At 65.2% G+C, this 57,671-nt stretch carries 50 protein-coding genes and 1 pseudogene (1 of these 51 running past the window's edge); 35 read left to right on the plus strand and 16 right to left on the minus strand.

Going from position 1 to position 57,671, the window contains the following annotated elements:
* Window positions 1-219: 219 nt before the first annotated feature.
* From M1M07_RS13010 to M1M07_RS13025, 4 genes and pseudogenes are all read left to right on the plus strand, one after another.
* Window positions 220-2,514 (plus strand): annotated as a pseudogene (locus M1M07_RS13010) (tetratricopeptide repeat protein); the annotation flags it as partial.
* 1,294 nt (window positions 2,515-3,808) lie between these two features.
* On the plus strand, window positions 3,809-4,537 hold the full coding sequence (locus tag M1M07_RS13015; RefSeq protein WP_248674440.1) for an alpha/beta fold hydrolase: 729 nt from the start codon (window positions 3,809-3,811) through the stop codon (window positions 4,535-4,537).
* The gene (locus tag M1M07_RS13020) at window positions 4,534-4,953 is read left to right on the plus strand and encodes an OB-fold domain-containing protein (protein WP_248674441.1); all 420 of its coding nucleotides are present in this window, start codon (window positions 4,534-4,536) and stop codon (window positions 4,951-4,953) included. The genes M1M07_RS13015 and M1M07_RS13020 overlap by 4 nt, the downstream gene beginning before the upstream one ends.
* A 575-nt stretch (window positions 4,954-5,528) precedes the next feature.
* The gene (locus M1M07_RS13025) at window positions 5,529-5,834 is read left to right on the plus strand and encodes a zinc-binding dehydrogenase (RefSeq protein WP_248674442.1); all 306 of its coding nucleotides are present in this window, start codon (window positions 5,529-5,531) and stop codon (window positions 5,832-5,834) included.
* Between the two features lie 95 nt (window positions 5,835-5,929).
* On the opposite strand, the gene M1M07_RS13030 is transcribed toward M1M07_RS13025, so the two are convergent.
* The 4 genes from M1M07_RS13030 to M1M07_RS13045 all read right to left on the minus strand — a co-directional run bounded on the left by M1M07_RS13030 (window position 5,930) and on the right by M1M07_RS13045 (window position 10,058).
* A complete protein-coding gene (locus M1M07_RS13030; RefSeq protein WP_248674443.1) occupies window positions 5,930-6,736 on the minus strand; it encodes a glycerophosphodiester phosphodiesterase family protein in 807 nt (268 codons plus the stop codon).
* Window positions 6,736-8,124, minus strand: a complete 1,389-nt coding sequence (locus M1M07_RS13035; RefSeq protein WP_229583473.1) for an ABC transporter substrate-binding protein — start codon at window positions 8,122-8,124, stop codon at window positions 6,736-6,738. The genes M1M07_RS13030 and M1M07_RS13035 overlap by 1 nt, the downstream gene beginning before the upstream one ends.
* Window positions 8,125-8,211: 87 nt before the next feature.
* Window positions 8,212-9,099: a carbohydrate ABC transporter permease gene (locus M1M07_RS13040; RefSeq protein ID WP_248674444.1), complete on the minus strand. Its 888-nt coding sequence runs from the start codon at window positions 9,097-9,099 to the stop codon at window positions 8,212-8,214.
* A complete protein-coding gene (locus M1M07_RS13045) occupies window positions 9,096-10,058 on the minus strand; it encodes a carbohydrate ABC transporter permease (protein ID WP_248674510.1) in 963 nt (320 codons plus the stop codon). The genes M1M07_RS13040 and M1M07_RS13045 overlap by 4 nt, the downstream gene beginning before the upstream one ends.
* A gap of 316 nt (window positions 10,059-10,374) precedes the next feature.
* On the opposite strand from M1M07_RS13045, the gene M1M07_RS13050 reads away from it, so the two are divergent.
* Both M1M07_RS13050 and M1M07_RS13055 read left to right on the plus strand, forming a co-directional pair.
* Window positions 10,375-11,250 (plus strand): DeoR/GlpR family DNA-binding transcription regulator, encoded by an 876-nt coding sequence (locus M1M07_RS13050; RefSeq protein WP_229581400.1) that lies wholly within the window; start codon window positions 10,375-10,377, stop codon window positions 11,248-11,250.
* Window positions 11,247-11,927 (plus strand): HAD family phosphatase, encoded by a 681-nt coding sequence (locus M1M07_RS13055; RefSeq protein ID WP_229581402.1) that lies wholly within the window; start codon window positions 11,247-11,249, stop codon window positions 11,925-11,927. Before M1M07_RS13050 ends, M1M07_RS13055 begins: the two co-directional genes overlap by 4 nt.
* A 40-nt stretch (window positions 11,928-11,967) precedes the next feature.
* On the opposite strand, the gene M1M07_RS13060 is transcribed toward M1M07_RS13055, so the two are convergent.
* Window positions 11,968-13,050 carry an ABC transporter ATP-binding protein gene (locus M1M07_RS13060; RefSeq protein WP_248674445.1) on the minus strand — a complete coding sequence of 361 codons (1,083 nt, stop codon included), beginning with the start codon at window positions 13,048-13,050 and terminating at the stop codon, window positions 11,968-11,970.
* A 722-nt stretch (window positions 13,051-13,772) separates the two neighbouring features.
* On the opposite strand from M1M07_RS13060, the gene M1M07_RS13065 reads away from it, so the two are divergent.
* The 3 genes from M1M07_RS13065 (at window position 13,773) to M1M07_RS13075 (ending at window position 15,650) form a co-directional block, all read left to right on the plus strand.
* The gene (locus M1M07_RS13065; RefSeq protein WP_229581406.1) at window positions 13,773-14,342 is read left to right on the plus strand and encodes a hypothetical protein; all 570 of its coding nucleotides are present in this window, start codon (window positions 13,773-13,775) and stop codon (window positions 14,340-14,342) included.
* Between the two features lie 205 nt (window positions 14,343-14,547).
* Entirely contained in the window at window positions 14,548-14,994 is a 447-nt protein-coding gene (locus M1M07_RS33205) for a DUF6278 family protein (RefSeq protein WP_229581408.1), read from the plus strand.
* A gap of 116 nt (window positions 14,995-15,110) precedes the next feature.
* The gene (locus M1M07_RS13075) at window positions 15,111-15,650 is read left to right on the plus strand and encodes a helix-turn-helix domain-containing protein (RefSeq protein WP_248674448.1); all 540 of its coding nucleotides are present in this window, start codon (window positions 15,111-15,113) and stop codon (window positions 15,648-15,650) included.
* 1,062 nt (window positions 15,651-16,712) lie between these two features.
* Here M1M07_RS13075 and M1M07_RS13080 read toward each other — a convergent pair.
* Window positions 16,713-17,465: a FadR/GntR family transcriptional regulator gene (locus M1M07_RS13080; protein WP_248674511.1), complete on the minus strand. Its 753-nt coding sequence runs from the start codon at window positions 17,463-17,465 to the stop codon at window positions 16,713-16,715.
* A gap of 133 nt (window positions 17,466-17,598) precedes the next feature.
* Complete coding sequence (locus tag M1M07_RS13085; protein ID WP_218775645.1) at window positions 17,599-18,675, minus strand: NADH:flavin oxidoreductase/NADH oxidase; 1,077 nt, start codon at window positions 18,673-18,675, stop codon at window positions 17,599-17,601.
* A gap of 197 nt (window positions 18,676-18,872) precedes the next feature.
* On the opposite strand from M1M07_RS13085, the gene M1M07_RS13090 reads away from it, so the two are divergent.
* From M1M07_RS13090 to M1M07_RS13100, 3 genes are read left to right on the plus strand one after another with little or no spacing between them, the layout of a single operon-like run.
* A complete protein-coding gene (locus M1M07_RS13090; RefSeq protein ID WP_248674450.1) occupies window positions 18,873-19,859 on the plus strand; it encodes a nitronate monooxygenase family protein in 987 nt (328 codons plus the stop codon).
* A 10-nt stretch (window positions 19,860-19,869) separates the two neighbouring features.
* Complete coding sequence (locus M1M07_RS13095; RefSeq protein WP_085470907.1) at window positions 19,870-20,652, plus strand: enoyl-CoA hydratase/isomerase family protein; 783 nt, start codon at window positions 19,870-19,872, stop codon at window positions 20,650-20,652.
* Between the two features lie 42 nt (window positions 20,653-20,694).
* Window positions 20,695-22,989 (plus strand): acyl-CoA dehydrogenase family protein, encoded by a 2,295-nt coding sequence (locus tag M1M07_RS13100; RefSeq protein WP_230826082.1) that lies wholly within the window; start codon window positions 20,695-20,697, stop codon window positions 22,987-22,989.
* Window positions 22,990-23,081: 92 nt separating this feature from the next.
* On the opposite strand, the gene M1M07_RS13105 is transcribed toward M1M07_RS13100, so the two are convergent.
* Both M1M07_RS13105 and M1M07_RS13110 read right to left on the minus strand, forming a co-directional pair.
* Window positions 23,082-25,529: a CaiB/BaiF CoA-transferase family protein gene (locus M1M07_RS13105; protein ID WP_229580855.1), complete on the minus strand. Its 2,448-nt coding sequence runs from the start codon at window positions 25,527-25,529 to the stop codon at window positions 23,082-23,084.
* Between the two features lie 194 nt (window positions 25,530-25,723).
* Window positions 25,724-26,620 carry an acyl-CoA thioesterase II gene (locus M1M07_RS13110; RefSeq protein WP_248674451.1) on the minus strand — a complete coding sequence of 299 codons (897 nt, stop codon included), beginning with the start codon at window positions 26,618-26,620 and terminating at the stop codon, window positions 25,724-25,726.
* 7 nt (window positions 26,621-26,627) lie between these two features.
* Here M1M07_RS13110 and M1M07_RS13115 point away from each other — a divergent pair, with 7 nt between their 5' ends.
* From M1M07_RS13115 to M1M07_RS13140, 6 genes are all read left to right on the plus strand, one after another.
* Window positions 26,628-27,707 carry an aldo/keto reductase gene (locus M1M07_RS13115; RefSeq protein ID WP_308200800.1) on the plus strand — a complete coding sequence of 360 codons (1,080 nt, stop codon included), beginning with the start codon at window positions 26,628-26,630 and terminating at the stop codon, window positions 27,705-27,707.
* Window positions 27,708-27,832: 125 nt separating this feature from the next.
* Window positions 27,833-28,858: a phosphotransferase family protein gene (locus tag M1M07_RS13120; protein WP_085470912.1), complete on the plus strand. Its 1,026-nt coding sequence runs from the start codon at window positions 27,833-27,835 to the stop codon at window positions 28,856-28,858.
* Window positions 28,859-28,906: 48 nt separating this feature from the next.
* Window positions 28,907-30,211, plus strand: coding sequence for an acyl-CoA dehydrogenase family protein (locus M1M07_RS13125; protein ID WP_085470913.1), 1,305 nt, complete (start codon window positions 28,907-28,909; stop codon window positions 30,209-30,211).
* Window positions 30,208-30,954, plus strand: coding sequence for an SDR family NAD(P)-dependent oxidoreductase (locus M1M07_RS13130; RefSeq protein WP_248674453.1), 747 nt, complete (start codon window positions 30,208-30,210; stop codon window positions 30,952-30,954). The genes M1M07_RS13125 and M1M07_RS13130 overlap by 4 nt, the downstream gene beginning before the upstream one ends.
* A 37-nt stretch (window positions 30,955-30,991) precedes the next feature.
* Window positions 30,992-31,972 carry an NADPH:quinone oxidoreductase family protein gene (locus tag M1M07_RS13135; protein ID WP_248674454.1) on the plus strand — a complete coding sequence of 327 codons (981 nt, stop codon included), beginning with the start codon at window positions 30,992-30,994 and terminating at the stop codon, window positions 31,970-31,972.
* A 34-nt stretch (window positions 31,973-32,006) separates the two neighbouring features.
* On the plus strand, window positions 32,007-32,681 hold the full coding sequence (locus M1M07_RS13140) for a TetR/AcrR family transcriptional regulator (protein ID WP_248674456.1): 675 nt from the start codon (window positions 32,007-32,009) through the stop codon (window positions 32,679-32,681).
* Between the two features lie 91 nt (window positions 32,682-32,772).
* Here M1M07_RS13140 and M1M07_RS13145 read toward each other — a convergent pair whose 3' ends face one another.
* Window positions 32,773-34,923 carry an acyl-CoA dehydrogenase gene (locus M1M07_RS13145; RefSeq protein ID WP_248674458.1) on the minus strand — a complete coding sequence of 717 codons (2,151 nt, stop codon included), beginning with the start codon at window positions 34,921-34,923 and terminating at the stop codon, window positions 32,773-32,775.
* Between the two features lie 43 nt (window positions 34,924-34,966).
* On the minus strand, window positions 34,967-35,725 hold the full coding sequence (locus tag M1M07_RS13150) for an SDR family NAD(P)-dependent oxidoreductase (protein WP_248674459.1): 759 nt from the start codon (window positions 35,723-35,725) through the stop codon (window positions 34,967-34,969).
* A gap of 226 nt (window positions 35,726-35,951) precedes the next feature.
* On the opposite strand from M1M07_RS13150, the gene M1M07_RS13155 reads away from it, so the two are divergent.
* Window positions 35,952-36,257 carry a hypothetical protein gene (locus M1M07_RS13155; protein WP_248674513.1) on the plus strand — a complete coding sequence of 102 codons (306 nt, stop codon included), beginning with the start codon at window positions 35,952-35,954 and terminating at the stop codon, window positions 36,255-36,257.
* 40 nt (window positions 36,258-36,297) lie between these two features.
* Window positions 36,298-37,809, plus strand: coding sequence for a class I adenylate-forming enzyme family protein (locus tag M1M07_RS13160; protein ID WP_248674460.1), 1,512 nt, complete (start codon window positions 36,298-36,300; stop codon window positions 37,807-37,809).
* A gap of 51 nt (window positions 37,810-37,860) precedes the next feature.
* On the opposite strand, the gene M1M07_RS13165 is transcribed toward M1M07_RS13160, so the two are convergent.
* Window positions 37,861-38,664 carry a FadR/GntR family transcriptional regulator gene (locus M1M07_RS13165; protein ID WP_282582023.1) on the minus strand — a complete coding sequence of 268 codons (804 nt, stop codon included), beginning with the start codon at window positions 38,662-38,664 and terminating at the stop codon, window positions 37,861-37,863.
* A 181-nt stretch (window positions 38,665-38,845) separates the two neighbouring features.
* On the opposite strand from M1M07_RS13165, the gene M1M07_RS13170 reads away from it, so the two are divergent.
* On the plus strand, window positions 38,846-40,126 hold the full coding sequence (locus M1M07_RS13170) for a MaoC family dehydratase N-terminal domain-containing protein (protein ID WP_248674463.1): 1,281 nt from the start codon (window positions 38,846-38,848) through the stop codon (window positions 40,124-40,126).
* A gap of 93 nt (window positions 40,127-40,219) precedes the next feature.
* Entirely contained in the window at window positions 40,220-40,969 is a 750-nt protein-coding gene (locus tag M1M07_RS13175) for an enoyl-CoA hydratase/isomerase family protein (protein ID WP_085470480.1), read from the plus strand.
* 69 nt (window positions 40,970-41,038) lie between these two features.
* Here the strand turns inward: M1M07_RS13175 and M1M07_RS13180 are convergent, their stop codons facing one another.
* Entirely contained in the window at window positions 41,039-41,839 is an 801-nt protein-coding gene (locus tag M1M07_RS13180; protein WP_145691463.1) for a FadR/GntR family transcriptional regulator, read from the minus strand.
* Window positions 41,840-42,095: 256 nt separating this feature from the next.
* Here M1M07_RS13180 and M1M07_RS13185 point away from each other — a divergent pair, with 256 nt between their 5' ends.
* From M1M07_RS13185 to M1M07_RS13230, 10 genes are all read left to right on the plus strand, one after another.
* A complete protein-coding gene (locus M1M07_RS13185) occupies window positions 42,096-43,289 on the plus strand; it encodes a thiolase (RefSeq protein WP_085470482.1) in 1,194 nt (397 codons plus the stop codon).
* Window positions 43,286-43,717 carry a Zn-ribbon domain-containing OB-fold protein gene (locus M1M07_RS13190; RefSeq protein ID WP_248674465.1) on the plus strand — a complete coding sequence of 144 codons (432 nt, stop codon included), beginning with the start codon at window positions 43,286-43,288 and terminating at the stop codon, window positions 43,715-43,717. Before M1M07_RS13185 ends, M1M07_RS13190 begins: the two co-directional genes overlap by 4 nt.
* Before the next feature lie 270 nt (window positions 43,718-43,987).
* Window positions 43,988-44,923: an ABC transporter permease gene (locus M1M07_RS13195; protein ID WP_179161847.1), complete on the plus strand. Its 936-nt coding sequence runs from the start codon at window positions 43,988-43,990 to the stop codon at window positions 44,921-44,923.
* A complete protein-coding gene (locus M1M07_RS13200) occupies window positions 44,920-45,810 on the plus strand; it encodes an ABC transporter permease (RefSeq protein ID WP_085470485.1) in 891 nt (296 codons plus the stop codon). Before M1M07_RS13195 ends, M1M07_RS13200 begins: the two co-directional genes overlap by 4 nt.
* A complete protein-coding gene (locus M1M07_RS13205; RefSeq protein ID WP_085470486.1) occupies window positions 45,807-46,829 on the plus strand; it encodes an ABC transporter ATP-binding protein in 1,023 nt (340 codons plus the stop codon). The genes M1M07_RS13200 and M1M07_RS13205 overlap by 4 nt, the downstream gene beginning before the upstream one ends.
* Window positions 46,822-47,709: an ATP-binding cassette domain-containing protein gene (locus M1M07_RS13210; protein WP_228525476.1), complete on the plus strand. Its 888-nt coding sequence runs from the start codon at window positions 46,822-46,824 to the stop codon at window positions 47,707-47,709. Before M1M07_RS13205 ends, M1M07_RS13210 begins: the two co-directional genes overlap by 8 nt.
* Before the next feature lie 17 nt (window positions 47,710-47,726).
* Window positions 47,727-48,155, plus strand: coding sequence for a MaoC family dehydratase N-terminal domain-containing protein (locus M1M07_RS13215; RefSeq protein WP_248674467.1), 429 nt, complete (start codon window positions 47,727-47,729; stop codon window positions 48,153-48,155).
* On the plus strand, window positions 48,152-48,604 hold the full coding sequence (locus M1M07_RS13220; protein WP_248674469.1) for a MaoC/PaaZ C-terminal domain-containing protein: 453 nt from the start codon (window positions 48,152-48,154) through the stop codon (window positions 48,602-48,604). Before M1M07_RS13215 ends, M1M07_RS13220 begins: the two co-directional genes overlap by 4 nt.
* Window positions 48,605-48,868: 264 nt before the next feature.
* Window positions 48,869-50,317 carry an ABC transporter substrate-binding protein gene (locus M1M07_RS13225; RefSeq protein WP_186455123.1) on the plus strand — a complete coding sequence of 483 codons (1,449 nt, stop codon included), beginning with the start codon at window positions 48,869-48,871 and terminating at the stop codon, window positions 50,315-50,317.
* Between the two features lie 73 nt (window positions 50,318-50,390).
* Window positions 50,391-51,248 (plus strand): SDR family NAD(P)-dependent oxidoreductase, encoded by an 858-nt coding sequence (locus M1M07_RS13230; RefSeq protein ID WP_248674470.1) that lies wholly within the window; start codon window positions 50,391-50,393, stop codon window positions 51,246-51,248.
* Between the two features lie 40 nt (window positions 51,249-51,288).
* Here M1M07_RS13230 and M1M07_RS13235 read toward each other — a convergent pair whose 3' ends face one another.
* Window positions 51,289-52,818: a class I adenylate-forming enzyme family protein gene (locus M1M07_RS13235; RefSeq protein WP_248674472.1), complete on the minus strand. Its 1,530-nt coding sequence runs from the start codon at window positions 52,816-52,818 to the stop codon at window positions 51,289-51,291.
* A gap of 13 nt (window positions 52,819-52,831) precedes the next feature.
* On the minus strand, window positions 52,832-53,914 hold the full coding sequence (locus M1M07_RS13240) for a hypothetical protein (RefSeq protein WP_085470493.1): 1,083 nt from the start codon (window positions 53,912-53,914) through the stop codon (window positions 52,832-52,834).
* Window positions 53,915-54,029: 115 nt separating this feature from the next.
* Between M1M07_RS13240 and M1M07_RS13245 the strand changes: the two genes are divergently transcribed.
* Both M1M07_RS13245 and M1M07_RS13250 read left to right on the plus strand, forming a co-directional pair.
* Window positions 54,030-55,424: a phosphotransferase family protein gene (locus M1M07_RS13245; protein WP_085470494.1), complete on the plus strand. Its 1,395-nt coding sequence runs from the start codon at window positions 54,030-54,032 to the stop codon at window positions 55,422-55,424.
* Window positions 55,421-56,176: an SDR family NAD(P)-dependent oxidoreductase gene (locus tag M1M07_RS13250; protein WP_085470495.1), complete on the plus strand. Its 756-nt coding sequence runs from the start codon at window positions 55,421-55,423 to the stop codon at window positions 56,174-56,176. Before M1M07_RS13245 ends, M1M07_RS13250 begins: the two co-directional genes overlap by 4 nt.
* A 60-nt stretch (window positions 56,177-56,236) precedes the next feature.
* Here M1M07_RS13250 and M1M07_RS13255 read toward each other — a convergent pair whose 3' ends face one another.
* Window positions 56,237-57,136: an NAD-dependent epimerase/dehydratase family protein gene (locus M1M07_RS13255; protein ID WP_229580870.1), complete on the minus strand. Its 900-nt coding sequence runs from the start codon at window positions 57,134-57,136 to the stop codon at window positions 56,237-56,239.
* 90 nt (window positions 57,137-57,226) lie between these two features.
* On the opposite strand from M1M07_RS13255, the gene M1M07_RS13260 reads away from it, so the two are divergent.
* Window positions 57,227-57,671, plus strand: the 5' portion of a protein-coding gene (locus tag M1M07_RS13260; RefSeq protein WP_229580871.1) for an SDR family NAD(P)-dependent oxidoreductase. It continues 338 nt past the right edge of the window; the window shows 445 of its 783 coding nt (coding positions 1-445); the start codon lies at window positions 57,227-57,229; the stop codon falls past the right edge of the window.

A 57,671-nucleotide genomic window follows, 5' to 3' on the forward strand; every position in this document is an offset into this window, starting at 1 on the left:
TCGCCGCATACGTGCGGTGGCGCAATGCTCGTGCCGAGCCGAAGACCCGGTTCGCCCCGGACTCACCGATCCGATCGTGGACCGAGTACCCGCATTACACGGCCAAGGTTGCTTGACGAGGCACTAGCCCTGCCCGCCCAACGCGAGGGGGAGGCCGGTGACCGCGGATCGGCGTCAGACGGTCGGCACCGTCCCTCAGAACCCGCCCCTCGGAGCACCACCGGGAATCTTCCCCTGGAACTGACCAGTTTCGTCGGCCGCCGGGACGAGCTCACCGAGGCGAAGAACCTGCTGACCGGCTCCCGGCTGGTGACGTTGACCGGCATCGGCGGGGTCGGCAAGACCCGACTCGCCATGCATGTCGCAACGGCGGTGCAGCGCGACTATCCCGACGGGGTGCGGCTGGTCGAACTCGGTGAGCTGCACGACGGGTCGGCGTTGGTCGACGCGGTGGCCACCGCCGTGGGATTACGGAACCATTCGGCGCGGGCGCTGCGGGAGGTGCTGCTCGAATATCTCACCCCGCAGCAGATGCTGCTGGTCCTCGACAACTGCGAGCAGATGATCGACTCGGTCGCCGCACTCACCGAGCTGCTGCTGCGAGGGTGTCCGCGGGTGCGGATCCTGGCCACTAGCCGCGAGTCGTTGGGCCTCGGTGGGGAGGCGGTGTTACGGGTCCCCCCGCTGGCCGTGCCGGATCCGGCGCGGGAGCCCTCGCTGCGGGCGTTGCCCCGCTACGAGGCGGTGAAATTGTTCGTCGACCGCGCCGCGGCCGCGGTGCCGGGATTTGCGCTCGCCGAGGACAATGCGGCGGCGGTGGCGCGGATCTGTCACCGGCTCGACGGGCTGCCGCTGCCGATCGAGCTGGCCGCGGCCCGGCTGCGGGCGCTCTCCCCCGAGCAGATCCTCGAGCGGCTGACCGACCGCTACACCCTGCTGACCCGCGGCCGACGAGGCGTGCCGACGCGGCAGCAGACCCTGCGGTGGTGCATCGACTGGAGCTTCGAATTGTGCACCGCCACCGAACAACTCGTATGGGGTCGGATGGCGGTCTTCGCGGGCAGCTTCGACCTCGATCCCGCCGAGCACGTGTGCGGCGAGGGCCTGGCGGCGGGTGAGGTCCTCGACACGCTGAGCTCCCTGGTGGACAAGTCGATCCTGATCCGGGAGGAGACGGGGTCGGTGGTGCGATTCCGGATGCTTGAGACACTGCGCGCCTACGGCGCCGAGAAGCTCGAGCAGTCCGGTGAGGCCCTGGTCGTGCGTCGCCGGCACCGGGACTGGTACGAGGCGTTGGTGCTCGAAGCCGAAGCCGAGTGGATCAGCCCGCGCCAGCTCGACTGGATCGCCCGCCTGAAGCTGGAACTGCCGAACCTGCGCGAGGCCCTCGAATTCGGCCTCGAGGACGATCCCGCGGCCGGGCTGCGCACCGCCGCCGCACTGTTCATGTTCTGGGGCACGCAGGGCCTCTACCACGAGGGGCGGCGCTGGTACGACCGGCTGCTCGCCCGCCACAGCAGCGCACCCACCCTGGAACGGGCCAGGGCCCTCTACTGTGCCAGCGTGCTGGCCAACGTTCAGGGCGACCTCCATGCAGTGACAGCGCTCCTCGAGGACGTGCGTGCGCTCGCCGCGCAGACCACCGACCCCCTGATATGCGCGTTCGCTTCCTCCACCGACGGCACACTCGGCCTTCTCGCCGGCAATCTCGAACGTGCTCGTACTCGCCTCGAATCCACACTCGCACAGTTCAGTGAACTCGGAGACCGCGCGTTCGAGCTAAGTGTCCTGATCTCACTGGGGACGGCCTACGGCCTGTCCGGCATGACGGATCAGGCGATCGAATGCCTCGAGCGGGTCCTCGCCATCACGGAAACGCACGGTGAGAAGGTGTATCGAGCACACGGGCTCTGGAACTTGGGAGTTGTCCTGTGGCGGCGCGGTGAGGCAGATCGTGCGGTGCACCTTTTCGACGAATCACTCGCGCTGTCCCGGCAGGTGCGCAATCCCCGCCTCGTCGCCTCCTGCCTCGAGGCACTGGCCTGGATCAGCGCCGAGCTGCGCGACGCACGTCGGGCCGCAGTGCTGATGGGCGCCGCGGACGGCTTGGCGCAGACGGCGGGCAGTCCCGCGATCATCCATTCCGATCTGGTTGTCCATCACGAGGAATGCGTTCGCACGACCCGGCAGGCACTCGGAGACAGAGCGTTCTGGGCTGCCCACCGCGAAGGTGAACAGTTCGGCTTCGACGCGGCCATCGCCTACGCCCTCCACGAGCGGCCGCCGGCCGGCTCCACGCGCGAGACCGATGCGCCGGCGAAGCTGACCAAAAGGGAACGTCAGGTCGCGGACCTCATCGGCGAAGGCCTGACCAATCAGGCCATCGCCCGTCGCCTGGTGATCTCACCTCGCACGGCGCAAGGTCATGTGGAGCACATCCTGGCCAAACTCGGATTCACATCCCGCACGCAGGTCGCGGCCTGGGTCGCGGAGCAGAAACATGACCAGGTCTAGAGAATTGATTTCTTGACGGATGGGGGGTCGTCCTTCGTTCGGCTAGGCATACAGTCTGATTCAGCTGCTCGTACACCATGGACGCAACCTGCGACAGCACGGTCCTTCACGCCGAAGGGGAACGGAGTTGTCGTCAGTCGCGTAGGAGTTCGACGCTCGGAAAACGCTCGCCTGGCTGTGTGGATCGAAACGACACCCGCATGCGGCGGTTGGGCTGCATCGGAACGTCACCGTCGATCCAGGAATACACCCAGAGTCCCTCGTCGAGTTCGACGATGGCCAGGACCGACGGGCGCGGTGCACCGCGTAGCGGATCGGGGCGCCCTCGACGACCGGCACGAGACGATCACGCCCGCGCCGGCCGAATCGATCGGCTCTAGGAGGTCGGAGCCGCGCACCCGTGGCAGGTGATGGTCGACGGTGCCAGCACGGTGGCGCAGCCTCGACATTTCCGGAGGACGAGCTTGCCGAACCGGATGGTCCGCTTATGGGCATGAGCACCGTACCGAGGCGTCGCAGGAAGATGCCGCCGGTACGAGCTACCGGCGGTCGGCGAGGTACCGGCGATCGGTGTCGATGGAGCATGCCGGGGCCTTCGATCGAACGGCTAGGACACCTTTCCCCGGCGCCTGCCGGGGTGGAAGACCCCGGATGCCCTGCCGACAGGGGGATGGGGGGAGGCAGGGCATCCGGGAGGGGTCGAATCGTCGACCCGGGATCCACGATCCGTCTACAGGGGGGATGACGGATCGTGGTGGTTGATGGGAGATCGCATTGTCGGTCGCGTTGCTCGTCGTGGCTGGAGTGGTTCGGATTCCCATCGATGATGGTGTGCGCAGGCGGGGCCCGGAACGGCCATATGGCGGGGTAGGGTACCTATTTTTGCCTGGATGGAAGCTCGGCTGGCGCCGCGGTCCTTGCGCTTGGTTTCGGAAGGCGCGCCTGGCGGTGTAGGCGTTGGTGTGCCGCTGAGTCCGATGTCTACGGGTCTTATGCCGCTCGAGCGGTAGAAGAGCGCTGCAGCGGCCCAGTAATCTCATCGTCTCGTACCGACCAGTTTCCTTGCCCCCGGCAAAACAGGTATGTCTCCGGGTATTACGGCCGTCGCCTCGCTGCGGGGAAGGCGGCACGGTGTGATGTGTCCACCATTTCTATCGAAGGTTCACCCCCCATGCACCATCCATATCGGCCGCCGGTACCCCGAGCCCGCGGGCATCACCCAGTGATGCACTGGTCCAGTGTCCGAGTCGACGATCAGGTAGAGGTGTGCACGGTGCTCGGGCGAGGAGCGCCGGTGGTCTTCCTGCCCGGATGGGGATTGACGCCCTGGGTCTACCGGCGCGCCCCGGCCCAGCTGGCCCGAAGCTGTCGGGTCTATGCCCCGGCTGTACCCGGGCTCACGGCAGCGCCGGTCCGTCCCCTCGACAGGAAGACCCTGGCAGCCTGTTCAACCTGGCTCGGCCGGTTCCTCGATGCTGTCGGACTCTGGTCCGTGACACTTCTCGCGCACTCGTTCGGCGGGGCCCTTGCCATTCAGACCGCCCATGATCTTCCCGATCGTGTGGCGCGACTTGTTCTGGTGAACTCCGTGGGCGGAGGGGCCTGGCCTGACCTGGGGGGTGCGGTGCCTCCGCTCGGCGACGGACCTGTGCGGGGGCGGGGAACGACTCTAGAGGAAGCGCAGTCGCTGCGGATCCTTGCCTCGGCCACGCCGTCTCGCCCCACCGGCAACGACGGCGGTGTTCCGGAAACCGTGGGCCTCACCGACCGCGTTCCCCCGGATCGGGACCTGACCGCGGAGCTGACCCGCCTCGCGCAGCGACATCTACCGGTATCACTGGTGTGGAGCAGAGGAGACCGTCTGATACCGCGGGCGAGCATCGAAACTCTTCGAAGCGTGCTGGGTAGACCACGGATGTTCACCGTCTCGGGAGGACATGGATGGCCGATCACCGCCCCCGAGTATTTCGGCAACGCCATGCGCACCGTCCTGAACGGGTTCCCGATCGAGGTCGCGTCGTGAGCATCGATATCTCCCGGCAGGGACGCGAGACGACGCGGTCCGGGAAACTCGTCATCTGGAAATGTCGGGACTGCGCCGCGCTGTTCGCGCCACTGACGCGGTTGTGTTCCTCGTGCAGCAGCGGTGATCTCGAACCCGTCCTTTCGGCCGGCGTGGGAGTGATCGTCTCGTGTCGGGTCGTCAATCGCGCTCCGGACCCGGTGTGCGGTGTGCCGTGCCCCTCGGTCATCGCCATCGTCGAACTCGATGAGGGGCCTTGGGTCTATTCGTGGATCGACGGCGAGGTGTCGGTGCGGTCCGATCGGCCGGTGCGGGTGTGTTTCCGGTACACGCAGCCGGGTCAGCGATTCCCGATCTTCGAACCACGTCACTCCGATCCCGTCCTGCCCGAAAACCCTGCTGCGATACAGCTTTAGCCACTCTGATCTGAAGAGTCATTCCTCGCCGAAGTGCTCATCATCATGACAACGATCGTGCTCTTCGCCAGGGACCATCCGCGAGAGGGTACGCAGAATCTGAATCTGCTCCCGTAGCGGGACGATCTACGTGCGCACCTCCGGCCCCGGGATCCGACCGAGGTCACGTCCCCCATGCATCTCTGTCTGTCCGAGGTCGGCCCGGGAATGGAGAACTGGAAGGTCGGAGACCGCGTCGGGTTATCGCCATTGATGTCCGACGGCGACGCCATCGGCTACGGCGCCTGGGACGGCGGCTACGGGCCGAAGGTACGGGTCACCGGCGTGAACCTGGTACGGCTACCTCCGGAGCTCTCCTTCGAGTTGGGCGCGATGGCGACCGATGCAGGAATCACCTCCTACCACGCCCTGATCACCGCCGGCGGACTGAAGAAGGGCATGCGGGTCGGGGTGATCGGTCTGGGGGCCTGGGCTACATCGGGGCGCGCGTCGCCGTGCTCAAGGGAGCCGAGGTCTAAGCTGCCGACATCGATCCGTCCACCCGGAAACGTGCCGCCGAGATCGGGCTGGCGGGCGTGGCCGAGTCGATCACCGAATTCGCGGACAAGGACCTGCAGTTGATCATGGACTACGCGGGGTTCGGAACGACCACTGCGCAAGCGGTGGATACGCTCGCCAAGTCCGGGACGCTGGTACAGGTCGGCCTCGGCCGCCTGCAGTCCACGGTGAACACTCAGGCCATCGTCCGCAAGGAGTTGCGGATCCTCGGCTCCCTGTCGGGCACGCAACAAGACCTCGCGGAGCTCTACGAGCTCATGCGTTGGTCACAGCGCGTGCACGCGGGTACACGTCGCGGTCACGCTCGATCGCCCAGGCGCTGACCGCGTGACCGAACATCGTTGATCATGGTCTTCCCGAGCACGATGGCCAGGTGGCGTTTGAGGCAGCGAACGGCTTTTCGAGAGGTCTTTCCCTCTTAACTGTGCCGCATTGGCTCTAGAGGTCGGGGCCAGCGCGCGATGACCTCGCGGGCCTGCGCGAGCCATGCGATGCCCGCCTGGGGATCGTCGACCGTGCCGCCGTTGAATCCGAGCGCCAGGCCGCGTCGCACGTCGTCGAGACTGCGCACCGGCCATCCGCCCATCTGGTACCCGGCCGCCTGCATCCGCTGCACCAGCTCGTCGGTCAGGCCGTCCCAGCCGCAGTAGAACGCGTCGGCCTCGACCTCGGCGAGCACGTTCTCGATCCCGTCCGGGTGTCGTTCGGTGTCGGGGTAGCCGTGTGTGATCAACCCGCGGGAGATCTCCGGCGCCAGGGCGTGCATCCGGCGCAGGGCCTCCGGTTGGAAGCTCGTGAAGCGGATCCGGGCGGCGTCGTGGGGGCGTCTGGCCACGACGCGGGCGATTTCCTCGCACGCCTCGACGGCTTTGATTTCGACCTGCAGGGCCACCGTGGTCGCGGCGAGCACCTCGCCGAGTGTCGGGACATGCCGGCCGTCCCCGATGTCCACCGCTCGGATCTGTTCGTAGGTCAGTTCGGCGACCGGCCCGAGGCCGCGACCGGCTTCGTTTGCGGCGGTGCGGTCGAGGGTCGCGTCGTGGAGCACGATCGCGACACCGTCCGCAGACAAGCGGACGTCGAATTCGAGTTCGTGCACGCCGATCTTCTCGGCGAGCCGGAACGATTCGAGCGTGTTCTCCGGTGACAGATCTTTCGCGCCGCGGTGGCCGACGACGGCGTAGGTATCGCTTCGGCCGTGGGGGTGTGTCGTGTCGGGGATCATCAGGCAACCAATTCCTCGTACTGGGCGCGGATGTCTTCGGCATCGCGGCGCATGGTGGCGGCAGCAGCGCCGAGAGCTGCTGCGGGGTCGGCGTTGTCGGTGTAGAGCTTCTGGATGACGGTGCGCATCTCGAGAATCGTCGAACCCACGAACAAACGGGCGGGGTCCGGTTGACGCGCGCGATCGAGCTGGTCGATGGCCAGGCCGTAGTTGGGGTTCTCGGCGATACGCTGCGTGACGATCGAGGACGTCGCAGCGCCCTTGGTGGCGGGAAGATAGCCCGTGTCGACGGCCCACTCCGCAGCTTGCTGATCTTCCGCGAGGAACGCGATGACCTGGGCCGCGGCGGCCTTGCGTTCCGGGTCGGCGTTCTTGAGGATGCCGAGACCGGCACCGCCGGTGGGGACACCGGTGTCCAGTGCAACGGGCAGGAAGCCGGCGCCGAGCTCGAATCCTGATGCTTCGGCGCCCTTGGTCAGTCCGGTCAGCGACCCGGTGGAGTTGGTGATCGTCGCGACGAGACCGTTCGTGAAGTCGGTGTTGATCTCCTGCGCGAGATAGCCGATCTTGTCGTCGTTGACACACGCACGGTCGAATTCCGCCGCGGCGATGGCGGCCGCGGAGTCGACCGTGATGTCGAGGCCGTCGGACATCGCACCGTCGTAGTTCCACAACAGGCCCTGGAAGTACCAGTCGTCGGAACCGGTGTAGGCGCGCATCATGAGCTTGTTGCCGCGGTAGTCGCGACCGGTGATCCGATTACCCCAGTCCCGGAACTCGTCCCAGGTCTCGGGTGCGCGATCGGGGAGGCCGGCCTGCGCGAAGACGTCCTTGTTGTAGTAGAACAGTGGCGTCGAACGGCCGAACGGTACCCAGTACGGTTCCCCGCGGACGACGCCTTCCTGGAACAGGCGATCGTGGTAAGTCTCGGCGTTCCACGTGTCGGTGAAGTGACTGCCGAGCGGCTCGAGGTGGCCGGAGAGGAAGAATTTGTTCCACGACACGTCGGAGAAGATGGCGACGTCCGGGATCTGGCGGGCCTGCAGACCGGCGGACAGTTTTTCGGTGAGCCCGTCGTAGCCCTGGAACTGCTGGATCTCCACGTAGATGTCGGACTGGGATTCGTTGTAGCGATTGATGAGCTTGGCCAGGGCTTCACCGTTGGTTCCGGACCAACCGCTCCAGAAGACGATGTTGGTGCGGCCCTGGAACTGAGCGGGAGGTGCGACGTCCGGCTGGGCGAATCCGCCCGATGACGATCCTCCGCCGGGTGCGCCGCACGCCGCCAGGATCGGGACCGATGCTGCGACGCCTCCGGCGATCGCCAGGAAACGGCGCCGGCTGAGCGCGGACGAGGTCAGGGCGCTCTGTCGGGTGAACAGGGACATGGAAGCTCCTCGAAGGGGTGGAGGCGGAATCAAAAAATCTGGGAGACAAAGGGAATTCGGTGGGGCGGGGCAGCGCGTTGTCGAACGTCAGCGACGGACAGCGGCGCCGGCGAGCCCGGCGACGATGTAGCGCTGGGCGAAGAGGAAGAGCAACAGCATCGGAAGGATCACCAGGACGGTGCCCGCCATGATGGGTCCCCACTGATCGACTCCCTCGGTCTCCTTGAGGAACATCAGACCGATCGGGAGTGTGCGTGCCTGAAGGGTATTGGTGACCAGCAAAGGCCAGATGAAGTCGTTCCATTCGTCGATCACGGCGATCAGGGCGACCGTCACCACGGCAGGTTTGGACATCGGCAGTACGAAGTACACGAGTCGGCGCACGTGGCCGCACCCGTCGAGTTCGGCTGCTTCGAGCACTTCCTTCGGCAGTGCCAGAAAGTGCTGGCGCAACAGGAATGTGCCGAACGCGCTGGCGAGGCCGGGGAGGAAGATGCCTGCATACGTGTTGATCAGACCGAGGTTGCCGATCGTCATGTAGTTGATCAGCAGCGTCACATGACCCGGGACCATGAGCGCGCCGAGCACCGCGAGAAACACGATCTTCTTCCCCGGGAACCGAAGGAAGGCAAATGCGTACGCGCTGAACACCGCGAGGAGCACTTTGAGTGTCGACCCGGCCGCGGTGACGATCAGGGAGTTGACGAAGAACTGCGCGAACGGCACCGCCTCCCAGGCACGGGCGAAGTGGTCAAAGACGATCGTCGACGGAATCCACTGCAGCGGCCACCGATAGATCTCGCCTTCGGGTTTGAACGCCGACGAGAACATCCAGTAGAAGGGGAGGAGGAAGACGATGCCGACGACAGTGAGGCCGAGCATGCCGCCGACGCTGCGGATCCGGAACTTGCGTGCGCGCGGCGCCGGGGTGGACGGGGTGTCCGTCGAGGGCCGGGACCCGGTCGTGGTCGTCATGAGTAGTGCACCTTCTTCTCGACGAATCGCATCTGCACCACCGTGACGACCATGAGCATCACGAACATGATCATTGCGCCGGCCGCGGCCGATCCGGCCTTGAACTGGCGGAAGCCTTCGTTGTAGATGAACCAGCTCAGTGTCGTTGTGGATTCGGCAGGTCCACCGCTGGTCATCATCGCGATGACGTCGAAGGATTGGAACGCGCCGATCACCTGCGTGACCATGAGAAACATGGTCGTGGGGGAGAGCAGTGGGAGCTTGATGTACCGGAATACCTGCCATCGGTTCGCGCCGTCGAGGCGCGCCGCTTCGAGCACGTCTTCGGGGAGGGATTGCAGTGCGGACAGATACACGATGGCGACGAACCCGACGCCTTTCCAGATCGACACGATGATGAGGGCGGGTAGCGCCCACTGACTGGTGGTGGTCCAGTGCGGCGAACCGAACCCGAGCACCGAGAAGAAGGCACGGGACAAGCCGTAGTTGGGGTCGAAGAGGAAAAGCCATATTGCTGCTACCGCGGCACCCGAGAGGATGTGGGGTGAGAACGCCAGTGCCGAGACCGCTGAGCGGCCACGCGTCTTGGTCGTGAACAGCAACGCGAGGGCCAGGCCGCCGAGGAGGCTTGCGCCGACCACCGCCACGACCCACACCGCGGTAATGCGCAGAACGCGCAGGAAGGAGGGGTCGGTGAACAGGTTGATGTAGTTGTCGAGGCCGATGAAAGTCGGGCTCGGTGCGATCATGTCCCATCGGGTCAGACTCAGATACGCATTGCCGATTACGGGCCAGTACGCGAACACCGCGATGAGCGCGAGGTTCGGGAGCGCGAACAGGGCGAAGAGCATGTATTCCCGTCGCCGCCGACGGTTCCGGTTGCGCTGTGGTGCGGGTGGTGCCGCAGGACCGTCCGGGATTTCCGCAACCGGCATCGCCGTGATGCGCTGGGCTGTCATGGACACATCCACCCTCCTTTCGAAATAACAATGCAGTGTTAGCAATCTGCGGGACGCGACTCATGGTGGCATCCGGTGCCGGGGTGGTCAAAGCGCCTCGATGGATAGCGGGAATCGCCGCACCGGATCTGGAGTACATCTAAAACGATTGCTAGGCAATACAAGTGGATCTGAGGAGTTGTTCTTCGGAGTTCTCGGTAAGCAGCGATTCGGAAAGAATCGGGCAAACCTTCCCGCTCTGTTCATGACCCGTTAATCACACTCGGGGTGATATAAAGAGCCAAACGCGAGTAGAGCATCGAGGGGAGATTCGGAGATGACGCAGCGGATCATCAGTACATCGAGACAGGCGCGCCTCGACGCGATCCTCGAATGCCTGCTGGCCGACGAGAACGAAACAGCGCAGTCGCTGTCCACACGATTCGGCTTGTCGCTCATGACCGTTCACCGAGATCTGGACGAGCTACAACGTCGCGGGGTCATCCGGAAATTCCGAGGCGGAGTGAGTGTCGCACGCACGAGCACCTACGAAATCAGTGCACCACTGCGCCGTCTCGTGGCGGTACCACAGAAGAAGGCGATCGCTGCTGCTGCCGCCGCCAGTATGGTGGCGCCGGGACAGTCGATACTGCTCGACGACTCGACGACTGTCGCAACCATGCTCGATCACCTGCTCGACATCGAAGAACTACACATCGTGACCAACTATCTGCCGACCCTCACGCGCATTGCGCACGACGGCGGCGCGACGGTCACCGCGATCGGCGGAACGTTCGACATAGGGCACGAGTCCTTCCTCGGGGTCGGTGCGGTGGCCGCGATCCGCAACCTGAGGGTGGACACCGCATTCTTCTCCACAACCAGCGCAGACCTCGACGGCACCTACCACCAGGAAGAATCGATCGTGCCGGTCAAGGCCGAGATGATGCGCTCGGCACGTCGACGAGTACTGCTCGTCGACTCGAGCAAACTCGGCGGGACGTCGCTCCACCGGGTGTCGGGATGGAAGGTCGTCGACGACCTCGTCACCGACATCGGAGCCCCCGCAGATCTGCTCGACGCGCTGCGCGCCCAGGGAGTGCGAGTGACCACGATCGACCCCGCGACGCCGTTTCCGGAAGCCCGACGAGAACCCGGCACCGATGCTGTAGGCACAGACGAAGCAGGCACACACGACGAGGAGAAGCAGTGACCCAGGTAGATACCGGCGTGGATGCCGTGTTGTGGGATATGGACGGCACTCTGGTCGACACGGAGCCGTACTGGTTCCGGGCCGAAACTATTCTCCTTGCCGCGCACGGCATTCCGTGGACAGAGGAGCAGGCAGCCGAACTCGTCGGCAATGCGCTACCGACATCTGCGGCTGTCCTGCGCGCCGCCGGCGTGGATCTCGGCATCCGTGAGATCATCGACACACTCATCGATTCCGTGATCGCGCAGGTTCGGCAAGCAGTGCCGTGGCGACCCGGCGCGCGCGAGCTTCTCGCGCAGATCCGCGCTGCGGGTATTCCATGCGTGATGGTGACGATGAGTGAGCGGACGCTGGCATCGGAAATCGCCCGACTGCTCCCGGACGGGACCTTCGAGTTCCTGGTGACCGGCGACATGGTGACCCGGGGGAAACCCGACCCCGAACCGTACCGGCTCGCCGTCGAGACCTTGCGATCCACCCGCGGTGAACTCTCCCTCGACCGGATCGTGGCTATCGAGGATTCACTACCCGGTATGGCCTCGGCCACAGCCGCCGGCGTTGTCACACTGGGTGTTCCCAATATCGTGGAGTTGCCCGACGGTCCCGGCCATACGCTGTGGCCCACTCTCGAAGGTCGCGGCCTCGTACATCTGAGAGAGCTCGTGAACACGCGGTGACACCGTGGGGCCGGTCTCCGACCGGCCCCACGTGCGTTCGTCAGGCGCTCAGACGAAGCCCGCTGTCGCAGTCGAACAGGTGCAGCGCCGACGGCTCGGGCCGTATTTGCACTACCGCATCGACCGGGGGAGGTGTGCGGTCGCCGGTGCGGACCGTGATCGGAAGACGTGTACCGCCTGCCATGACATGGCCGTACAGGTACGCGTCGGCTCCCAGTTCCTCGACCATGTCGATCGTCATGTCGACCCCGGTGCCGTCGGTGCTCACGTGCATCGACTCCGGACGCACACCGACCGTGACCTTCACGCCTCGGGTCGCACCCAGCGTTCTCCGTTCGACCGGAACGGCGAGACCTGCGAAGTCGATACCGCCGTCGACGATCGGCACATCGATCAGGCTCATCGCCGGCGACCCGATAAAACTGGCGACGAAACGGTTCGCTGGTCGCGCATACAGATTGCGGGGCGTGTCGACCTGCTGGAGGACGCCACCGTCGAGAACCGCGACCCGGTCACCCATCGTCATCGCCTCTATCTGGTCGTGGGTGACGTACATCGTCGTCACCCCGAGCGTACGGGTGAGCCGGGCGACCTGATTACGCGTCTGCACACGCAGTTTCGCGTCGAGATTCGACAACGGCTCATCCATCAGGAACACCTGCGGGCTCCGCACGATGGCCCGGCCCATCGCGACCCGCTGACGCTGACCGCCCGAAAGGGCTTTCGGTTTGCGATCCAGGTACGGCTCCAGATCGAGCATGCGCGCCGCCTCCACGATGCGACGACTGCGTTCGTCCTTGGACACCCCGGCGATCTTCAGCGCGAAACCCATGTTCTCGGCCACCGACATGTGCGGATACAGGGCATAGTTCTGGAACACCATCGCGATGTCGCGGTCCTTCGACTCGACGTCGGTGACGTCGGTGTCGCCGATGAACAGCTGTCCGTTGTCGATTTCTTCGAGGCCGGCGAGCATGCGGAGCGTGGTGGTTTTTCCGCAACCCGACGGGCCGACGAGGACGAGGAACTCGCCGTCGGCGATCTCGAGGTCGAGCCCGTCGACCGCGGGTTTCTCGGCGCCGGGATAGTGACGGGTGATGTCGGAGAAGGTGACTGTAGCCATGGGGAGATTCCTTCCACGGGCAGGTACGTGCCCGACGATCCGTAGTGAAGGGACAACGGTCCGATCACTGTCATCCCATCGGCTGTGAATGAACGCGCGATGGTGGCCGTCTGAATAGGAGGTGGCGGCGACGCGAGGACTGTCAGCGGCTCGCAGGTACCGAACCTCGTCACGGGCCAGCATCGTCAGTTCTGAATGTTCACTTCCCTGGACGGGAACACATTCGAAGACGTCAGCACCACACCGATATTCACCACGTGGCCGTCACAGACGATCGACGCTGCCGGCACGGTGTGGGTCGTCGCCGACGGCGTCAGGTCTATTCCCACCGTCAATATGGGTGGCCACCGCTGTTGGATGTAGCGGCCCTCTGTCGACGGCAGGTGAAAATTAATGGTGGTGTACGCGGTCGTCCGACACCTACGTGAAAACCGGCGGCGAACCCCTCGTGCCAGATCAGTGCGGAGTTCGAGTGCAGCGGTGGTGGCACCGCGTCCAGAATCGTCGTCGACAAGTCCGCACGACTCTTCTCGGCGGCGCCGTCACCGTGCGGCACCGTTCGCTGGTTGACGATTGTGGCGTGAGCCAGCGGCAGGAAGCTACCTTTCGATCCTCGACACGCGGCTGTGACCGCTCGGGCGAAGACTCAAGGGTCCTGTCGTCAGTCGGGTCATGAACAGCTGATCGGGTGTCGGACCACCTCGCGTACGCCGGTGGCGGTGGTGACAGAGTTTCTGCTGCCGCTGACGATCGAACCGCCGACCGAGGCGTGGACTCGTGCGATGCACGCCGACCGGCACGGTTGCTGGATCACCTCCTTACACGAGGTGTTCCGGTGCACGCGCACCGCCTCGACCGAGGTCACCGTCGAACGGGTCACCACCGAGGGTGGCCGCAGCGTCGTCGACGAGGGGCGGTTGTTCCTGCGTACCTTCCCGAAAGCGATTGTGCGGACCGATCGCCGGTACGGTGTGGTGCGCATCGAGCCCGCGGCACACCCGGTGCGCATGCTCGACGATGCGGGGCAGTTGGTGCCGGTCGAGGATGCGGCACTGGCCGCCCGGATCCTGGCGCGACGGGAGCTGCCCCACGTCGCCCGCAGCGTCGACGACACCCGGTGGATCGCAGCCGAAGAGCTGATCGCAGAGGATCCGGACGGGAGCCGCGAGCGCATCGATCTCGAGATCCGAGCCTGCGGCACCGTGCAGTGGCTCCGGTCCGACCCGATGACCGACCCGAACAACGCCGACATCATCACCGTGATCTCGTTGCCGATACCGGACGAACCGTAGACCGGCGGTACCGCGCCGGGGCAGGGGTCTGCGGCGGGGTGCCGCTGGTGTGAGGAGGGGCCCTATCGTGCAGGGATGAGGCGGTCGTGGCGCGCAGGGTTGAGTCAGTGGTTGGACCTGCTGCTGCCGGATGCGGTCAGGGCTCGGCTCCCTGGTCTCGTGCAGCGCGTTTTTCGGATCGGTCCGCGTTACGGCATCGCGCGGGATGGCGGTGTACGGCTCCGGTATCGACGGCGAGATCGATGCAGCTTCGGCGTTGCTCGAGCCGGACGAGTTGCTGCGGTGGCTCGCCGCGCGTGGTGAGCCCAGCGCTGCCACGGTGGATGCGCTGGTCGCAGTGCAGCGACGGCGTGAGGAAGCGTTGGCCGATGAGGAACTCGGCCACATGCTCGGTGGCGAGATGGCGTTGTTGTTGGGGCAGGTCTTGATCGCGAGCATCGACGGCGCGCACTGGCATGTGTGGCCGAACGGCCATCCGGTTGTGCGGATCGGCCGAACGGATCTCGATGTCACCGAGATTGCCGATGCCTATCTGTGCCGGCAGGGCCATCTCCGAGCGCGATCGTCGAGCGCTACCGCGGAGCCGGCAGGTGAGAGGACCGGTCGCGTAGTGCGTGCCGCCGATCGTCGGTGGTGCATGACCGGTTGGTGAGCGGATGTGGGATAGCACGGCAGCTCTGTCTCGAGTGTGAATGTGATCCTACCGGTAATACCCTTTCGAAAGTTCCGAAAGGGTATTACGTTTCTTTCGAATAGAAGGGTGAGGACATGACGCAGGCGTTGGAGCAGCGCACGTATCTCCCGGAGCCCGAGGACGGCGACCGCTTCGCGGAGGTGATCGGCTTCCTCGACGCGCACGAACGTCGCTTCGGTGACCGGGTGGAGCCGCGATACCTGCTTGTCGGTGTGGACGAAGGGGATCAGGTGCCCTTGCCGGCCGAGGTGCACGCGATTCTCAAGCAGGTGGCCTCGGCGTTGCAGGCGGGGCGAGCGGTCACTGTTGCTCCGCACACCACGAAATTGACCACCCAGCAGGCGGCCGATCTGCTGGGGGTGACCCGACCGACCGTCAAACGGCTGATCTCGGTGGGGGAGTTGCCGGCGGAGAAAGTCGGCACCCGGCACCGGCTGGTGCTGCGTGATGTCCTCGACTACCAGCAGCGGCGACGCGCGCAGCAGTACGAGGCGTTGGTGGCCACGTCCGTGCCTCTCGTCGACGAGGACGATCCCGAGGTGGTCGCCGAGCAGTTGAAGGCAGCCCGTAAGGCCGTGGCGGCGCGCCGACGGGCCCGTAACACGATCGCCTGACCGCGAGGGAGGGTTTCGTCGCAGGGGCTCGTTGCACTGCGCGGATGTTCGCTGCTGTTCGGGGGCACGTCCGTGCTGTGGCCCAGCCGGCAACGCGACTTCCTGCTGTCCTTGGCGATCGAGGGAGACGTTATCGGTTGTCGGGCAGTCCCAGGATGGTGAGGTCTTCCCCGACGATGACTTGTCCGGAGAATCCTTGCTGAGCTCGACGTTGCCACTCTTCGGTGCTGGTAAATGATGGACCGCCTGGAACGAGGTGATTGAGTACCAGAGTCTTCACCCCGGCTCGTTCAGCCAGTGCTCCAATAGCGTCGACGTCGGTGTGGGAGGCACGTAGGTGTTCGATCAGTTTCGTCGGGGGCATCCGTTATCGGCCGGGCCCGTTTCTGTGAGTCGTGTGCGTGCCGGGAAAGCTACCTGCTCTCGGTGTCGAGGCGAAACAGGCAGTGACGGTGGGCGTACGTGCGAGTTGTGCAGGTATACGTGGTAGTTGGTCACCCTGCGAGCGGTGTCGTTGTGTGAGAGCTTGGGCAATCCAGCGATTGGTGTCGATACCGGCGTCGACGGGGAGGCCGCAGACTGATCCGATGATATGGCCTCGACGTTGGCAGGTGGCATCGTCCATGCCGACGACTGTGCGTCGCGCCGGGACACGTTCGACCAGTTAGGCGGCGGCTCACTGAAGCGCGAAGGATGGATCGCTGTTGATGACGAGGTCTGTTGGCCTGCACGTTCGTGCTCTTGGTGGTCTTTCCTGACGGAGGAACGCGCTATGAAGGACCACTTTGGGATTGGGTGCGGAACTCGGTGAGCTGCGCTGGGCTGGGAAGCCAACACGGGTGGCAGAAGTCCCCAATGCTCAAATCAATGCTGGATCGATACGAGCTGTCGGATCACGCCGCGCGGCATGTACCGGACCTGCGGCGACGTGCCAGCGGCGGATTGATTGCGAGGATACCGGTATCCGGAGCCTGCGTGAGTGGGATCCACTAGCCGCAAGATGCGCCAGGGACGCCGGACCACGTGTGCTCGACCTGTGACGGCTCGTTGCCGCGTCCGAATTCAATCCAGGATGTCGCGAACCTTCGTGTCCTCGCGACCGGAAAGCACGAGGGACTCGGCCACGACCATGTGCTTCTGCCAGTGCGTGAACGCACCGGACCCGTCGCGGGCACGCAGCAGCTTGATCAGCTTGCGCTGTGAACGGACGAACAACTTGTAGTTCGCCTCGTACTTTTCCACGTCGGTCGAGAGCCGTTCCTGAGTGACGTTCGTGGTGTGCCGTTCGTAGATCTCGTGCAGCATTCCGGCTATCAAGGCAAGTGTGGCATTGCCTGCCAGCTGGACCATCCGAAGGTGGAAACGTGCAGCGGTCTGCCCGAAAGTGCCGGATTCGTACGATGCCGGAATGGCTTCGTCCACGATGCGTTCGAGTTCGTCGAAGGCTTCGTCGGTGCCGGTTTCGGCTAGAAGTCGCGCTGCGGTGGGTTCGATGGCTTGGCGAGCGATATACACGTCGGCGACGGTGGCGCCTGAAAGCTCCAGCAGTAGCGACGCCGGTCGTGCAACTACCTCCGGGCCCGGCACGCACACCCGGGCACCGGAACGGGAACCGCGGCGGACCTCGACAAGCCGTTCGGCTTCGAGCACGCGGACCGCCTCGCGGAGCGTGGGCCGGCTGACGGAGAAATGCTCCATCAGTTCGGCTTCGTGTGGGAGATGGTCGCCGTCCTTGAGTTCGCCGTCGACGATCATGCGCCGCAGCTTGCGCGCGACGAGCTCAGCCGTCTTGGGGGTTCGAATCGCTCGTCCCATCGTGCCGGGGGCATCGAAGATCGGAGCCCATGCTTGGTCGGTCACGGGGACACCTTCCTGCTCTGGTTCAACTTCGCGTACTTAGTAAGGTACCCGAGGGGGCTACCCGGAGGTAACTACCCGTGAAGGCGTGTCACGGAATGCTGCCGCGGTACCGTGCGCTTCTGTAGGCGGCGGGCCACTGTAGCTCGGACCGAAGTTCGGTCGCTGCGCGATAGGGCCAGTGCGGTTCACGGAGCAGTTGTCGGCCGACCATGACGACGTCGGCGGCGCCGTCGACGAGTATCTGCTCGGCTTGCACCGCTTCGGTGATCAGTCCGACCGCTACGACCGGTAGCGCACTTGCTTCGCGTGCGACTCGCGCGAACGGCACCTGATATCCAGGCCCGACGGTGATCTTCTGGTGCGCGACCATACCTCCGCTGGAGATGTCCATCATGTCCACCCCGGTGCCGTCGAGGAGGCGGCACAGTGCAGCGGTGTCGTCGAGGGTCCAGCCGTCGTCTGCCCAGTCGGTGGCGGAGATGCGGACCAGCAAGGGAATGGTGTCGGGCAGAGAAGCGCGGACGGCCGCGACGATCTCGAGTAGGAAGCGGCAGCGATTCTCGAAGCTGCCGCCGTACTTGTCGTCACGGGTGTTGCCGAGTGGGGACAAGAACTCGTTGATCAGATAACCGTGCGCGGCATGGATCTCGACGACCTCGAATCCGGCGTCGACCGAACGCCCTGCGGCGTCGGCATACGCGGTAACCAGCTTCGAGATCTCGTCGCGCGTGAGTGCGTGCGGTTCGGGCAGGCCTTCGTAGGCGACCGCCGAGGGGGCGACGGTCTGCCAGCCGCCTTCGTCCAGCGGAAGCGGGATGCCGCGGCGGCTGATGCTGCCCTTGCGGCCGGAGTGGGCCAACTGAATCGCGGGAGTGGCGCCCATATCGGACACGAAGCGGGTGATTCGCCGCCATGCCTCGACCTGCTCGTCTTCCCAGATGCCGGTGTCGGCAGATCCGAGACGTCCCGCGGGCTCCACGGCGGTGGCTTCGGTCATGACCAGTCCCGCGCCACCGCGAGCCATTCCGCCGAGATGTGCGAGATGCCAGTCCGTGGGTACGCCGGATTCGGGTGCCGAGTACTGCGCCATCGGGGCTACCCAGATTCTGTTTCGAGATGTGATGCCGCGCAGCGTGATCGGTGAGAACAGCAGGCTCTCGGACACGGGTCCTCCGATTTCGGTGATGGAGTGGGTGGTGAGGAAACTGCATGGTCGTCACGCAGGTGGTCGGGCCATGTGGTCGAGGCGGGTAAATATTTCTTGCGCCTACAATACATAGTCAACTATGTTATCTAGGTAAGCAAGCGGTGTTCTACCGTGAGACAAGGCGCCGGATTGCCGGCGAACTCCGAGGAGCGGCAATGTTGAGGACGCGGTTCACCGAAGAATTCGGTATCGAACATCCGATCGTGCAGGGCGGCATGATGTGGGTCGGCCGGGCGGAACTTGCCGCTGCGGTCTCCAATGGAGGCGGACTCGGCATCATCACGGCGCTGACCCAGCCCACCCCCGAGGATCTCGCCGCGGAGATCGCGCGGTGCCGGGCGCTGACCGACAAGCCGTTCGGCGTCAATCTCACCCTCACGCTGTCGATCAACCCGCCGCCGTACGCGGAGTACCGGCAGGCGATCATCGACTCCGGTGTGAAGATCGTCGAGACGGCAGGCTCCGATCCGACAGTGCACGTCGAGCACTTCAAAGAGCACGACATCAAGGTCATCCACAAGTGCACCAGCGTCCGCCACGCCCTCAAGGCGCAGCGCATCGGCGTCGACGCGGTGAGCATCGACGGCTTCGAGGCCGCGGGTCACCCCGGCGAGGACGATGTTCCTGGTCTCGTTCTGATCCCGGCGTCGGCCGACGCCCTCGACATCCCGTTCATCGCCTCCGGCGGTTTCGCGGACGGCCGGGGGCTGGCGGCCGCGCTCACACTCGGCGCCGCCGGCATCAACATGGGTACCCGGTTCATGTGCACCGAAGAGAGCCCGATCCACGAGAACATCAAGCAGCAGATCGTCGGCGCCAGCGAGCTCGACACCCAGCTGATCTTCCGTCAGCTCCGCAACACCATGCGCGCGGCCAAGAACTCGGTCAGTGAAGAGGTCGTCGACATCCTGAACAAGGGCGGTCGCTTCAAGGACGTCAAGGACCTCGTCGCCGGCACCCGCGGCCGCAAGGTCTACGAGAACGGCGATCCCGAAGCCGGCATCTGGACCGTCGGTGTCGCGCAGGGCCTGATCCGCGACATCCCGCCGGCCGGTGAACTCGTGCGCCGTATCGCCTGGGACGCCGAGGAAATTCTGTCGTCCTTGACCCGCAACATCACCGACTCCGTTTCCGTCTCCTGAGGGGCGCGCAATGACCGAGACCGATGCACGCGAAACCGCGACTCCCGAAGAATCCCCGTTGCTCGTCACCAAGGACGGGCCGGTCGTCATCCTCACGCTCAACCGGCCCGACCGGCGCAACGCCATCAATCGGGCGATGCGCAAGGCGCTGAAGAAGGAACTGTGGCGCGCCGACGGTGACGACGAGGTGCGTGTCGTGGTGATCACCGGCGCAGGCACCGCGTTCTCGTCGGGTGTGGACCTGCCCGAGGCGTTGTCCGGCCCGCCGCCGCGCACCGAGGGCGTCACGCCCACGCAGGTGCTGCGCGGCATCTCCAAGCCGGTGATCGCTGCTGTGAACGGGCCGTGCTACACCGGCGGTTACGAACTGGCCGTGAACTGTTCGTTCATCATCGCCTCCGATCGTGCCGAGTTCGCCGACACCCACGCCCAGATCGGCCTCCTCAACGGCTGGGGTGGCAGCGCCATGCTTCCTCGCATGGTGGGTCTGCCCGCCGCGATCCAGTTCATCCTCAGCGGTGAACCCATCACCGGAGACACCGCGGCACGGATCGGCCTCGCGAACGAGGTCGTCGAGCACGACAAGCTCATGGATCGCACGTTCGAGATCGCCGGCAAGATCGCCGGCGGGCATCCCGGGGCAGTGCAGCGGATGCTGCGCCTGCTCAAGGAAGGTGCGGGCGCTTCGCTCGCGCACGCACTCGGCCTCGAGGCCGAAGCCTCTGCTACGCACCGTTCCGACGGCGCCGAAGTCGGCGCGCGGTTCGGCAAGCGGCGCGCCGAAAAATCTTGACCTACACACAATCCGAGTTCTGACATCATGGGAGGTGGCGCGGTGGAACAGAAGACCACGGCGGTACTCGAAGCAACGACCGGCGACTGGCGCGACCGGCTGGCCACACTGCTCGACGACTACCGGAAGCGTCCGCGTCCGGCAACGTCCCGTGAGCGATTCGAGGCCGCCAAGGCATGGCAGTCCGAACTCGTCGACGCAGGTCTCGCAGCACCGGGCTGGCCACGCGAAGTCGGCGGCATGGAACTCTCGCTCGAAGACCAACTCGACTACTACCGGATGACGACCCGTGCCGGTGCACCGAAGCATCCGTGCGGCCTGTCGTTCATCGTCGCGCCGACAATCATTGTGCACGGCACCCAGGAGCAGAAGGACCGTTTCCTCGAACCGCTGCTGCGCGCCGACGAATTCTGGTGCCAGGGCTTCTCGGAACCCGGGGCCGGCAGCGACCTCGCGTCGCTGTCCACCCGCGCGGTGCGCGACGGCGACGTCTACCGGGTGACGGGTCAGAAGATCTGGACCACCATGGCCGACAAGGCCGATTGGATCTTCGCGCTGGTGCGCACCGGTGCCACAGGCCGGGGCACGTCCGGCATCACCTACCTGCTGATCCCGATGAATTCACCGGGCATCGAGGTGCGTCCGCTCCGCGACGCTGCAGGTGGCCACCACTTCGCGGAAGTCTTCTTCGACGACGTCGAAGTCCCCGTCGCCAACCGCCTCGGCGAAGAAGGCGGCGGGTGGTCGATCATGCGGACCTCGCTCGGTCACGAGCGTGCGACTGCGTTCCTCGCCGACGAATTCCGTTACCGAGGAACGGTCGACAAGGTCTTCAAGCTCGCCGTGGAACAGGGTTACGCGAACGATCCGCTGATTCGCCAGGAGCTCGCGAAGGTCGAAACCAACGTCCGTGCGATCGCTGCCAACAGTGCCCGCGCGCTCGACGCCGTGTTGCGGAACGAGGATCCGGGTGGGGTCGCTTCGGTCAATCGTCTGGTCAAGTCGGAGTTCGAGCAGCACATGCACCGGCTCGCGCTGCGCCTGACCGGTTCGGGGGCCTTGCTGAACACCCGGTCCGAAGGTGTTGTCGAAAAGGGCCGTTGGACATACGGATACGTGATGGCGCGCGCCGCGACGATCGGTGCGGGCACCGCCGAGATTCAGCGCAACACCATTGCGGAGAACGTGCTGGGTCTGCCGTCGCATCGCGGCGAGGGTCGCCGAAACCCGGTGGTCGCGCCGGGCCGGCCGCTCACCGCTCCCGAAGAGGACGAGGCAGCCTTGCGCGAGGTACTCGCCGACCTGGTCTCGTCGTACGTGGACACCGAGAAGTTGCTTGCGCGCGAGTCCACGCCCGGCGACTACGACATCGGCCTGTGGGACGAACTCGTGAAGTTCGGTCTGCCCGGTCTGACCGCCCCGGAATCTCTCGGCGGCGGTGGCCAGTCGTTGCGACTGTTGTGTGCGGCCGTCGAAGAAGCGGCCTACCACCTGGCTCCGGTTCCGCTCGTGCCGACCGCAATCGCGCTCGAGGTGCTCGTTGCGGCCGGTGCGGACGAGCAGGCCCGCACGGTGGTGTCCGGTGCCACTGCCGCGTTCCTCGCCCCCGTCGACGATCAGGGCTGGGTTACCGGTTCGGGTCTGCCGGTACTCGACGGTGGCCGGTTGACCGGCCGGATCGAACGCGTGGCGGGTGCACCCGTCGCCGACGTGCTCGTGGTCCTCGCGACCGACGCGGTCACCGGCGACCGTGTGCTCGTCTCGGTGCAGCCCGCCGATGTCACCGTCACGGTGCAGAACTCGGTGGACCTGACCGCGACCGTGGGTATCGTCACCGCGAACGGGGCGCCGGCCGCGGTGCTCGCGTCCGGACAGACCGTCGACGACGCGCTGATCCGCGCTCGCCGCGTCGCGCAGCTGCTCGTTGCAGCGGACTCGGTGGGTGTCGCCAACCGGGCACTCGCGATGGCGGTGGACTGGGCCGGGCAACGTGAGCAGTTCGGACAGCCCATCGGCTCGTACCAGGCCATTTCCCACCGTTGCGCCTACCTGTTGGTCGGTGCGGAAGGTGCACGGGGGCAGGTTCTTTCGGCTGCCGATTGTGGCGAGAACGATCCCGACGCCGCGACCTCCGCGAACCTGGCAACGGCGGCTGCGCTGAGCACCGCTGTGACCGCCGCGGAGGACTGCATCCAGATCCACGGTGGTATCGGTTTCACGTGGGAGCATCCCGCTCATCTTCTGCTGCGCCGCGCGACGGCCAACGAAGCGTGGATCGGGCGTCCGGAGGTACTGCGTGATCGCGCCGTGAGCGCGGTGTTCGACCGGCTTGCCTGACGAGGTCGATCGAATTCGATTTCGGTACACGGACGAGGCCGGTGTCCCAGTCGGGGACACCGGCCTCGTCGTGTGTCGCGTGGGCGGGTCGGTCAGCCGACGATGCCCTTCTCCCGCAGTTCGGCGATGCGCTCGGAGTCGAACCCGATCTCGGCGAGTATCGAGTCGGTGTGTTCACCGATCGTGCACCCGGCGTCGGCCTTGACTTTCGAACGGGAGAATCGCGTCAGGGGAGCGAGGCGCCGGTGCTCGTCGAAGATCGGGCTGTCGGCGAGCACGGTGTAGCCGGCCTCGAAGTATTCGTCGCCCTGCAGGTGGCTCTCGGGGGTCCGTTCGGTCACGGCGACACAGCCGATGTCCTGCGCGCCCAAATCCTTCTCCCACTCGAACTTGGAGCGGGTACGCAATACGGCGTCGAGCGACTCGGCGAGATCGGTGGCGTGTGTGCGGCGCAGATCCGGCGTCGAGAACTTCTCCTGCTTGAGGTCGATGTACGGCTTCAGTGCCTCGACCAGGGTGTTCCACTCGGAGTCCTGCGGGGCGGCGAGGAAGATCCAGCCGTCCGACGCCTCGTACAAGCGGTACAGGGCACCGAGGCCGTACAGGTCGGGGTCGGAGACCGGCGGCTCGGGACGGTTCGCGTAGTCGATGTTGCGGTCCATGAGTGCGTGGGTGGCGGAGGACAGCATGGTCGCGGTCATGTCGCCCATCGGGTAACCGCGTTTGCGGGCGAGCAGGCCCAGCAGCATCGACGAGGCGACACCGAGCGCGGCCACACCGTCGGCTTGGACGGACGGGTTGGCTCCCGCGGTGTGCCGCCGCAGGGCAATGCGCTTGATCTCCTCGAGATTCTCGCCGTGGAGGTCGAGACCGCCGAGGTCGCTCATGCTGAGTCCGGATGCCGCGCCGACGGAAGGTGCGTAGGCAGGACGACCGCCGTATGGTCCTCCTGTGCCGTAGCCGGGTGCATTGAGGTACACCAGATCGGGGTTGAGGGCCTTGAGTGTGGCAGCGTCGACACCGATGCGTTCCGCGGCGCCCGCGCGATAGCTCTGCAGAACGATATCGGACTTCTTCGCGAGCTCGTGGACGATTGCGAGGCCCTCGGGAGTGTTGATATCGAGCGCGACAGATTCTTTGCCCTGCAATACTTTTGCGCCGCCCGCTTCGGGGAATGCAACGAGGCCGCGCATCGAGTCGCCGGCGAGTGGTTCGACCTTGAGGACGCGGGCGCCGAGATCGGTCAGGAGCGTCGCGCCGTAGGGCGCGGCGAACATCGAGCCGAGCTCGAGGATCGTGACCCCTGCGAGGGGCAGTGCCCCGGTGGGTGCGTCGGTAGTGGACGAGGCGTTCGATCCGGATGCGATGCCGGCGAGCACCTGCTCGGTGTCGGCCCCGAGGCGGGGCGCCGGCCGCAGTTCCGTGAGCGGCTTGCCGTCGACATGGACGAGCGTCGACGGCTGGCGGACCGGGCCGAGGTCGGGGTCGTCGACGGTGACGACACGACCGTCGTGCTGAAGCTGGGGATGATCCAGCGCGGCAACCGGATCGTTGAAGATCTCGGCGCTGACATCCGGGTTCGTATCGAAGACGTGCTGCCATTCGGCAAGGGTGCGTTCGCGGACCTTCTCGAGCATGATGTCCCGCAGTTCGACGCGGCGTTCGACGTCCTCGAAGATGGGCAGGCCCTGCCAGTACGGGTCGGCGAAGACGTGGGCGAGACCGAACTCGGTCATCATCGCGAAGAACAGGCGAGGCTCGGTCTGCGCGAACTGCAGCCAGTGACCGTCCTTGGTCTGCGCGACGAGCAGCGGGTAGATCAAGGGCGCAGCCGGCCGACCCTGATCGTCGAACGCATACATCGCCTGGTAGGCGTCGGGCCAACGCGCACAAACCAATTCGAAGAACCAGTTGTAGGTGTCCATCGAGGCCGCGCCGCGCAGCAGGTCGGCCTCGACGTGCTGACCGACCCCGCTCGACTCGCGTTCGTACAGTGCAGAGAGGACGCCCTGGACGGCGGTGTGCGCTGCTCCCCAGGCCGCCCAGGGTGTGGGTGTGAACGACGGGCCGGGACGCTCGGACATCTGCGCCTTGCCGTGGAACACGCCCATACGGGCGAGGACCAGGGCTTCGTATCCCTTGTCGTTCGCCCACGGTCCGGTGGTGCCCCAGCCGGTGATTGATGCGCTCACCAGGCGGGGATTGAGGTCGGCGAGATCGTCCGGAGTCAGACCCAGGCGCTCGAGCGCGGCGGGTCGTGAGGTGGTGATCAGGACGTCGGCGCTGCGGAGGAGGTCGTGCAGCGCGGTGAGCCCGGTGTCGGTCTGCAGATCGAGCGTGACGCTCTTCTTGCCGCGGGCGAGGGCCGGCCAACCGGTTTCTTTGCGCATCGGGTTGCCTGCCGGCGGCTCGACCATGATCACGTCCGCGCCGGCGTCGGCGAGGAAGACGCTTGCGTACGCACCGGGAGTGGTGAGGGACAAGTCGATCACGGTCAGGCCGTGCAGAGGGGCGGTGGAAGCGGGAGAAACTGCGTTCACTTCGGACCTTTCGAAAGGGTTACGGCGAACGTGCGATGTGACCTTTATAACTAACGAAGTTCACTACGTCTACATGTTGGACGGTGTTAAATTGAAATGGAATTCCTTTGCCGTGCAAACGATAGCCCCGTCGAGAAGCAGAAAACGCACGCCGACCTGCGTCGACGCGCGTGTCTGTTCGGTCCGAGTCTCTGTCAGTCCCGGAAACGCAGTAGCCCTTCCTGTGCTGTGCTGGCAAGGAGATTGCCGTCTCGGTCGAACAGGTAGCCGCGCGAGAGGCCGCGACCTCCGCCCATCCGGTACCCGTGTTGCTCGTAGAGGTGCCATTCGTCGGCGCGGAACGGTGCGTGCCACCAGACCGTGTGATCCAGGCTCGCCAGCTGCAGACCGGGTGTGTCGATGTGTCGGCCGTGTGGGGGAAGCGCCGCGGAAAGCAGGAACAGGTCTGAGCAGTAAGCGAAACCTGCTGCGTGGACGAGAATGTCGTCTCCGAGCCGCTCCGGGGTGCGGATCCAGGCGCGCTGGCGCGGTGGTCGGCTCTCACCCCGGCGATTCGCCAATCGGGGGTACTCCTCGGGGAAGCGGAACTCCACTCCGATATTCGTCAGGAGCGGAGGAAGCCACGTGGCTTCGCTGAGTTCTTCTTCGCTCAGGCTGTCCTCGAGCCGGGGGAGTTCCTCTGGAGGGGTGGCCGGAGCGCTCACCGGAGTTTGATGCTCGAGCCCCTTCTCCGGGCGCTGAAACGATGCGGTTGCAAGGAAGATCGTGCGGTCGTTCTGTACCGCCCGTACCTGGCGCGTGGTGAAGCTGCCCCCGTCGCGCAGGCGTTCGACGTGGTAGTCGACGGGAGTGTCCGAGCGCCCGGGATGGACGAAATGGCCGTGCAGCGAGTGCACCTGCCTGTCGCGATCGACAGTCAGACCCGCGGCGACCAGTGACTGTCCGAGGGCTTGGCCACCGTATATCCGCGGAGCCTGGGTATAGGCCGAACCCCGAAACACGTCGTAACCCACATTCTCGAGAGAGAGAATCTGCCCGACGGGCGGGCGGGGGATACTCGCGAGAGTCTCGACGGTGACAGCGATAGACATCGTTTAATTGTATAACTACGTTGTCCTTCAGTATAGGTCGTATCCAACGCGAGGAGTACCGATGGAATACCGCTATCTGGGCCGTAGTGGCGTGCAGGTGTCCGCGCTGTGCTTGGGCGCGATGTCGCTGGGATCGATGGGCAACACCGATGTGAACGAATGCACCGAGATCGTGCATCGGGCGCTGGATGCCGGAATCAACATGATCGACACCGCCGACGTCTACTCCCGAGGGCAATCCGAGGAGATCGTCGGGGCCGCGATCGCCGGTCGCCGTGACGACGTCGTGCTCGCCACGAAGTTCTACAACCCGATGGGCCGCGATCGCAATCGCCGCGGGGCGTCGCGCCGTTGGATTGTGCAGGCCTGTGAGGACAGCCTGCGGCGGCTGAACGTCGACCACATCGACCTCTATCAGATCCACCGGCTCGACGAGAACACCGACTTGGACGAAACCTTGTCCACCCTTTCGGATCTGGTGCGATCCGGGAAGGTGCGGATGATCGGCTCGTCGACCTTCCCGGCCGAAGCCGTCGTCGAAGCGCAGTGGGTGGCGGAGCGGCGCGGGCACGTCCGGCTGCACACGGAACAGCCCCCGTACTCGATCTTCGTGCGCGGTGCCGAACGTGATGTGTTCCCGACGGCTCAACGCCACGGCATGGGCACGCTCGTCTGGAGCCCGCTCAACGGCGGGTGGCTGACCGGCAAATACCGCGCTGGCGCGGATCCGGAGGCGGACTCGCGATTCGCGCGAGTGCCGCAGGGTTCTTGGCGCACCGACTCGCCAGGTGCGCAACGCAAGCTCGACGCACTCGACAAGCTGGAGAAGGTCGCGGTCGATGCCGGCACAGACCTCATCGGCCTGTCGATCGCCTTCGCGAAGGCACACCCCGCGGTGAGCTCGGTGATCATCGGCCCGCGCACCGTAGGCCAGCTCGAAAGTCAGCTTCTTGCAGCTGACCTCGTGCTCGACGAGGACATCCTCGACCGCATCGACGAGATCGTGTCGCCCGGCACCACCATCGCGCGCGGCGACCTCGCATTCGAACCCCGGGCGGTGCGCCACAAGCGACTGCGGCGCCGCTGACGGTGCCGTCGCGGCCGAGCATTGACAACCATCGGCAAAGTCAGAATACTATTCTCAGAATAACAATCTGACTTTTGGCTTCTTGTGGTGACTCCACCGGGAAGCCTTCGGTGGAAAGGCATCGCATGACGCCCCTCGACGACAAGCAACTCCACGCCGACCTTGCCGTCCGCGCCACGCGCGCCGGCCAGGAATGGCGCGAAGGCCTCACCGTCTCCGATGTGCGCCCGCTCTCGGGTGGTTCGTCGAGCCTCACCTTCATCGCCGATGCCTCGTGGCCCGCGGGGGATCAGCAAGTGGTCCTCAAGGTCGCGCCTCCCGGGCTCGAGCCCGTCCGTAACCGCGACGTCCTGCGGCAGGGGCGTTTGATGAACGCTCTGCACGGAGCGCCCGGCGTCAAGGTGCCGGAGGTCTACTTTTCCGCGGCTGGGAAGTCGAAAGAGGTCCCACCGTTCGTGGCCATGGCCTTCGTGGCGGGAGAATGCGTCGAGCCTCTGCTCGAGGACGATCGCACCGACGCGCTTCGGGAGCGGACACGCACGCGATTCCTCGATGCCGCCCGCATGCTCGGCAATCTGCACCGTGTCGTCCCCGCAGAGGTGGGTCTCGGAGACGAACCGGTCGTTACCATCGAGGACGAGATCAACCGATGGACGAGGGCGTTCACCACCGCGCCCGAGGACCTGCAGGGCGAGTACGAGACGTGCGCGAAGGCGCTGCATGCGACCGTCCCTCAGCCCATGGCTCACGTCGTCAATCACGGAGACTTCCGCCTCGGGAACACCCTGTGTGACGGCACGAAGGTCACCTCGATCATCGACTGGGAAATCTGGTCTGTCGGAGATCCCCGCATCGACCTGACGTGGCTGACGTATTTCACCGACGAAGCCCGGCATCCGGCCCGCCCCAACGACGAGCCCTGTGGTGCGCCGATGATCGCCGAAGTCGTCCGGGAGTACGAAAACTCGTTCGGCGCGAAGATTCCCGATCTCGAATGGTTCGACGCTCTCACGCGCTACAAGGAAGCCGCCGCGACCGCGCTGCTGATCAAGCGCGCGCGCAAACACAACACGATGAACCCCTCCTTCGCGCGGATGGAACCGGCACTGCCGGAGCTCATCCGCGAGGCGCTCACCCTCGTCGGCGCCTGACACGCCGCAAGCTGCGCCACACCACGAACTACTTGTAAAGGGACGACTATGTGGGATTTTCAGACCGATCCGGAATTTCAGGAGAAGCTCGACTGGGTCGCGACGTTCGTGCGCGAGGAGTGTGAGCCGCTCGACCTGCTCTTTCCGCACCTCGGCCAGCCGTACAACACGGAGAACAAGGCGGCCCGCGCGATCGTGAAGCCGTTGCAGGAGCGCGTCAAGGAGCAGGGCCTGTGGGCGTGCCACCTCGGCCCGGAGCTCGGCGGCCAGGGATACGGCCAGCTCAAGCTCGCCCTGCTCAACGAGATCCTCGGTCGCTCCATGTGGGCCCCGACGGTTTTCGGCACCGCCGCGCCGGACACCGGCAACGCCGAGATCCTCGCGATGTTCGGTACCGATGAGCAGAAGGCCCGCTACCTGCAGCCGCTGCTGGACGGGGACATCGTCTCGTGCTTCTCGATGACCGAGCCGCAGGCGGGCGCGGACCCCAAGGAATTCGTCTGCTCGGCCCGTAAGGACGGGGACGAATGGGTGATCAGTGGGGAGAAGTGGTTCTCGTCCAACGCTCGGTACGCGTCGTTCCTGATCGTCATGGCGGTCACCGACCCCGACGCCTCGCCGTACCGACGGATGTCGATGTTCGTCGTCCCCGCCGAGACGCCGGGGATCGAGATCATCCGCAACGTCGCAGTGATGGGCGACCGCGAGGAACTCGACGAGGGCACCCACGGGTACATCCGGTACAACGACGTGCGGGTGCCGGCAGACGCCATCCTCGGCGGACCGGGACAGGGCTTCGAGGTCGCCCAGGCCCGCCTCGGCGGTGGACGAGTCCACCACGCGATGCGCACCGTCGGCAAATGTCAGCGCGCCTTCGACATGATGGCCGAGCGGGCACTCTCGCGGACCACGCAGGGTGAGACGCTCGCGAAGAAGCAGCTCGTTCAGCAGTTCATCGCCGATTCGGCCATCGAACTCGCACAGTTCCGGCTGCTGGTTCTCAACACCGCGTGGGTCATCGACACCCAGCCGCACGGTGCCGCCCGCACACAGATCGCGATGTGCAAGGTTGCGATGGCGAAGGTCTATCACGACATCGTTCATCGGGCGATCCAGGTGCACGGCTCGCTCGGTGTCACCATCGAACTCCCGCTGCACGAAATGTGGGCGGGCGCGTTGTCGCTCGGCCTGGCGGACGGGCCCACGGAGGTCCACAAGGTCGCCGTTGCCCGCGGTGTCCTGAAGAACTACGAGCCCGTCGACACCCTGTTCCCCTCCGAGCACATCCCCACCCGACTGGCTGCCGCCAAGATCAAGCACGCCGCTGTCCTCGAAGAGTACGGAATCGCATGACCGACAACATGTTCGACCTCGACGGCAAGGTCGCCCTGGTGACCGGCGGCAGTCGCGGACTCGGACGCGAAATGGCCCTGGCCTTCGCGCGCGCCGGCGCGGACGTGGTGATCACGAGCCGCAAGATCGACGCGTGCGAAGCGGTGGCGCAGGAGGTCGAGGCCCTCGGCCGTAAGGCACTGCCGGTCGCGTGCCACGTCGGCAAGTGGAGCGACATCGACGCACTGGTCGAGGCTGCCTACGAGACCTTCGGCAAGGTCGACATTCTCGTCAACAACGCCGGCATGTCGCCAGTGGCACCGTCGTCCGCCGAGACGAGCGAGGAACTGTTCGACAAGGTCATCGGCGTGAACTTCAAAGGCCCGTTCCGGCTCAGCGCGCAGATCGGTGAGCGGATGGCAGCGGGCGACGGCGGGTCGATCATCAACGTGTCCTCGTCCGGCGCGATCTTCCCAGCGCCGAAGTTCGGCCCCTACGCCGGAGCGAAGGCGGCCCTGAATGCACTGACAGGTGTGTTCGCACGCGAGTTCGGTCCCACGGTCAGAGTCAACACGATCTCCGCGGGCCCGTTCCTCACCGACATCTCCGAGGCATGGCCGGAGGAATCACGCCGCTCGACCCGCAGTGCGGTCGGACGGCCGGGGAAGCCGGAGGAGATCATCACCACCGCGCTGTACCTGGCGAGCCCTGCATCGAGCTACACCACCTCGTCGCTCGTGCGTGTGGACGGTGGACTGTACTGATGCATAACCCATCCCGGGTCCGAGGAGGCGGTTAGCCATGCGAGCAGCACGTTGCGAGAGATACGGGCCGCCGGATGTGGTGACGGTGTGCGATCTGGCCGATCCGGTCCCGGCCCGGGACGAGGTGCTGATCGAGATTCGTGCGGCGGCCGTCAACTACCCCGATGTCCTCACGGTCGCCGACAAGTACCAGGTGTCCGTTCCCACGCCCTTCACTCCGGGTAGCGAATTCGCCGGAGTCGTGCGGGCGGTGGGAGCGGATGTCCGGTCGGTCGAACCGGGCGACGCAGTCATGGGTTCGGCGATGACCGGAGCATTCGCGGAACTGATCTGTGTTCCCGCAAGTGCACTCACTTCCAAACCCGACGGCCTCGACTGGGTTTCTGCGGCGGCGTTCCGCGTTACGTACACCACCGCCTATCACGCACTGGTGACCTTCGGTGCGATGCGGGCAGGCGACTGGGTGGTAGTGCTGGGTGCCGCCGGGGGAGTAGGGACTGCAGCAGTCGACGTCGCGACCAGGCTCGGAGCAAGAGTCATTGCCTGTGCGTCTTCGGAGGAACGATTGAGGGCCGCGACGAAACTCGGAGCGGAGGTCGGTGTTTCGTATCACTCGGAAGATCTCAAAGCACGCATCAAAGAGATCACCGGTTCTGGTGCGCAGGTAGTGATCGACCCCGTGGGCGGGAAGTACGCGGAGCCGGCGCTGCGGGCGTTGGCCCCGGGCGGCACGTTTGTCACCGTGGGATACGCCACGGGCGAGATTCCCCGAATACCGCTGAATCTGGTTCTGTTGAAGGATCTTACGATTCGGGGTGTCGAGCTGCGCACCCTCGCGCAACGACATCCGGACGCACCGGCGCGTGCGCAGCAGACCCTTGATGCGCTTGTGGCCGAGGGGATGAAACCACTGGTGTCGCACGTGTTCGACCTGGACGACGTCACCACGGCGCTGGCGAGCTTGAACGACCGGTCTGCGGTCGGGAAGGTCATCATCGCACTCGGCAGCGCCTGCTAATCTCAGAACCGCATTTTCAGTCGTTTGGAGGTGAATGTCGGCCGTGTCCTCATCTCCCGCCGATTCGCTCGACACCGATTTCTTGGTGATCTCCGGTGGTCGCCAATTACGTCGTGCCGCCAGTCCTGCCCGGCAGGAGGCATACGACGCCGAGGTCCGGACCCTGATCCGGGCGACTTCCGAGGTGATGCTCCGCAAGGGGTGCACGGAGGTGCCGAAGGTCAGCGAGATCGTCCACGAGGCCGGTATCACCAATCAGGCGTTCTATCGGCACTTCCGCAGCCGTGACGACGTCATCGTTGCCACCTACGAGCAGGGCATGCTGTCGGTGTACAGCTATCTACGTCATCGCGTGGGTAAGAAGTCGTCTTGGCGGGACAAACTCGAAGCGTGGATCGACGGGGTACTCGCACAGATCAAGGACCCGAAGCTGGCTGATCTGAGTGCCGTGATTCGGTGGAACGTAGCCCAGATCGCCAGAGAGAAAACCGAAATCGAGCCGATGGGGCAAGAGCGTATCCGTGCGCTGCTGTTGTCCATCCTGGCTGAGGCCGGCACGGAAGACCTCGACCGGCAGGCGCTGTTCGTCAACACACTCGTCTCCGGGATTGCAACGCACTATATAGACACCGGCCGGCGACCGACGTCCGAGGATCGGCAAGCGCTTCTCCGTTTCTGCCTCACCGGACTCGGAACTCGTTCGGCATAGACGGGCGCCGTGCGACCGCCGATAAACAAGTGCCGGGCGCCGGAACAGGTAACTCTACCCACCCCGGCGCCCGGCACCGACAACTCTGGTTCTAGTTCGCGATTTGCTCGCGCGGTAGACCCAGTATCCGCTCGGCGATCACATTGCGGTTGACCTCGGAAGTGCCACCGGCGATCGTCATGGCCCGGGACATCAGGTAGCTGTACGCAAGGGACGGCTCGTCCCCGGCCACCACCGCTGGGCCGGCGATGCGCAGTGCCAATTCTCCGACGTGCTGCGAGTGCTCGGCGACGAGCATCTTGCTGATGCTGCCTTCGGGGCCGGGCTCCCCACCTGCCACAGCCCGCACGACGTTCCGGACGTTGAGGACACCCATCGCCTGTTCGCGTGCCACGAGCTCGGCGACAGCGCGCGTCGTCGCGACATCTCCGGCAGCGTACTTCTCGGCGACGTCGAGCAGCATGTAGGCGGAGCGTTCCTCGCCGCCCGTGCTTCCACCACCGATGGATACGCGCTCGTTGCCGAGCGTTGCGCGGGCCACCGTCCACCCGTTGTCGACCGCTCCCACCACGTCCTCGTCGGGAACGAACACGTCGTCGAAGAACACTTCGTTGAACACGGCGTCGCCCGTGATCTCGCGTAGGGGTCGCACCGTCACGCCGGGTGCATTCAGGTCGACGACCACAGCGGTGATGCCCTTGTGCTTCGGGACGTCCCGGTTCGTGCGGATCGTCGCGAGGCCACGGTTGCAGTTCTGCGCGTTGGACGTCCACACCTTCTGCCCGGTGATCCGCCAACCGCCGTCGACCTTCACGCCGCGCGTCGATACCGCCGCCGCATCCGAACCCGCGCCGGGCTCGGAGAACAGCTGGCACCAGACGAGATCGCCCATCAGACCCGGCCGGATCCACCGTTCGATCTGCTCGGCGTTGCCGTGCTGGGTGAGTGTGAGCAGGATCCACGCACCGATACCCAGGTTGGGAAGATCGACTCCGTCGAATTCTTCGTCGATGACGAGCTGCTCCACAGGGGACGCAGCGCGGCCGTATGGCTTCGCCCAGTGCGGCATGAGGTAACCGGAGTCCACGAGCAGCGCGCGGCGATCCGCTTCGGACGCTGCCTGGTACTGCTCGGCGAATTCGCGGGCCTGGGTACGGAAGGTCTCGGCCTCGGCAGGCAGATCCACCGCGAAATGGCGTCGCACCCCTGCCGTCCCCGATTCCACGATCGAATCGAGCGCGGAGTCGGGCTCACCGAACAGTGCCCGCAGGGTCTGCGCGCGGCGGAGGTGCAGGTGGCAGTCGTGCTCCCACGTGAACCCGATACCACCGTGTATCTGAATGCTCTTCTCCGCGTTGGAGATATACGAATCGAACGCGAGCGCGCGAGCGGCGTCGAGTGCGAGTACGGCCTGCTCGCCTTCCGTTCCGGCGCGCGCGGCATCCCATGCGACGGCGACTGCGAGCTCGCTGGTCGCGAGCATATTCGCAAGGTGGTGTTTAATTGCCTGGAACGAGCCGATGGCCCGCCCGAACTGTTCCCGCACCTTCGCGTAGTCCAGCGCTGCGTCGAGCGTCGCGCGGGCACCACCTGCGGATTCTGCTGCGGCGAGTGTCCGGGCGATGTGGCGAGCCCGGCCGGCGGCCCCGAGCACGACGGCTGATGCCGTCGCGTTGTCGAGGAGCACGTGCGCAAGACGCAGCGTCGGCTCGAAATCGGAAGCCGGGATGATGGTGACGGCCGAGTCGTCGGGCGAGACGAGTACGAGGTCGTCCTCAACGACGAGGGCGAGCACGTCGGCACCGACGGCACCCACGACGAGGCCGGCGTCACCGGAGATCGTTGTGCCGGATGCGGAGAGCGACCCGGCAATGCCGAGCCCGGCAAGGGTCGAGCCATCTGCAAGACCCGGCAGCCAACGCGACTTCTGCTCATCGTTCCCGGCGGCGGCAACGGTCGCGGAGGTTGCTACGGATGCCAGGAACGGGACGGGGACCAGTAAGCGGCCGAGCTCCTCGGCAACAATCGCCACTTCCGGCAGACCGACGTCTTCGCCGCCGAAGCGGGACGGCAGGTGCAGGCCGAGCCAGCCGAGTTCGGCGAGCTGCTTCCAGAGGGAGGTTGTATCGGTGTTCGGGTCGTCGAGTACGCGTCGCGCGAGTGTCGCGGCGCCGTGGCCCGTAAGGAACGACCGGACTGCATCCGCGATGTCGCGGTGGTCGTCGGTGATCGCGAGTGGCATGAGGGCTCTTCCTAGGTGTGTTGTCGTCGAGTGCTGGTCTCGATCAGCGCGGTGCGAATCGCTGGCCGGCGTCGAGACGCAGGCACTGTCCGTTGAGCATGGCGTTGTCGACGATTGCGAGTGCGAGTTTCGCGTATTCTTCGGGGCGGCCCATGCGCTTGGGGAAAGCCGCATCTTCGACCAGGGGCGCGACGCGGTCGTCCGGGATTGCGGCGGTGGCACCGGTGGCGAACAGGCTCGGCGCGATGGCGAGTACGCGGATGCCGTAGGAGCCCAGGTCGCGGGCCATGGTCAGGGCCATGCCGGCGATGCCGGCTTTGGCAGCGGTGTAGGCGACCTGTCCGATCTGGCCTTCGAAGGCGGCGATCGAGGCGGTGTTGATGATGACGCCGCGCTCGTCGTCCTCGGGTTCGTTGTTCGCCATGTGGGCGGCGGCGAGGCGGTTGAGGTTGAACGTGGCGATCAGGTTGAGGTCGACGACCTGGCGGAAGGTCTCGAGATCGTGCGGGCCGCTGCGTCCGAGGGTCTTTTTGGCTGTGCCTCCGCCCGCGGTGGTGACGATGACGTGGAGCCCGCCGAGCTCGGTGACGGCTGCGGCGAGTGTTTCCTCGACGCCGGTGAAGTCGGTGATGTCGGCGGGGTAGAAGGTGGCGCCGATTGCGGTGGCGATCTCCTTGCCGTTACTGCTCTCGCGATCGAGGATCGCGACCTGGGCGCCCTGTGCGGCGAGTGCCTCCGCGGTGGCCCTGCCCATTCCGGAGGCGCCTCCGACGACGACGGCTTTCTTTCCGCTGATGTTCATTCAGACTCCTGGTGTCGGTATGTACGGTTCGGGTCGCCACGCGAAGGTGGTGGTGTGCCGGGATCTTGTGTGTGGTGACTAGTCGTATGTTAGGTCACTTATAGTACTATCTAAACTATGTGACGGACGCTACTCTGACAATGGCAGTAGTGAACAGCCACCGAAGTGACATCGTCGAGCCGGAGATGCGGCTTGACTGCAGAACTTGCTCAATGGAGGAATCGTGATTCTCAAAGTCGGTCAGTCGCTGGCCAGTTCCGTCGACACCACCACCGTCATCGTGGTCCGCGCACCCAAGACGGATGTGTCGTTGACCTGCGGCGGGGTCGACATGGTAGTCGGCAAGAAGGGCGAAGGGGACGGCTCGTCGATCGACCCCGCGTACATCGGTGGCGCAGAACTGGGCAAGCGTTACGCCGATGACGAAGCCGGAATCGAGGTTCTGTGCACCAAGCCCGGAAAGGGCAGGCTCGAACTCGACGGCCGCGCGCTGCCCCTGAAGGCGGCCAAGCCGCTGCCGTCCTCGGACTGACACCGGTGTCGGTGAATCGATTCCTCGAGCGGAGTGACGAATGAATCTCACGATGTTGCTGGACATGGCGGTAGACGGCTTCGGCGACCGCATCGTGGTCGGAAGCCGCGATCTCGGTATCTCGGCGGCGCGACTGCAGGAACTCTCGGTCGCCGGTGCCGCCGCGATCCGTGAAGCGGGAGCCGACTCCGTTGTGTATCTCGCGGTCAACGGCCCGGCGTTCCCCGTGGCCATGTTCTCGGCAGCCCGCGCCGGTGTTCCGCTCGTTCCGGTCAACTACCGGCTCGGCCGCGAACAGCTCGACGGGCTGCTCGCGAACCACCCCCGTGCACTCGGCATCGCCGACATCACTCAGGCGGAGGCTCTCGAGCGAGCAGGACTGACGGTCTTCTCACCTCAGGAATGGATCCAGAGCCTTGCGTCGTCGACGAACACCGCGTTCGACGAGGACGATGATGTAGATACCGACGCGCCAGCTGTGGTTATCTACACCTCCGGAACCACCTCGGCGCCGAAAGGCGTGTTGCTCCGGCACGAGAATCTCACCTCGTATGTGTTCGGGTCGGTCGAGTTCGCCTCGGCCGAGGAGACCGACGCCGCGCTCGTCAGTGTCCCGCCGTACCACATCGCTGCGGTCGCGAACGTGATCACCAACCTCTACGCCGGACGACGCACCATGGTGCTCGAGCAGTTCACCCCGGATCAGTGGCTCGACACGGTTCGCCGCGAGGAGATCACCAACGCACTCGTGGTACCCACGATGCTCGCGCGCATCGTCGAGTCCGACGCGGACAAGAGTGTTCCGAGCCTGCGCGGTCTGGCGTACGGCGGTGCTCCCATGCCTGCGAAGGTCATCGAGCGTGCCCTGCAGATGTGGCCCGAGACGGGGTTCGTCAACGCGTACGGCCTCACCGAAACCAGCTCCACCATCGCGGTTCTCGGACCCGACGACCATCGAGCGGCGCTCGCGAGCGACGACGAGTCGGTCCGGGCGCGGCTCGGCTCGGTCGGACAGGTCGTACCCGGTATCGACCTCGAGATCCGCGACTTCGACGACAGCGTGCTCGAACCGGGTGTGATGGGACGTATCTGCGTCCGCGGCGACCAGGTCTCCGCCGAATACGCCGGCATCGGCCGGATGGTCGACGAGCGCGGATTCTTCGATACCCGCGACAAGGGCTATGTCGACGAGGAAGGCTTCCTCTTCGTGGGGGGCCGGGTGGACGACACCATCATCCGCGGCGCGGAGAACATCGCGCCCGCCGAGATCGAGGACGTCATCCTGCGACATCCGGACGTCCTGGATGTTGCCGTTGTCGGCGTTCCCGACGACGAGTGGGGACAGCGCATCGAGGCGGCAGTCGTTCTCCGGCCCGGCGCCCCGGTCGATGCCGAAGATCTACGTGCGTTCGTGCGGGATTCGCTGCGCAGCAGCAAAACCCCCGATCGCATCGTGTACTGGGACGAACTTCCTCGGACCGAGACCGGGAAGCTCGTACGCAGGCACGTGGTGGACCGTCTCGTCAAGCAGGAGCAGTCCGCACAGGTCTGAGTTTCATGCATATCGGTCCGGCCGGCGCAGCGCCGGCCGGACCGATGTATCTCAGCCGAACAGTTCGACGATAGATGCTCGGCCCGCGCCACGTCCGAACAGAATCTTTCCGACCGAACGCAGGTGCGCGGCCCAGTGTTCTTCGGCTGCCGATCCGTCTCCGGCTGCGACGATATCGACAAGCTTTTCGTACGAGCGGAGATTGCGGCGGAAGGCCGGCCAGGTACCTTCACGTTGGGCGCCTCGGTCCAGGGCGTACTTCTGGTGTGTTCTGACGATGTCGCGAAGCACGCCGGCCTGGACGCTGAGGGCGTTGTTACCGCATCGCTCGGTGATGATGGCTTGGAATGTGCCGGTCAACTCGGCCCACATTTCGGGAGCTTTGTTCGAGTCCAGATCCTGCTCGGTGACTGCGCGCATCCGATCGATGCACGCGTGCAGGTCGTCGAGGTCGTCGTCGGTGCGCCGCTCTGTGAACAGCCGCGCGCAGGCAGGCTCGAAAAGGATACGGGCCTCATGGATTTCATCGACAGTGGTACCGCTCATCTGCAGGATCAATCCGACGTAGCGCGACGCCACGGAGATATCGGGAACCGACACGACGGCTCCACCGCGCGCACCGCGCTTGAGCTGGATGAGGGATTCGGCTTCGAGCAACCGATAAGCCTCGCGCAGTGTGGGACGGGAAACCCCGAACTCCTCCATGAGGGTGGTTTCCGGTGGGAGAGTGTCGCCTTCCTTCAGCTGACCGCGCACGATCTCCGTCCGGAGGCGGTCGGCGACGAGTTCGGCCGTCTTCGGGATGCGCACGGAACCCGACACTGCGCCGAGGGACGCAGCTTCTCGATTGGTCATGGTCCGAGATTACGTCCTTACGCCCCTGTCTCTTCGAGTTATCTTCCTCAATAGCTTTACATCTATGACTAAGTGCACCTACTGTAAGAGCGACCGGCGAGGCGGATCACACGCCCGCCCACTCAGCCGCTTCGAAGCGCCGGGCACGGTCGCGGCGCTCCATCGACCACGGAGGTACTCCATGAGCTCGTCGCAGACGACGGATTCCAAGCCCGAGATCTATACGTTCCGCGAGGAGGACATCCAGCGCGCGCGCGATCTGGTCGGCGTCTATCACGCGGTGACGCAGCGGGAGCAGTACACCCGTGCGACCCCGGACATCATGCGCAACTTTGCACGCAGCTACGGCGACGACAATCCGCTGTTCGTCGACGAGGAATACGGCCTCGACACCCGCTGGGGTGGGCAGATTGCACCGCCGATGATCAACATCGGTCTCACCAAGGACCTGCTCGCGGATCCGGTGCCGAAGGAGCAGCGTCGTCCGTCGTTCCGCGGCATCCACGTGTTCGTCTCGGGCACCACCACCGACTGGTACCGGCCGGTCTACGACGGCGATACCCTCTACTCGTTCCAGGGCTTCGAGAACGTCGAACTCAAGGAATCCGAGTTCGCCGGCCGTTCGCTCATCGTCACGCGCATCCACGTGCAGTTCAACCAGCGTGCCGAGGTCGTGCAGACGCAGCGTGTGATCACCATCCACACCGAGCGCCACGAGTCGAAGAAGCGCAAGAAGTACGACGCCATCGAGCCGGCGTCCTACACACCCGAGGACATCGCGAAGATCGACGAGATCTACGCGGCCGAGGTCCGACGGGGCGCGAACACCCGCTACTTCGAGGACGTGGAGGTCGGTGCGAGCCTCGGCACCATGGCGAAGGGGCCGCTGACCACCACGGACATGGTCGTGTTCCATTCGGGTGGTTACGGTTTCGCGCCGTACACGCCGTCGTCCAGCCGGTTGGCCTACAAGAACCGCCAGCGCATCGCTCCGTTCTACATCCCGAACGAGCAGGGCATCCCGGATGTGGCGCAGCGCATCCACTGGGACAGCGAGTATGCCCGCTCGATCGGTCTGCCTGCCGCATACGACTACGGCATGATGCGTGACTGCTGGCTGAGTCACTTCCTCACGGATTGGATCGGCGACGAGGGCTGGCTCGAGACCATGTCCAGCCAGATGCGCAAGTTCAACTATCTGGGCGACACGCACATCTTCACCGGTGAGGTCGTCGGCAAGCGCATCGAGGGCGACCGCTACCTCGTCGACGTCGAACTGCGCGGCACCAGCCAGCGCGGTGAGGTCACGTGCCCGGCCACCGCGACGATCTCGCTGCCGAGCCGCGAAACCGGATTGGCGGTCCTGCCGACCGCACCGGTGGAGCTCGAGCGTGTCGCAGCGCAGATGCTCAAGCGCAGCGGCGAACTGCGTGCGGAGAAGCGTCGGGCTGCACAGGTCTGATCGTTCCACCCGATCAACCCGCCGGGGCACGGCCTTCAGACGGCCCCGGCGGGTCATCCATATCCGCCTACGACATGCACGAACGAGGACCACATGCCGGTAACCACCGAACTCCGTAACGGTGCAGTTGTAGTGACTCTGCGGTGGACGGACAAGCGCAACGCCCTGTCGGCGGACGACGCCGTCATCGTCTCCGATGCCATCACCGCCGCCGGGTCCGAGCCAGATGCCAGGGCACTCGTCCTGACCGGGGAGGGCACCTTCTCCGCGGGTGGGGACCTGCCGTACTTCGCCGAACTCGGCCGCACGCTGACGCCCGAGGAGATTCACCACACCATCTACAGCCGTGTGCAGGGCATGGTGCGCGCACTGCGCGACTGTCCGATCCCCACGATCGCCGCCGTCGACGGCGCGGCTGTCGGGCTCGGGATGGATCTCGCGCTCGCGTGCGACATGCGGTTCGTCGGCCCTGACGGATTCCTCATGCAGGGATGGGCCCGCGCCGGTTTGATCGCCGGAACCGGCGGGGTCGCACTGCTCCACCGCATTGCGCCGGACCTACTGTGGCAACTGCTCGCGGCACAGGAGCGCATCACCGGCGAGCGTGCGGTGGAACTGGGCCTGGCCGAACGCGGGGAACCGGACGCATTGTCCGCGGCCTTCGCCCGCGTCGAAGCACTGTCGTACGTCGATCGCCGCGTGCTCGGCGAGTACGCCGCGCTCGCGCGGAAGGCGGCCTGGCCGGCCGAGGAGAACTTCGACGACGCGGGCGCGCGGCAGGGCCACCTGCTCTGTTCCCCACAGTTCCGTGAACTCACCCATCGTCTACTCGGAAAATCCTGAGCGCGAAGTACTTACGCCGGCCACCCTCGCGCTGCGATGGTGGCCGGCGTTCGATGTGGTGAGGCGACCTCAGTCCAGAACGTCACGAACCTGCGTCGACTCGTGGCCGAGGAGCAGGGAACCTCGCGATACCGTCATGTGCTGCTGCCAGTGGTCGTAGGCGGCGTCGGCATCGCGTGCGCGCAGGAGCTTGATCAGCCGACGGCACGATCGGATCAGAAGCAGGAAGTTGCTCTCGTACCTCTCGTGGTCCCGTCGGTTCTTCTCGGCTGTGACCGCTTCCACGTGCCGTTCGAAGATCTCGTGCATCATCCCTGCGAGCAGGGCGAGGGTGGCGTTTCCGCACATCTGCACCAGTCGCAGGTGAAACGCTGCGGATCCCGCGGAGAGCGTGTCCGCGGCGTAGGACGCGGGAATGTCCTCGTCGACCATGCGCTCGAGTTCGTCGAATTCGGCGTCACTTCCTGTCAGCGCGAGCAGTCGCGCAGCGTGCGGCTCGAGTGCCTCCCGGGCGACGAGCACATCGGCAACCGTGGCGCCGGACAGTTCGAGAAGTAGTGACGCCGGCCGGGCAACAATCTCGGGACCGGGTACACACACCCGCGCGCCGGACCGTGAACCGCGCCGTACTTCGACGAGCCGTTCGGATTCGAGTACTCGCACGGCTTCGCGCAGGGTCGGTCTGCTCACGGAGAAGTGCTCCATGAGTTCGGCCTCGTGCGGTAGCCGATCGCCGTCGGCGAGTTGACCGTCGACGATCATGCGCCGCAGCCTCAATGCCACCAATTCGGCCGTCTTGGGCGTACGTACCGGACGCGACGATGCGGTGTCGAGCGAGTCGAAAATCGGTGCGATCGATTCATCGGCCACGAATTACCTCCGGGAACAGGCGAGGGAGTCGCAGGGCACTCGCTCGAGGGATGCAGTCGACCGTCATGGTGGGACCATCGGCCCACTATCGGCTGACGCTGGTGTTACTATGACTCATAGCTTACTATGTGATACACGTCATTGGTATGTTTTCGCGATGACATGCGTGTGAAGCCGGTACGGGCTCCACGCGGGTGCCGTTGGCGCTCGCTATTGGTTCCTCGACCGACCGGAATTACCGAACGGAGAAGCTGTCTTGAGCAACGGCCTGCGGGATGTCGCCATCGTCGGTGTCGGAGCCACCCCCTATTACAAGCGTGGAGGATCTGCGCCCCAAACGATTACGGAGCTTGCCGGTAAGGCGATCCTCGCGGCGTGCGAGGACGCGGGAATCTCGGTGAAGGACATCGACGGTTTCGCCTACTACTCGGGCGCGGGTGCCGGCTACGGCGACAAGATGGACACCGCCGACTTCATGGAAACCCTCGGTATCCCCGAGGTCACCTTCACTGCCTCGCTGACCTCCGGTGGAGGTGGCTCCGCCGGAGCTATCGGCCTGGCGCGCGCCGCCATCGTCGCCGGTGAGGCGACCACGGTGGTCACGGTCATGGCGCTGCAGCAGCAGAAGCAGCGTCTCGGCACGGTGTTCGCAGCGAGCGCCCCGAATCCGACCAACTCCTTCCTGCAACCGTCCGGTCTCGCCGGCCCGGGGCACTTGATGTCGGTGCTGGCGCGTCGTCACATGCACCTGTACGGCACCACGCGCGATGCATTCGCCGAGATCGCCATCTCGGAGCGCCAGAATGCGCTCAATCGCCCCAAGGCCATCCAGAAGAATCCCCTCACCAAGGAGGAGTACTTCAACGGACGCATGATCGCGGATCCGTTGTGCTTGTACGACTTCTGCATGGAGACCGAAGGCGCGGTCGCAGTGATCACCACGAGTGTCGACCGTGCGAAGGATCTGCGGCAGAAGCCCGTCCCGGTCGTCGCTGTTGCGCACGGTGGTCGTCGTGAGTGGGGTCGCGCGTTCGCGTGGTACGGGATGCCCGACGAGTACTTCGCGTCGGCCGGCAACGCACCGATCGCGAAGCGTCTGTACGAGCAGTCGGGCCTGTCCGCCAAGGACATCGATGTCGCACTGCTCTACGACCACTTCTCACCCATGGTGCTCATGCAGCTCGAGGACTACGGATTCTGTGAGCGCGGCGAAGGTGGTGCCTTCGTCGAGAGTGGCGCCATCCGGTACGACGGCGGTTCGATCCCGGTCAATACACACGGCGGTCAGCTGTCCGAGGCCTACATCATCGGAATGACACACATCATGGAGGCGGTGGAGCAGATGCGAGGCACTGCGATCAATCAGGTCGAGGACGCCGAGTTCGCGCTTGCGACCGGTGGTCCCGCGTCGCTGCCCGTCAGCGGTCTGATCCTGGGACGTGCGGCATGAGCGACATCGTAGCTACGCCGTTGCCCGGCGAGACCGTCAAGATCACGACCGATCCGCACACCGAACCCTTCTGGCAAGCGGCCAAGGAAGAGCGCCTCGTCGCGTGCCAGTGTGCAGATTGTGGGCACTTCCGGATGCCTCCCACCCCGTTCTGCCCCGAATGCCAGTCCACGGAAAAGAAGTGGCCGGAACTGTCCGGCCGCGGCACCGTGTACAGCTTCGCGGTCGTGCACGGCTTCCCGGGCCTGCCCGACATCACCGTCGTCGGCGCGGTCATCGATCTCGAAGGTGCCGCCCCGGCCCGGCTGGTGACGAACGTTGTCGACATCGATCCCGACGAAGTGGTAATCGGGATGGACGTCGAGGTGCGTTTCTCCCCTATCTCCGACGGGTGGAAGCTACCGGTGTTTCGCCCCGTAACGGACTGAATCGGCGCCTGAAGGCAACTGAACAGCACACGATCTGCAGTCGGTGCCGCGAACATCTCGGTGTTCGCGGCACCGACTCTTCTACTTCCGATGGAGTGGCACTTAGTTAACTAAGTAGTGTTGACAACCTAAGTGGCGCGCCTCACAATAGTCAGGACGCGGCGTGCACACCCACCACTTCGACCCGTCGAATTTCTCGCTTGTGCTCGAACGCAGGGCGCGCCCAAACCCCACGCCCAGCCGAACGAAGGGTTTTCCATGTTGCGGTTCATGGCATCACGACTACTGACGGTCGTGCCGATGCTTCTGATCCTGACGGTCATCGTGTTCCTACTCGTTGAAATCGCGCCCGGCGACCCCGCTGCGATCATCGCCGGCGCCGATGCCTCACCCGAAGCGATCGAGGCGGTCCGGCAGCGACTCGGACTCGACCAGCCGGTGTGGCAGCAGTACCTGTCCTACGTGTGGAACGCGTTGCAGGGCGACCTCGGAACATCGTTCGCGACGAACGAACCCGTTACGGAAGTGATCGCCCGCAGGCTCCCCAGGACCTTGTCCATCGGACTGTTCGCGATGCTCATGGTCGTCCTCCTGAGCATCCCGCTCGGCATCCTTGCCGCAGTCAAGCGTGACAGCGCATACGACCGGCTCCTCACCGGCAGTTCGGTGTTCCTCCTGGCGGTTCCGCCGTTCGTGCTCGCCGCCATCCTGGTGAAGTGGTTTGCCCTCGGTGGCCTGCAGATCTTTCCGCCCACCGGTTATGCACCGATGAGCGACGGACTGGGGGAATGGCTGATGTACGCCACACTTCCCGCGATTGCGGTCGCCACAATCAGCCTCGCCGAACTCACGCGCCAGGCACGCGGCTCCATGATCGAAGCGCTGGAACAGGACTACATCCGGACCGCACGCGCCAAGGGGCTGAGCAAGATGGCGCTCGTATGTAAGCACGCGGCGAAGAACGCTTCGGTTCCGTACATCACCATGCTCGGCCTCAACGTGGGCCGCGTCGTCGGTGCCGCCGTCATCATCGAGGCGATCTTCAACATCCAGGGTTTCGGTCAGCTCGGAGTTACTGCCGTCATCAACCGCGACATTCCGACGATGCAGGGTGTCGTCCTCGTCAGCGGCGTGATCGTCCTGCTCGTCACCCTGCTCGTCGACATCTCGTACGGCTATCTGAACCCGAGGATTCGCAACAAATGACCACTACAGTGACGAACGCGAAGAGCGCCAAGACGCTGTTCTCGTACACGCCGGGCCGGACGATGAAGCGGCTCATGCAGGATCGCGTCGGCATGTTCTGTCTCGCGGGCCTGATGTTCCTCGTATTCATCGGTGTACTGGCACAGTTCTGGACGCCGAAGGACCCCTCGGCCCAAAGTTTGCTGAACAGACTCGAAAGTCCCAGCAGCGAATACTGGCTCGGCACCGATGCCGTCGGACGCGACATCCTGAGCCGGCTCATGGTCGCCACCGGTGTCGACTTGGCGGCGGCCGCCCTCGCAGTGGGCATCGGCATCGTCGTAGGCGCCAGCCTCGGTCTGATGGCCGGCTACCTCGGTGGTGTGCTCGACTCCTTCACCAGCCGAGTGTCCGACGTACTGCTGTCGCTCCCACCACTGCTCTTCGCAGTGGCAATCGTGGGAGCTCTCGGACCGAGCCTGACGAACGCGATGATCGCGATCGGTGTGCTCCTCGCCCCTCGGTTCTTCCGGCTCGTGCGTGTCAGCACCCGAGAGATCATCAACGAGGACTACGTGGAAGCCGCCCGCTCGGGCGGTGCCGGACCGATCCGGATCATGGCGCGCCACGTGGCACCGAACATCGTCTCGCCGCTGCTCATTCAGATCTCCTTCGGCGCCTCCGTGGCGATCGTCGCCGAATCCGGTCTGAGCTTCCTCGGGCTCGGCGTGCAACCGCCGACGGCGAGCTGGGGTTCGATGGTCAAGGAGGGATTCGACAATCTTGCGATCAACGGCTGGACCATCATTCCCTCCAGCGTCGTGATCGTTGTTTCCATCCTGATGTTGTCGCTGTTCGGCGACAGCCTGCGGGACGCAGTCGGCAGCCAAGGCGGGAGCAAGGCATGACCATCACCACCGAGAAGGCACTCGAACAGGACACCGTTCTGAAGGTCGACGATCTGTGCGTCGACTTCAAGACCCCTGATCACGGGTGGACGCGCATCGTCGACAACGTCGCGTTCAGCGTCCGCAAGGGCGAAACAGTAGGATTGGTAGGCGAATCAGGTTCGGGCAAGACGGTCACCTCGCTTGCGATCATGCACCTGCTGGCCCGAAATGCCCGGGTTTCCGGTTCGGTTGTCGTCAACGACCGGGACCTGAACAGCTTGTCGGAGAAGCAACTCGACGGGGTTCGCGGCGCCGAGGTCGCGATGATCTTCCAGGAACCGCGACGCAGCCTCAACCCGGCCTTCACCGTGGGTGACCAGGTCGCCGAGGCGGTCCGCCGGCACCGCAAGTGCTCGCGTAAGGACGCGTGGGCCCGCGCAGTCGAATTGTTCGACCGGGTCGGCATCCCCGAGCCGGCGAAGCGCGCGCACGCCTACCCACACGAGTTCAGCGGTGGCATGTGCCAGCGCGTCATGCTCGCGATGGCGCTGTCGTGCGATCCGGATGTGCTCATCGCCGACGAGCCCACCACCGCTCTCGACGTGACGGTGCAGCGGCAGGTGCTCGGCCTGATCCACGAACTGCAGCTAGAGCTCGGGCTCGGCGTCCTGCTCATCACCCACGATCTCAGTGTTGTCGCGGAGGTGTGCGACCGGGCCGCGGTGATGTACGCGGGGCGGATCGTCGAAGACGCACCGATCCTCGAACTGTTCGACAACCCGCGCCACCCCTACACCGCGGGCCTGCTGCACGCGATGCCCGATCCGGTCAGGCACGCCGAGAAGATGGGTGTCATCCCCGGCCGTGTGCCACCGCCGCACGAGTTCGTCGAGTCGTGCCGCTTCGCACCCCGGTGCCCATATGCCCGCGCGGAGTGCACGACGGACTACATCCCGTTGTCGACCATCGGTACCGACCATCTCGTGCGCTGCGTCCGCACCGACGAGATTTCGCTGGAGGACGCGTTCTATGAGTGAAACGACCATGACCGGCGCACGGAGCAACGATCCGACGTCCACCGGTACTGCAGCCCTGGTCATCGAGGGACTGACGAAATCGTATCCAGCCAAACGCAATCTGCTCGGCCGCGTGACCGAGACCGTCGATGCGGTGCGTGGAGTGAGCCTCGAGGTACGACGCGGCGAGACGCTCGCGCTCGTCGGCGAGTCCGGTGCCGGCAAATCGACCGTGGGGCGGCTGGCGCTGCGGCTGATCGAGCCGAACTCGGGGTCGATCAGGGTGCTCGGGGACGACATCACCGCAATGGGACGGTCCGAGCTGCGCAAGGTTCGGGGCCGGGCGACGATGATCTTCCAGGATCCGTTCAAGTCGCTCAATCCCCGTGCCCAGATCAAGTATTCGATCGCCGAGCCGATGCTGTCGCAGGGCGGCTACAGCGCATCCGATCGCGACAAGCGGGTCGCCGCACTGCTCGATCGTGTCGGTCTCGCGGCGCACCACCTCGAGCGCTACCCGTACGAGATGTCGGGCGGTCAGCTCCAGCGCGTCGCCATCGCCCGGGCGCTGGTGACTGATCCGGAGATCGTCGTGTGCGACGAACCGGTGGCGGCACTCGACATGTCCATCCGGTCGCACGTCATCAACCTCCTGCGTGAACTGCAGTCCGAACGCAATCTCGCGTACCTGTTCATTTCGCACGACATGTCGCTCGTACGAGTCATTGCCGATCGCATCGCGGTGATGAAGCGCGGCGAGATCATCGAGTGCAACGACGCAGCCACGCTGTTCGCCGATCCCACACACGAATACAGCCGGACGCTGCTCTCGGCCATACCGGCCGCGCATCCGAGCATGCGGACCTTCCGCCCGGCTCCGGCCGCCCGGGTCGCGGGATAGGGGTACTCATGGCCGTGATGCCGATCGAGCGCGGCAAGATCCGCGAGTACGCCGCAGCGACGGGTGCCTCCCGAGCGGAATACCTGGACGACCCGTTCGCTCCGATACCGCCGACCTTCCTTGCCACCGTAGTTTTCTGGGACGACCTTCCACGCGTCTTCGACCTCCCCGAAACCCGCGCCGGATGTGCGGCGATCGGCGTGGTTCCCGATGTTCGCCGACTCCTGTCACTCGAGCAGGAATATGTATTCCACGGCGAGATACTGCACGCCGGCGAGACGGTGGACACCGGATTGCGGCTGGATTCGGTCGATCTCAAGGAAAGGCGGTCGGGATCGATGGCGCTGGTGCGCTTCACCGTGACCTTCACGGATTCGGCCGGAGAGCTCAGGGCGGAATGTCATTACACCTCCGCCTTTCTCACTTCGGTGGGAGGTTCGGCATGACCACTTCGGACGTTGGCATCGAAGCGGGACAAGAGTTTGCGCCCCGCGAGTTCGGGCCCCTCACGATGACCGACATCGTGCGATATCAGGGCGCGAGTGGTGACCTGAACCCGATGCACCATGACGACGAAATGGCACGAGCAGCGGGGTATCCCGCGTCGTTCAGCGTCGGCATGCTCGGTGCGGGGTATCTGGCCGCGTATTGCACCGACCTCTTCGGCACCCGGTCGGTGAGACGGTTCCGGACCCGATTCCGCAAGGTCGTGTACCGCGGAGAAGTGCTGACTGCGCATGCGGTGGTGCGCGAAATTCGGGGTAGTGGGGACGACGCACGTGTCGAACTCGGCCTCGAACTGCTCGATTCCTCGGGGGCTGTGGTCGTCGACGGATCTGCCGAGTTTCTTCTTGACTCGATGAAGAGCATTGGTAGCGAAGAAGTTTCCGAATAACACGGACGCGCCGGGTATTGTGATGTGTGACACTGCGGGTTAGTGTTTCCAGCGAAGATCATAATCTTTCGGAAATTTCGAGGCCTGCATTCCATTGCACGACTGCACGATCGCACTCCGTGCTCGCATTCGAACCCGATCCGCGAAAGGACTTTCATGTTCCGAAGTCGTTGGGCAGTCACCACGGTTGCGTGTGTGGCTGTGGCCGCGTTGGTTTCCTCATGCGGCAGTTCCGAATCCTCCGCCGCTGCGGGACAGGGTGCAGTGGACACCAATGCGACCCTGTCGGTGGGGTGGACCCAGGCGGTGACCACGCTCGACCCGCATATGGCGACCTCCGACCTCGCGTCGTTCCGTTTCGGGCTCAACAATATCTACGACCGGTTGTTCACGGTGGACTATGAGGGCAAGCCCGACGGCATGCTGGTCACCGACTGGACCTACAACGATGACGGCAGTCGGCTCGTTCTGACGCTCCGCGAGGATGCATCCTTCCGGGACGGCACGCCACTCGATGCAGCGGTGGTGAAGGCAAATCTCGATCGTGCGCGCACCCTCGAGTCGCCGGTGGTCAAGCGCTCGTTGTCGGCGATCTCCGAGGTGAGTGCGACGGGGCCGTACGAGGTCACCATCGCGTTGGGTAAGCCCACCGATCAGTTGCCGTACCTGCTTGCCGGAGTGGCCGGTCTCATCATGAACCCGCCGTTGTTCGAGAGCGGTGATCCCAGCACGACAGCCGACGGATCCGGTGCGTACAGCATCGAGTCGTGGGCCCCCGGCGAGAAACTTGTGCTGGTGCGCGACCGGGACGACTACTGGGATGCCGACGCCGCCAAGCCCGCCCGCATCGAACACACGGGTATCCCAGATTTTCAGGCGTTCACCAACGCCGTCGCCGGCGGTCAGATCGACATCGGCCAGTTCCAGCCCGGCAACGTCGCAGCAGTCGAGGGTCGTGACGGCCTCGTCACCGTTCCCGTCGAGCACGGTGTCGGTATGGAGATCGCGATCAACCGCAATGCGAAGCCACTGGAGGATTTGCGGGTGCGCCAGGCGCTCAACCACGCTCTCGACCGGGAGACGATCACGGAGGCCCTGTACCCGGGTTCCCGCGTGCGGTGGCAGTTCGTCCCCGAGGGGCTCGCCGGGTTCGACGAGAGTCTCGAGGACATCTACCCGTACGATCCGGAAAAGGCCAAGGCGCTCCTCGCAGAGGCGGGTTATCCGAACGGAATCGATCTCGGTGAAATCGCAGTGTCGTCGGCGACGACACCCGGCATGGTCGATGTCGTGCAGGAGCAGTTTGCAGCCGCGGGTATCCGGTTCGAGCCCCGTGTGCTCGACGGCGTCGAAGTGTACACCCAATTTGCGTCCGGGCGTTATCCGCTGCTGATCGGGTTCTCCTCTGCCGGTATCAGTTTCGCGGCCGGACTCAACACACGCATCGGGCCGACCCAGAACCCTGCGGGCACGACCCCCGAATATGACACGTTGATCGCTGAGGTGACAGATTCTCGGCGCACCGAGGACGAGCGCACGGCAAGCAAGGTCGAGCTCAACAAGTACCTCACCGAAGAAGCGTGGGGAGTTCCGGTCGTCTGGGTTACCTACCCGTGGGTGATGAGCGACAAGGTCGGCAACTTCAGTACCGAGATGGACTACGCGACCACATGGGGTCCCTACGACTTGAGGTACCTCACGGTCACCGAATGACAGTGAAGCACGGAGCACGCGCCGCCTGCCGACCCGGCGGGCGGCGCGTCCCCGTTGAAGGAAAGTGGTGCACATGGTTGGTATGACGGTCGATCTGACAGGCCAGGTCGCGCTGGTGACGGGCGGCGGCGGCGGGATCGGGCGGGGGATTGCGCTGTCGCTCGCCGAGGCCGGCGCGGACATCGTCCTCGCCGAAATCGATCCGCAGCGCGCCGAACAGACCGCCGAGCTCATTCGCGCGTGCGACCGCAAGGTGCTGGCGGTGCAGACCGATGTCATGGACACCGACCAGGTGCGAAACGCCGTCGAGCGTGCCGACAGTGAATTCGGTCGCCTCGACATCCTGGTCAACAATGCCGGCGGTGTTCGCGGCGGCGCGTTCGTCGACCAGAGCGAGCGTAGTTGGCGGCGGCACATCGACATCAATCTCGTCAGTATGCTCGCCGCGACCTCGGCCGCTGTCCCCCTCATGCGGCGCGGCGCCCAGGGCGGTTCGATCGTCAACGTCAGCAGCATCGAGGGAACCCGCGCTGCACCGAACTTCGCGGTGTACGCGGCGTGCAAAGCGGGCATGCTCAGCTTCACACGCACGATGGCACTCGAGCTCGCCGCGGACGGCATCCGCGTCAATGCGATCACGCCCGACCAGACCGTGACGCCCGGGAACCACGGGCAGCGTACCGGACCGATCGACGAATCAGCCTTCCTCGTCCGCGAGCCGGCACTCCAGGACGCAATGGACCGCTACATTCCCCTCGGGCGTGAGGGTCGCATCTCCGAATGCGGTACGGCCGTCGCCTTCCTGTGCTCGCCCCTCGCGTCGTACATCTCGGGCGCGACCCTTCCCGTGGACGGTGGTACGTGGGCTGCGTCGGGCTGGTCGCGGGGGACCGAGGGCACGTGGAACCTGGGAGACTTTCCCATCGGCTGAGTCGGTCCCCGGGACCGCAGGCAGTCGAGAGCCCTCCGAGTCAGCGTCGCCGGGTCGGAGGGCTCCACACGCCGGTCAGCTCGATGGTGTCGAGCAGCCCAGTCTTGAGAACCTTGTTTGTCGGAGTGCGAGGCAACGCGTCGGTCAAGGTGAGATACTTCGGGAGCGTGTGCTTGGGGAGGCGACTCGTCAGCCACTCGTAGAGAGTGGGCTCGTCCAGTGGGGAATTCTCGACGACCTCCGCTGCAATCAGAACCTCGTGTCCTGCAATGGGATCGGGAACTCCTAGCACCGCGCAACCGGAAAGCTGCGGGTGCTCGTCGATCACTGCCTCGACGGCGGTGGTCGAAATGTTCTCGCCCATCCGTCGAATCGTGTCCCCGGCTCGATGGAGAAACTCGAAGTTGCCGTCAGGATGGCGAATGACGATATCGCCCGTGTGATACCAGCCGCCGTTCAGAGCGCGTGCGGTCGCCTCCGGTTGGTTGAGGTAACCGACCATGATCATGAGGCGGTCGTCGGGCCGGATCCAGAGTTCTCCCGGTACGCCATCGGCGGCTGGTTGTCCGTGCTCGTCCACCACCTGTGCGCGATAGCCGTCGCGGACGCGTCCGCACCATGTGCGTTCGAGGTCGGGTGGGTTGCTCAGGACCAGCGGGAAGCCGACCTCGGTGGAACCGTAGAGGTCGTAGCACTTCACTGCGAATCGTTCGGCGAACTTCGCGGCGAGGGCGACATTGTGGCCGGCGAACACGGCCTCGAGTGGGTTGTCGGCGTCGTCGTCCCGTGGCGGCAAGGGCAGCAGGAGCGCGCTGAGGAAGGTGCCTGTGGTGCATCCGAACCTGCGCACGTCGTCCATTGTGGCCTTGGCCGAGAACTTCTCGCGGAACACGACCCTGCCACCTGTGCTGCACATGGTGACCAGCGGACTTCTTCCGGTCACGTGAAACATCGGGTGACAGTTGTAGGTCACGTCGTCGGGGCCGAGGGGAATCCGGTCGATGGTGGTGGCGAACTGCGCCCAATCCAGCACCACTCCCTTGGCCGGACCCGTGCTGCCGGAGGTGTAGATCACGCACGCGATGTCGCTCGGTGACGGCAGCGTCCGAATCTCGGTGGTGGCTGCATCCAGTGTCTCCCACTCGCCACGCTCGACAGCCCGAACCCGCACCGCAGGTCGGGTGTCTCGAATGCGATCGACAAATTCGGGTCGCGCCAGGCACAGCATCGGCGCGGCATCGTCGAGGACATGTTCGAGGAATGCGCCGTTCAGGTCGGGGTTGACCGGTATCTCCACCGCACCCAGGCAACCGAGGGCGATCCAGACCATCGCGGCATCGATCGAAGGTGGCAGCAAGGTCGCGACATGGCAGCCGGGCCCGACACCGAGGTCTCTCAGATGCTCGGCCCAGCTGCAGACGCCGTCCCATGTCGCGCCGTAGGTGGCGCTGCCGCCCGTCACCTCCAGGAGAAACGGTCGGTCGGGTTCGGCTCGGGCGCGCGAGCGCAATTGAACGGGCAGTACGGAGGCGGGATCGGTTGCCGTAGCGGCGAGGGACGATGTAGACATTTCCGCTTTTCCCCTACTGGTGTGCGTGCCCGGTTCGGCCCACATCACGAAGGGCTCGCATGAGCTCGGCGAAGTGGTCGGGTTTCCAGCCGTCCTGATCTTCACCCCAGCCGATTCTTCCGTCGAACTCCCAGCGCATCAGCGCGTTGGCGCCGGTGCCGTGTTCGCACATGTGGCTCACGGCGAAACCCTCGGCATCCATGGTGCGACCCGTGACGTCGACCAGCTGCACCTCCATATGAGCGCTCCACCCGGTGCGGGGATCGCGATAGTTCCGCATGCGGCTGCGCGTCTTGTCGAGACGCTCGAACCGCCCGTCCTTCAACAGCCAGCCGACATTGAGCGGCGAGAATCCTGCGGCGTCGCCGTCCTGAGGGCGGACGAAACTCAGGAAACCGGTCTCGGCGCCGGCATGGCCGAAGATGTACTGGATGCGGCCACGGCCGCGTTGCCGCTCGACCTGCCGCCAGGACGGTCCACCGGGTTCGCGAACCGTGTATTCGCCCCGCAGGTGTTCGGGCTTGCGGCTCTGCAGGTGCGCGCCACCGCGCGGACCCCACGTACGGTCGCGGACGGAGTGGCAGTCGATCTCGATGCGCTCGCCGTCGAGGACGAGTTCGCCGGTGAGGTGACCGAGTTGATCGAAGTGGGGATTGAACATTGCGGGCGCCTCACCCGGCGTGAACCGTTGAGGCGAGTGCACGCTGCAGTGTTCGAACTCGATCGCGAACTTTGCGGCCGGGTCGGAGTAGGCGATGTGGTAGTCCATGGTCGGATTCAGGGCTTTGACGCTGAAGCCGCCGGCAGGAAAGGTGATGTCGCGCAGGTCGGGATTGTCGATCATCGGAACCGGTCCCGAGTTGCGGAAGTACGCGAGGCGTCCGGGGTCGGCTCCGCGCGGGTCCCACGCGAACACACGCCACCTGACGGTGCCTTGGTTGGGCAGGTGTGCGGCGTGGAGCCACCCACCGATTCGCCGTTCGGGGACGTTGAACGACCACCACGTCGTTTCCGTTTCGTGGGGGTCGTCGCTGAGTTGGTGGTAGGTGTCGTCTTCGGGGAGGAATGGTGCGTCGCCGACGGTGTTCGAGGTCATGTGCACGCTCCGAGATCGTGGAGATCTTGCCGATAGAGAACTAAGTGATATAAGTGATCTGTACCATATCCGGTGGGGCGCGGTATAGGTGACCGCTCGAGGGCAGGACGAAACGATGGCGACTGCGACAGGGAGTACGACCGAGCCCGAAGCGAACAACCTCTCCCGAGATCTCGTGGACTGGATCTGTGAGACGGCGAACGGCACCGTGGTCTCGGCCGATCGGCGACCCGGTGGCGGCCGGAGAGAAGCATGGGTGGTGGAGGTGCGCGGCGCGGACGGCACGATCCGCCCGCTGTTCCTGCGCTACGACCGTCTCGACCCCGAGGAGAAGGGCGACGATTTCACCCTGCACCGCGAGGCAGCGTTCTTCCGGGCGCTGAGCGGCACGGCGGTGCCCGTCCCGAACATCGTGGGGGTGCACCCGACCGAACAGGCCACCCTGTCCGAACTCGTACCCGGTCAGCCGTGGTTCTCCCGCCTACACGACGAGGATCAACGAGTCTCCGTCGCATCGGATTTCATACGCATTCTCGCCGAGATGCACCGCGTAGATCCGCACCGGCTCGGGTTACCGGACCAGGACCCCGACGCGGACCTGCGCGTGCTCGTCCACCGCGAGATCGACGCATGGGAGAAGGTCTACCGCGACTCCGGGACCAGCGACCCGTTGATCGATCTCGGGCTCGACTGGGTGCGCCGCCACGTGCCGGACGTCGACGGACCCGTGGCGATCGTGCAGGGCGACACCGGGCCGGGCAACTTCCTCTTCGAGAACGGCAAGGTCACCGCCGTCCTCGACCTCGAGCTGGGACACCTCGGCGACCCGCACGACGATCTCGCATGGGTCTCGGTCCGCGCGGTGCAGGAACCGTTCACCAACCTCCTCGAGCGGTTCGACGATTACGCGCGGGCAGCCGGAACCACCATCGATCTCGACCGGATCCGCTACTACCGGGTGCTCGCCGAACTGCGCATCGTGATCCTCGGGCACCGCAAACGTGCAGAGCCCGATCTGTTGGGTGAGGTCGGCAATGGCCTCGTGTACGGACTGCTGCACCGGAGACTGTTCCTCGAGGCCCTGGCCGACGTCGAGGGCGTGGAGGTCACCGAAGTCGATCCGGTGCCGTCGACGCCGGGAGAGCGGGACTGGCTCTACGACGCCGCGCTCGAGCAGATCCGGCAGATCATCGTTCCACGAAGCGAAGATCCGTTCGTGATCCAGCGCAGCAAGGGCTTGGCCCGAATCCTGAAGTACCTGCGTGAGGCATCCTCTGTGTCGGCGGCCGTCGAGCAGCAGGACCTGGACGCTCTCGAATCGGTGCTCGAATACCGGCCGTCGTCGGTGTCGGCAGGCACCGTCAAGCTGGTGAAGCGGTGCCTCGAGGGCACGGTGCCGCTCGGGACCACGGTGGGTGTGCTCCTGCGGCAGGTGGCCGGCGAGACGCAGGCGCTGCGTCCCGCAATGGGAGTGCTCGCGGACCGGCACTTCGATCCTCTCGGGCGATGACGGACACGCGCGGATTCGACGGAAAGATCGCTGTCGTCACGGGTGGAGCCCGGGGTATCGGACGTGCCATCTGTGACAACCTCGCCGCCGCGGGCGCTCGTGTGGTGGTCGGATACCGTTCCAGGGCCGACGAGGCCGACGCTACGGTCGCCACCATCTGCGACGGGGGTGGGGAGGCCGTCGCCGTGCAGGTGGACGTGGCGGACCCTGAATCCGTGACGGAGTTCATGGCCGGTGCGCGCCGTGAATTCGGTGGTCCGGTCGAATTTCTCGTGAACAATGCCGCCTATTCACGATTGCTCGAGGTCGACGAACTCACACCGCAGCGATGGGATCTGCTGTTCCGCACCAATGCCGGTGGGCCCTATCTCACGACCTGGGCGGTCAAGGACGAGATGATCGCGGCGGGTGGCGGTGCGATCGTGAACATCTCGTCGATCAACGGTGTCTCGGCGAACGCATCGACGATCGCGTACGGCGCGACGAAGGCCGCGCTGAACAACTTCACCCGCGGGTGTGCGCTCGCGTTCGCGAAGGACGGCATCCGGGTCAATGCCGTGGCTCCCGGACTGGTTCTGACCGAACAATCGGAGACGGTGACGGCAGAGCAGCGAGCCGCGATGGTCGAGACGATCCCGTTGGGACGGGGCGCAGCGCCGGAGGAGATCGCGTCGGTCGTGCGGTTCCTGCTGTCCGAGGAGTCCTCCTACATCACCGGCGAGACGCTCGTGGTCGCCGGCGGGCGTCACTGACATTCGCTACTGCACGCAGCAGTACCGCACCGGATCCTTTCGGGTCGGGTGCGGTGGCTGTCAGATGGCGCTGGCGGGAACGTCGATTTCGGACAGCACATCGAGCCGGTCGGGATGGGGCTGCCAGCCGAGTTCGCGCCGGGCGCGGGGTGCGCGTGTGCGGCTGCAGGTCGAGAAGACGATCAGTGCGGCGAAGGTGCCCCAGATCTCCACGCCCTCGGCGAGATCGATACTCCGGGCCGAAACACCGTGGCGCCGTGCGAGGGCCTCGGCGATGGTCCGGAAATTCGTTTCACCGGAAACCGCATGGTAGATCGCGCCGGTCGGGGCCTTCTCGGCCGCGAGGTAGTAGATCTCGGCGACATCGTCGACGTGCACGTTCGAATACAGATTCAGGCCGCGGCCGATGTAGCAGACGGCGCCGGTCTTTTCGATCGAGGTGCGGAAGCCGTCGAGCATGGGGGAGCGGCCGTGGCCCCAGATCATCGAGGGCCGCACGACGATGCCGCGGATGCCCCGTGCGCCGGCCGCGCGCACGAGATTCTCGGTGTCGACGCGGGCACCGATGTACTTGGAGCGGACGAACTCGTCGTCCTCGGCGAACGTGTCTTCGCTCCACTCACCGTCGGTGCGCTGCGAGAGCACTCCGGTGCCGGAGGTGAAGATCAGCGTCTTTCCCGATTCTGCGAGGGTGTCGAGCAGGGCTTCGATGGTGCTCCGCTCGGGTTCGAGGAGAAGCTGTGCCGCGTACACGACGACGTCTGCGTCACTCGCGAGTGCGACGGTGCCGTCGGGATCGGTAAGCAGGTCACCGAGCACCGGCTCGGCCCCTGCCTCGCGGAGCGCGGCAGCGGCCTCGTCGTTACGGACCAGACCGCGCACGGTGTGTCCACCTGCGACGAATCGCCGGACGAGCGCGGAGCCGAGAAACCCGCCTGCGCCGTAGATCAGTACCTTCATGTGTCCTCCATGGACTGTCGTCGATCCCGTACAGTGTGTTATAACCCAGATCACATAGTTTACTAAGTAACGCGATTTGTTGGAGGCTCCATGGACCTCGGCCTGAAAGGCAAAGCCTTCCTCGTCACGGGCGGATCGGACGGTCTCGGATTCGCGACGGCGTCCTCGTTGGTGACCGAGGGTGCCGACGTGACGATCTGCGCTCGTAACTCCGAGCGCCTCGACGACGCAGTGCATTCCCTGTGTGCGCTCGGCGGCGGCTCGGCCGTGGGAGTGCGGGCCGACGTCACGATAGCCGCCGATCTCGACGCTCTCGTCGAGCAGACACACACGCAGTGGGGAAGGCTCGACGGGCTGGTCAATTCGGCCGGTGCGCACAGCGGCGGCGCGTTCGAAGAGATCACCGACGACGCCTGGCATGCGGACTTCGACCTGAAGTTCCTCGCCGCGGTGCGCGCGAGCCGCGCAGCGGTCCCGTACCTGAAGGAATCGAAGGGCGTGATCCTCAACGTACTCAGCACCGGCGCCCGGGCCC

Origin of the sequence: Rhodococcus sp. HM1, from assembly GCF_023218075.1 — a bacterium.
GTDB lineage: Bacteria > Actinomycetota > Actinomycetes > Mycobacteriales > Mycobacteriaceae > Rhodococcus.

What these genes read in the sequence shown, in the direction of transcription:
- M1M07_RS13030 (WP_248674443.1), bottom strand. Translation starts at nt 6,736, where the DNA reads ATGATCCCCGACACGACACACCCCCACGGCCGAAGCGATACCTACGCC.
- M1M07_RS13035 (WP_229583473.1), bottom strand. Translation starts at nt 8,124, where the DNA reads ATGTCCCTGTTCACCCGACAGAGCGCCCTGACCTCGTCCGCGCTCAGC.
- M1M07_RS13040 (WP_248674444.1), bottom strand. Translation starts at nt 9,099, where the DNA reads ATGACGACCACGACCGGGTCCCGGCCCTCGACGGACACCCCGTCCACC.
- M1M07_RS13045 (WP_248674510.1), bottom strand. Translation starts at nt 10,058, where the DNA reads ATGACAGCCCAGCGCATCACGGCGATGCCGGTTGCGGAAATCCCGGAC.
- M1M07_RS13050 (WP_229581400.1), top strand. Translation starts at nt 10,375, where the DNA reads ATGACGCAGCGGATCATCAGTACATCGAGACAGGCGCGCCTCGACGCG.
- M1M07_RS13060 (WP_248674445.1), bottom strand. Translation starts at nt 13,050, where the DNA reads ATGGCTACAGTCACCTTCTCCGACATCACCCGTCACTATCCCGGCGCC.
- M1M07_RS33205 (WP_229581408.1), top strand. Translation starts at nt 14,548, where the DNA reads ATGGCGGTGTACGGCTCCGGTATCGACGGCGAGATCGATGCAGCTTCG.
- M1M07_RS13075 (WP_248674448.1), top strand. Translation starts at nt 15,111, where the DNA reads ATGACGCAGGCGTTGGAGCAGCGCACGTATCTCCCGGAGCCCGAGGAC.
- M1M07_RS13080 (WP_248674511.1), bottom strand. Translation starts at nt 17,465, where the DNA reads ATGGGACGAGCGATTCGAACCCCCAAGACGGCTGAGCTCGTCGCGCGC.
- M1M07_RS13090 (WP_248674450.1), top strand. Translation starts at nt 18,873, where the DNA reads ATGTTGAGGACGCGGTTCACCGAAGAATTCGGTATCGAACATCCGATC.
- M1M07_RS13095 (WP_085470907.1), top strand. Translation starts at nt 19,870, where the DNA reads ATGACCGAGACCGATGCACGCGAAACCGCGACTCCCGAAGAATCCCCG.
- M1M07_RS13110 (WP_248674451.1), bottom strand. Translation starts at nt 26,620, where the DNA reads ATGTCTATCGCTGTCACCGTCGAGACTCTCGCGAGTATCCCCCGCCCG.
- M1M07_RS13120 (WP_085470912.1), top strand. Translation starts at nt 27,833, where the DNA reads ATGACGCCCCTCGACGACAAGCAACTCCACGCCGACCTTGCCGTCCGC.
- M1M07_RS13125 (WP_085470913.1), top strand. Translation starts at nt 28,907, where the DNA reads ATGTGGGATTTTCAGACCGATCCGGAATTTCAGGAGAAGCTCGACTGG.
- M1M07_RS13130 (WP_248674453.1), top strand. Translation starts at nt 30,208, where the DNA reads ATGACCGACAACATGTTCGACCTCGACGGCAAGGTCGCCCTGGTGACC.
- M1M07_RS13135 (WP_248674454.1), top strand. Translation starts at nt 30,992, where the DNA reads ATGCGAGCAGCACGTTGCGAGAGATACGGGCCGCCGGATGTGGTGACG.
- M1M07_RS13140 (WP_248674456.1), top strand. Translation starts at nt 32,007, where the DNA reads ATGTCGGCCGTGTCCTCATCTCCCGCCGATTCGCTCGACACCGATTTC.
- M1M07_RS13145 (WP_248674458.1), bottom strand. Translation starts at nt 34,923, where the DNA reads ATGCCACTCGCGATCACCGACGACCACCGCGACATCGCGGATGCAGTC.
- M1M07_RS13150 (WP_248674459.1), bottom strand. Translation starts at nt 35,725, where the DNA reads ATGAACATCAGCGGAAAGAAAGCCGTCGTCGTCGGAGGCGCCTCCGGA.
- M1M07_RS13160 (WP_248674460.1), top strand. Translation starts at nt 36,298, where the DNA reads ATGAATCTCACGATGTTGCTGGACATGGCGGTAGACGGCTTCGGCGAC.
- M1M07_RS13165 (WP_282582023.1), bottom strand. Translation starts at nt 38,664, where the DNA reads ATGACCAATCGAGAAGCTGCGTCCCTCGGCGCAGTGTCGGGTTCCGTG.
- M1M07_RS13170 (WP_248674463.1), top strand. Translation starts at nt 38,846, where the DNA reads ATGAGCTCGTCGCAGACGACGGATTCCAAGCCCGAGATCTATACGTTC.
- M1M07_RS13175 (WP_085470480.1), top strand. Translation starts at nt 40,220, where the DNA reads ATGCCGGTAACCACCGAACTCCGTAACGGTGCAGTTGTAGTGACTCTG.
- M1M07_RS13190 (WP_248674465.1), top strand. Translation starts at nt 43,286, where the DNA reads ATGAGCGACATCGTAGCTACGCCGTTGCCCGGCGAGACCGTCAAGATC.
- M1M07_RS13195 (WP_179161847.1), top strand. Translation starts at nt 43,988, where the DNA reads ATGGCATCACGACTACTGACGGTCGTGCCGATGCTTCTGATCCTGACG.
- M1M07_RS13200 (WP_085470485.1), top strand. Translation starts at nt 44,920, where the DNA reads ATGACCACTACAGTGACGAACGCGAAGAGCGCCAAGACGCTGTTCTCG.
- M1M07_RS13205 (WP_085470486.1), top strand. Translation starts at nt 45,807, where the DNA reads ATGACCATCACCACCGAGAAGGCACTCGAACAGGACACCGTTCTGAAG.
- M1M07_RS13210 (WP_228525476.1), top strand. Translation starts at nt 46,822, where the DNA reads ATGAGTGAAACGACCATGACCGGCGCACGGAGCAACGATCCGACGTCC.
- M1M07_RS13215 (WP_248674467.1), top strand. Translation starts at nt 47,727, where the DNA reads ATGCCGATCGAGCGCGGCAAGATCCGCGAGTACGCCGCAGCGACGGGT.
- M1M07_RS13220 (WP_248674469.1), top strand. Translation starts at nt 48,152, where the DNA reads ATGACCACTTCGGACGTTGGCATCGAAGCGGGACAAGAGTTTGCGCCC.
- M1M07_RS13230 (WP_248674470.1), top strand. Translation starts at nt 50,391, where the DNA reads ATGGTTGGTATGACGGTCGATCTGACAGGCCAGGTCGCGCTGGTGACG.
- M1M07_RS13235 (WP_248674472.1), bottom strand. Translation starts at nt 52,818, where the DNA reads ATGTCTACATCGTCCCTCGCCGCTACGGCAACCGATCCCGCCTCCGTA.
- M1M07_RS13240 (WP_085470493.1), bottom strand. Translation starts at nt 53,914, where the DNA reads ATGACCTCGAACACCGTCGGCGACGCACCATTCCTCCCCGAAGACGAC.
- M1M07_RS13245 (WP_085470494.1), top strand. Translation starts at nt 54,030, where the DNA reads ATGGCGACTGCGACAGGGAGTACGACCGAGCCCGAAGCGAACAACCTC.
- M1M07_RS13250 (WP_085470495.1), top strand. Translation starts at nt 55,421, where the DNA reads ATGACGGACACGCGCGGATTCGACGGAAAGATCGCTGTCGTCACGGGT.
- M1M07_RS13255 (WP_229580870.1), bottom strand. Translation starts at nt 57,136, where the DNA reads ATGAAGGTACTGATCTACGGCGCAGGCGGGTTTCTCGGCTCCGCGCTC.